The sequence below is a fragment of the Flavobacterium sp. TSSA_36 genome (assembly GCF_051547165.1).
Lineage (GTDB): Bacteria > Bacteroidota > Bacteroidia > Flavobacteriales > Flavobacteriaceae > Flavobacterium.
Window position 1 is genome coordinate 57,672 of the sequence record NZ_JBPTTP010000003.1, and the last position, 57,671, is coordinate 115,342.

Consider the following 57,671-nt stretch of genomic DNA (forward strand, 5'->3'; position numbering starts at 1 on the left):
ATTTGTAGAAGGACGATTGATTATCAATTTTTCTAACGGTAGTGTTTACGAATATATTAGTGTACCAAAAGCAACTTACGTAAAAATGGTTAATGCTGATTCGCCAGGTCGTTTTGCTAAAAGACATATTCTGAATGCCTTTACTTGGAGAAAAACCATAAATCAAGACTAATCTTGCAAAAAAATAGTTTACAAAAGCACTCATTTTGAGTGCTTTTGTATTTATATCATAAATCTTACTTAAAAAAAGTAAGCAATAACAAAATTTTAGGCTGCAATAGTGTGCATAATTTATAAATTTAAATACTTTTGCAAACAAAATCTAATAACATAACTCAAAAATGAAAAAAGTCATTTTATTATTATCTGCTTCAGTTGTATTATTTTCATGCAACAAAGATTCTTACACTATTTCAGGAACTGCCAAAGGAATTGAAAACGGAAAAACTATTATTTTAGAAAGTCAAGATGACAAACTAGGTGTAATTGCTATCGATACTGTGAAAGTAGAGAATGGTAAATTCGAAATCGAAGGAAAAGCCACAGAGCCAGCATTTCATTTAATAACAGTTGAAGGTATCCAAGGTAAACTACCTTTCATCTTAGAAAACGGATCTATAGAAATTGTAATTAATAAAGATACACTACAAAAATCTAAAATTTCTGGAACTTATAACAATGATGAATTTGCTTCTTTCAATGAAGAAATCACAAAAGTTCAAAAGAAATTGATTGACTTTCAAACAGCCAACACTCAAAAAATGAATGATGCTCAAGCAAAAAAAGATACAGTAGTAATCAATAGCTTGATGAAAGAATTCATGGCCATTCAACAAGAAGTAAGTACCGCTTCTAAAAACAAATATTTGACATACGCTGAATCTCATCCAAAATCATTTATTAGTGCGTTAATTGTACAAGGAATGTTGAATGATCCTTCTACTGACATTAAAAAAGCAGAAAAATTGTATGAGAGTTTAGAAGATGCTTTAAAAAACACTAAACCTGGTAAAGCAATCAAAGCGCGTTTAACTGAAATGAAAGCACCAACTGTTGGAGCTACTCCAGCGGCACCTGCAGCAAAATGAAGAGCAGACTTTTCTGCACCTAATCCGCAAGGAAAAGTGATCAGTTTACAACAAAGTTTAGGTAAAATTACCATAGTTGATTTTTGGGCTTCTTGGTGTCCACCATGCCGAAAGGAAAATCCAAACATGGTAGCACTTTACAAAGAATTTCATTCAAAAGGATTAAATATCATTGGGGTTTCCTTAGATAAATCTGCTAAAGCGTGGAAAGAAGCCATAGCAAAAGACGGATTAACTTGGGCACAAGTTTCCAACTTAAAATTTTGGGACGAGCCCATCGCAAAACAATATAAAGTAGAAGCTATACCAGCTACTTTTGTTTTAGATGCGTCTGGAAATGTAGTTGCTGAAGGATTAAGTGGCCCTGAGTTAAAAGCAAAAATTACCGAACTTTTATCAAAATAATAATACAATATACTTCTAATAAAAAAATCTCCTAATGGAGATTTTTTTATTTTACTCAATTCCAATACATTAAAAAATATCCAAAAAATTATTACATTTTTTGTTTGGAAAGCTAAAAAGTGTTCTTATATTTGCACCCGGTTAGCGCAGCGAGCAAGACTTGTTGAGAAACGGGGAGATACTCAAGCGGCCAACGAGGGCAGACTGTAAATCTGCTGTGAAAACTTCGCAGGTTCGAATCCTGCTCTCCCCACAAAAAAAGTCCCGATGCAAATCGGGACTTTTTCTTTATACAAACTTCTCGTTTATTCTAAAAAAAAACTCACACTCACATTTACTACAATTGCAATTTCTCCGATGACCAATGTTTCTCTTGGAGTAGCTTCAGCAGCATCACTCATAGTAGCCTTCATTGCATACACTGGTGCAGGTGACGGATAGTAGTTTTGAGAATTATCAGAGATCATTAACGCCTTCCCTACTTTTTGTCCCAATACAGACACAAAATCATCTGCTTTAGCTTTGGCATCCTTCATAGCTAATTTTCGCGCCTCCGCTTGATATAGTGTCAATTTTGAAGATTGAAACGTAACACCATCAATACGGTTAACTCCAGCATCTACCAATCCTTCCATTAGACTATCATATTTAGTCAAATCTTTCAACAAAATCTCTATAGTTTGACTAGCATTATACGAACGCTTTTTGGATTCATATTCGTATTGTGGGTTTAGAGCAACACGACGAGTTTTATAATCTTCTGTTGGTAAATTTATTTTTTTTATAAATTTTAAAACAGCTTCAACTTTTAGGTCATTTTCCTTCTTAACATCTTTGGCGTTGGCTCCTTTGGTTTCAACAGTAATTACTATTGCTGCTTGATCCGGAATCACTTTTACCTTTCCTTCACCGCTTACACTAATTTGTGGGACAGGTTTTGTTTCTTGAGCTTGAACAAATAATGTTGAAGTAATCAACAATAAGGCTAGTACTTTTTTCATATAGATTATTTTTAAATGATTTTATTACAAAACGAAAGCAAAAGTAATGCCATTACAACTTTCCTCTTTTTTCCAAAACAAATAAAAGCACAATAGGAATCGCCAAAAGCACCACCATCAAAGTGTGTTCAACCAATAACTGCGGTTCTTTTACCAAAGTAATCACATACCCTCCAACCGCACCACCGAAGTGTGCCGTATGTCCAATATTGTCATTTTGAGCCTTCATTCCATAAATAGAATACAACAAATAGAGAATCCCAAATAAGTAAGCCGGAATGGGAATTATAAAAAACAACCCTAACATCATGTCAGGTCGCAGCAAAATGGCAGAATACAAAATTCCCGTAACTGCGCCCGAGGCTCCAACTGCTCGATAGCTGTAATCGTTTTTATGAAAAGACATCGTAAGCAAACTTCCAAACACTAAACTCCCAAAATACACTAAGATAAACGAAAAATTCCCCATAAACCCAAGCACTACTGGAGCAAAAAAATACAGCGTCAACATATTAAAAAGTAAATGCGACATATCAACATGCAAAAAACCCGAAGTCAGCATTCGTATTTGCTCACCAGCACGAATACTTCCTACGTGAAATTCATATTTTCTAAAAAAATAAGTATCATTCCAACCTTTGTAACTTACTACAACATTGGCCAATATTAGCCCCAATAAAATCATGTTCATAAAAAATGCATTTAGTTATTGGTAAAGATAGTAATCTTACATTTTTTAACCCTTGTTGTCTTAACTTATATTATTTCCTTTTTTGGGCTATATTTGCATAAAAAATATAACATGCAGTTTCTGGTTTATATCATAGTTTTTCCAATTCTTTGGATTATTTCTATACTTCCTTTTCGTGTTTTTTATTGGTTTTCTGATCTTATATATGTAATAGTCTATCGAATTGTGGGGTATCGTAAAAAAACCGTCCGTGAAAACCTCGCTTTGGCGCTTCCACATTTGAATACCGAAGAACAATTAATTATTGAGAAAAAATTCTACCATCATTTATGCGATTTATTTTTAGAAATGGTCAAAACATTATCTATCTCTAAAGAAGAAATGGATAAGCGTTTCAAAATAACTAATATCGAATTGGTTAAAGAATTTGAAAAAAAAGGAAAAAGCGTTGCGCTATTAACTTCTCATTATGCAAGCTGGGAATGGTTAATGACGCTTAATAATCAAACCTCTTTTTTTGGTATTGGTGTTTATAAAAAAATTGGCAATAAATATTTTGATCAATTGGTGCGTGATATTAGATCCAAATTTAATGCTGAATTGGCAGAAACAAAACAAGCAATACCAATGATGCGCGAAAATCAAAAAAGCGGAAAAATGTGTATGTATGGTTTGGTTAGTGATCAATCACCTAAATTAGAGCGTGCTTTTCATTGGCACACTTTTATGGGCGTTGAAGTTCCTGTGCACACTGGTGCCGAAATGCTTGCCAAGCGTTATGACATGAATGTACTATTTGTTGATGTAAAAAAAGTAAAAAGAGGCTTTTACGAAGCCACTTTTGTTGATCTATCATCGGATGCTAGAAATGTGCCTGATTTTGAAATCACTGAACGATTTTTGAAATTGGTAGAGCAGCAAATTTTAGATGTACCAGAATATTATTTGTGGACACATAAAAGATGGAAACACAAACGTTAGTCTATAAAAAAAACTCATTACGAACTGTAATGAGTTTTTTTATAGCATAATTTAAAATCTACTTAGCAAACCATTGTTCAACTAATGTATTTTCGAAAGAAGTTGCTTGTTGATGAATAAATTCATTGGTTTCTGAATCATAACGGTACTCTAACGCCCATTCTTTGTGATTCTCGGCCAAAGATTTAATAGCATTACAAACGTATTCTATTTCATCTGAAGTTGTAGTTGGATGTATCGACATTCTAATCCAGCCCGGTTTACGGATTAAATCGCCTAAACCTATTTCATTGACCAACTTATGAGATGTTTCTTGATCTACGTGTAGCAAAAAATGCCCGTAAGTTCCAGCACAACTACACCCACCTCTAGTTTGGATTCCGAAACGGTCATTAAGCAGTTTTACTCCTAAATTAAAATGCAAATCATCTATAAAAAACGAAATTACACCCAATCGCTCTTGATGTTGTCCAGCTAAAATTTTGATATTTGAAACATTCTGTAGTGAATCAAAAACATACTCCACAATTTCGTGTTCACGTTTCAAAATATTGTCAATACCCATTTCGTCTTTTAACTGAATGGCTAAAGCGGTTTTGATTACTTGCAGGAAACCAGGTGTTCCTCCATCTTCTCTGTCCTCAATATTATCGATGTATTTGTGTTCTCCCCAAGGATTTGTCCACGAAACGGTTCCTCCACCTGGACAATCCGGCACCATATTGTTGTACAATTTTTTATTAAAAACCAATACACCTGAAGTACCTGGGCCTCCTAAAAACTTGTGCGGTGAAAAGAAGATAGCATCCAAATACGCATCTTCATCTTCAGGATGCATATCAATGGAAACGTAGGGACCTGAGCAAGCAAAATCCACAAAACAAACTCCATTATGTTGATGCATCATTTTAGCCGCCTCGTGATAAGGGGTACGAATGCCTGTAACATTGGAGCAAGAAGTAATTGAAGCAATTTTAAGAGTACGATCTTTATATTTTTCAAGTAATATTTTTAGATTTTCTAAAGAAAAAAGTCCTTCTTCGGTTGAAGGAATCACCTCAACATCAGCAATCGTTTCTAACCAAGACGTTTGATTGGAATGGTGCTCCATATGAGAAATAAAAACTACTGGTTTTTTCTCGGCTGGAATAGCTACAAAATCTTTTAAGTTTTCAGGAACTTTAATCCCTAAAATTCGTTGGAACTTATTCACAACGCCTGTCATTCCTGTACCATCTGTAATTAAAACATCATTTTGATTGGCATTAACGTGTTCTTTAATGATATTTCTAGCGTGGTGATAGGCTTTGGTCATAGCCGTTCCAGAAACGGTAGTTTCAGTATGCGTATTAGCAACAAAAGGTCCGAAAGCATTCATCAATTTTTCTTCGATGGGGCGATATAGTCTTCCGCTTGCGGTCCAATCAGTGTAAATGATTTTTTTTCGTCCAAATGGAGATTCAAATTCTTGCTCAATTCCGATAATACTTTTGCGAAATTGTTGAAAATACTGTTCTAATGCCGTCTCTTTTGTACTATTTGTCATTATATCTTTCATTTGATTGCAAATATATTGTATTTGATTGAAAACGTAGGATTCATTTTAGTTTTAATGAATGTAAACACTCGCAAAAATTAAAAAAAGTTAGACACGAATTACACTAATTTGCACTAATTTTTTACGCTTTTCAAATTACACAAACTCACAATTAAAAAAATAAAATTCTTTATTAAAAAAGACTAGACAAAATTGGAGAAAAAAGTTTTCAAAGGTGTTAGCCTTGTGGTTTTAGCACAATGGCTTAATTCTAATAATAACAGCTTTTGTCATTCCGACGAAGGAGGAATCACATTACTTGAGTAGCTTGTACGATTCCTCCTTCGTCGGAATGACAACAAAAACAATAAAATTGGTTTTCAAAAATGCTATAATTTATAGTATTAAACGAACAAAAAAACCTTCTCAATACTACTACTGAAAAGGTTTCTTCTTGATGTATGTTGCTAAAAAATGAAACCAAAAAAAGCCAATTGTGACTCATTTACCCCCGATAGGAGCGGCATCCTTTGTTTTTTATTTTCAAAAAACAAAGATATAGCGGATAGCGGGATTCTTGTTTCCTGATTAGCCTAATGCGTTGGTCCTAAAAACAAAACTTGTGTTTTTAGATTCCAGCGACTGCTTTGATTTCGTCTATGATTCGCAACGCTAAATCGTCGGCCAATTGTTGGGTAGCGGCTTCGGTATAAATACGGATAATTGGTTCTGTATTTGATTTTCTTAGGTGTACCCAATTTTCGGCAAAATCTATTTTCACTCCGTCAATGGTCGTGATGTTTTCTGATTGATACTTATCGGTCATTGCCACCAAAATCGCATCCACATCAATTTGAGGCGTCAATTCGATTTTGTTTTTACTCATATAATATTCAGGATACGAAGCACGCAACTCAGATACTTTCATCTTTTTATTGGCCAAATGCGTCAAAAACAAGGCCACACCCACTAAGCTATCGCGACCGTAATGCAATTCAGGATAGATGATTCCACCATTGCCCTCACCACCGATAATAGCGTTATTTTTTTTCATCAATTCCACTACATTCACCTCTCCTACTGCACTCGCTTCGTAGCTGCCCCCGTGCGCAACCGTTACATCGCGCAACGCTCTTGAAGAAGACATATTCGAAACCGTGTTACCCGGAGTTTTGCTCAAAACATAATCCGCACAAGCTACCAAAGTGTACTCTTCGCCAAACATTTCGCCGTCTTCGCTAATGAACGCCAAACGATCAACATCTGGGTCTACGACGATTCCTAAATGCGCTTTTTCTTCGACTACTAACGCTGAAATATCCGTTAAATGTTCTTTTAAAGGCTCAGGATTGTGAGGAAAATGACCATTGGGTTCGCAATATAATTTCACCACTTCAACCCCCATTTGTTCTAACAATTTTGGGATGATGATTCCGCCAGATGAATTCACACCATCGACTACCACTTTGAAGTTGGCCGCTTTTACTGCCTCAATATCGACTAATGGTAAATTCAATACTTCATCGATGTGAATATCCATATAAGCGTCATTGATGGTAACTTCGCCCAAACTATCCACGTCTGAAAAATCGAAAGCTTCCGCATCGGCAATTTCTAATATTTTTTCGCCATCGGCACCACTTAAAAACTCTCCTTTTTCATTGAGAAGTTTCAAGGCATTCCATTGTTTTGGGTTATGTGAGGCGGTCAAAATAATTCCACCATCAGCTTTTTCCATTGGAACAGCCACTTCAACTGTAGGTGTGGTAGACAATCCTAAGTCGATTACATCAATACCTAAACCTAATAAAGTATTCACTACTAAATTGTGAATCATAGGTCCAGAAATACGAGCATCTCTACCAATTACAACGGTATTTTTTTCTTTATTGCTATGTTTTTTTAACCAAGTTCCGTAGGCCGAAGCAAATTTTACTGCATCTACAGGAGTTAAATTGTCCCCAACTTTTCCCCCAATGGTTCCTCGAATACCTGATATTGATTTGATTAATGTCATTTTATTTCAATTTGGTTATAGCTACAAATATAAAAAAGTTGGATGGGCTTATAGTCTTTCCAACGAAAAGTTTTTAGTTAAGGAAAATGAGGCTTTTATTGTGAGACTTTCGCATTAAAAAAAAGTTAGCCACGACCCGAGCGATAGCGAATAGGCTAAGCAATTACACCAATTGACACTAATTGTCATCGAAACTGAAATTGAATGTCACGAATTCTAGCAACATTAGTAATTCGTGTCATTAAAACACATTTTAATTCGTGATTCATTAGTGAATTCGTGGTGGATATTTTTCCCTGAAGAAGTGGTTGCTTCTATTGTGAGGCTTTTTAAAGTTTGTATCTTTGAAAATAGTCAAACCAAAACAATGAACTTTCTCGCGCACATTTTTCTTTCGGGTGATGATGAATTACTCAAAATAGGCAATTTTATGGCCGATGGCATTCGTGGAAAACAGTACGAGCACTTCCCTTTGTCTATACAAAAAGGGATTCGTTTGCATCGCTTTATTGATACTTACACAGATGCGCATCCCGTTTTTAGACAAAGTACGCAAAGACTGCATAGCAAATACCATCATTACGCTGGAGTCATTGTTGATTTGTTTTACGACCATTTTTTGGCCAAAAATTGGAGTAGTTATTCCAATGAAAATCTAGAGGAATATACCGAAACTTTTTATGAATCGTTAAGAGACCATTACGAGGTGCTGTCCGAAAGAACCAAAGGTATGATGCCTTACTTAATAGAGCACAATTGGTTATTGAGTTATCAAACAGTAGAAGGGATTGGTCGGATTTTGACACAGATGGATAATAGAACCAAAAACGAATCCAAAATGAGGTTTTCCTCTAATGAATTGGTTGAATTTTATCCCGAATTTGAAGAAGAGTTTACTATCTTTTTCAAAGACTTACAAGAACAAGTTTCCCTAAAAATGCAACAATTATGAAAATTTCACAATTTCTTTTTCTTTCTATTCTCTGTAGTTTTTTTAGTGAAACTATTCAGGCTCAAACCGGTCTAATCGCTAACAAAGCTATGGTGGTGTCTGCACGAGAAGAAGCTTCCAAGATAGGCGTAGAAATTATGCAAAAAGGCGGCAATGCTTTTGATGCTATGGTGGCTACTGAATTGGCTTTGGCGGTATGTCATCCTCAAGCTGGGAATATTGGTGGTGGCGGTTTTATGGTTTATAGAAAAACTAATGGTGAAACGGGAGCTTTGGATTACAGAGAAAAAGCACCTCAATTAGCATCAAAAGACATGTATTTGGATGCTAAAAAAAATGTAATGAAAGGCAAAAGTACCGAAACAGCTTTGGCTTCCGGAGTTCCTGGCACCATTGCTGGTATTTTCGAGGTGCATCAAAAATTTGGTTCATTGCCAATAAGTGAAATTTTAAAACCAGTCATAGCCTTAGCTGAAAGAGGTGTCGTAGTTACTCCCTATCAAGCACAGAGCTTGTCGGATTACAGGGCTTCATTTATAAAAGCAAATGGCCCAAATAGTTTGTTTTCCAAAATTTATAAAGCTGGAGATACTATTAAATATAGCGCCTTAGCCGAAACATTAAAACGAATTTCAAAAAATGGAAAGCAAGAGTTTTACCAAGGAGAAACCGCTCAAAAACTTGTATCTTTTGTGACAAAAAAAGGGGGAATCCTATCGTTGACCGATTTAGAAAAATACCAAGCAAAATGGAGAGAACCTATTACATTTAATTATAAAGAGTTACGCATAACTTCCATGTCTCCTCCTAGTAGTGGTGGTATTTGTTTACATCAAATTATGAAAATGATTGAGCCTTATAATCTTGCCAAAATGGAACATAATAGCATAAAATCCATTCAAGTTATTACAGAAGCAGAAAGAAGAGCCTATGCAGATAGAAATTATTTTTTAGGAGACCCGGATTTTATAAAAATTCCAACCAATAAACTTCTAGATTCTATTTATTTAAAAAAGAGAATGGTTGATTTTTCTTTTGATAAAGCCACAAAATCTGCAGCTGTTGCTCATGGCACAATTCAAGGTTATGAGAGTAAACAAACGACCCATTATTCAATTGTTGACCCTGAAGGAAATGTAGTTGCTGTTACCACTACATTGAATGACAATTACGGTTCAAAAATTTATTGTGATACATTAGGTTTCTTTTTGAATAATCAAATGGATGATTTTAGTGCTAAAGCTGGTGTTGCTAATTTATACGGCCTTACCGGTTCAGAAGCCAATAGTATTGCACCCGAAAAAAGAATGTTAAGCTCCATGAGTCCGACTATTATCGAAAAAAACGGCAAGCTCTATATGGTTGTTGGTACACCAGGAGGGTCAACAATAATTACCTCTGTTTTACAAGCTATTTTGAATGTTTACGAATACAATATGACCATGCAAGAAGCCGTCAATGCGCCTAGATTTCATCATCAATGGTTACCGGATGAAATTGTCTTTGAACCCAATTCTTTTTCTAAATCATTAGTTAAAGATTTAAAGAAAAAAGGATATCACATCAATGAAAAAAACAATGAAATTATAGGAGAAGTTGACGCTATTTTAGTGCTTCCCAACGGAAAACTAGAAGGCGGCGCAGATAAAAGAGGAGATAATAACGCATCAGGATATTAAAAAATGAAAAAAACGCACACTTTATTATTGTTTATGTTTTTACAAAGTTTTGCACAAAACAACACAAAAAACCAAGGGCTTATTGTTGAAAAAGCTATGGTAGTTTCCGCAAGGGAAGAAGCCTCTAAAATAGGCGTTGAAATTTTAAAAAAAGGCGGTAATGCTTTTGATGCAATGGTGGCTACCGAATTGGCTTTGGCAGTTGCTTATCCGTATGCAGGAAATTTAGGTGGTGGAGGATTCATGGTGTATCGCAAAGCCAATGGAGAAACAGGCGCGATTGATTATCGCGAAAAAGCGCCCATGGCTGCGACCAAAGATATGTACTTGGATAAAAATGGGAATGTCATTAAAGGAAAAAGTACTGATACTCCCTTAGCAATTGGTGTTCCAGGAACTATTGCAGGAGTTTTTGCCGTTCATGAAAAATTAGGAAGTCTTCCCATTGCAACTTTACTAGCTCCTGTGATTGCTTTAGCAGAACAAGGTGTGGTAGTAACCTCCAAGCAAAAACAACAATTAGATAAATACAGAGCTGCTATCATCAGTGCTAATGGTGAACAAACTTTATTTGCAAAAAACTATCAAGAAAATGAAATGATTCAATATCCTGCTTTAGCGGCCACCTTAAAAAGGATTGCTAAGAATGGAAAAGCTGAATTTTACTCCGGAAAAACAGCACAAATCCTTGTGGAATATCTCCAAAAAAAGGGCGCAATTATCACGTTAAAAGACTTGAAACAATATCAAGCCAAATGGCGAAAACCCATCACTTTTAACTACAAAGACTTAAAAATAACTGCCATGTCCCCTCCAAGTAGTGGGGGTATTTGTTTAGGACAAATTCTCAAAATGATCGAGCCATTTGATATCGCAAAAACCGGACATAATTCGGCCGAGTCTATTCAGGTAATTGTGGAGGCTGAACGACGAGCTTACGCGGATAGAAGTTACTATTTAGGAGATCCTGATTATTATAAAGTTCCTGTAAAACAATTACTAAACAGCGCTTATCTCAAGCAAAGGATGGCAAGTTTTACACCAGATAAGGCTACTTTGTCTTCCGAAATAAAACAAGGTGAAGTAACCTATAATGAAAGTACTGAAACAACCCATTATTCAATAGTAGATGCACTAGGTAATGCAGTAGCTGCTACTACTACCTTAAATGATGGTTTTGGTTCCAAATATTACTGTGAAGAATTAGGATTCTTTTTGAACAATACCATGGATGATTTTAGTGCCAAACCGGGAACACCTAATATGTTTGGGTTAGTAGGAAATGAAGCTAATAGCATTGCGCCCGGAAAACGAATGCTCAGTTCAATGACGCCTACAATCGTTGAAAAAAATGGTCAGTTGTCGATGGTTTTAGGAACCCCTGGTGGATCTACCATTATCACGTCTGTACTGCAAACGATTCTAAATGTTTATGAATACAAAATGGGAATGCAACAAGCTGTCAATGCTCCTCGTTTTCATCATCAATGGTTACCTGATTTAATTACGTTTGAACCCAAAACCTTTGACACTACTACTTTTGAAAAACTCAAAGTAAAAGGTTATATTATTAATGAAAAAACAACTCCTGTCATTGGCAAAGTAGATGCCATTTTGGTTTTACCCAATAAAAAATTAGAAGGAGGAGCAGATTTTAGAGGAGACGATACCGCAGTTGGATTCTAATTATGGATTTCATTGAGGCACTTGAAAAAGAATTTATGGCTCAAGCAAATACTGAGCAAAGTATTGCTATGCAAGCGTATATGAAAAACAATTTTCTGTTTTTTGGGGTTCCCATGCCACAACGAAGAGCTATTTTAAAATCAGTGAGTGCTGCTCATTCGGATACTATAAAAGCCAATGTTCGAACTCTAGCACTGGGGCTTTATGAAAAACCACAACGCGAATTTCATTATTGCGCAATAGAACTTTTAATTCAAAATTGTAGTAAAACGCTTTTAGTAGCGGATTTACAGTGGATAGAAAAACTGTTACTTACACATTCATGGTGGGATACTGTTGATACCATTAGTAAATATTTACTAGGACGTTATTTGGCTCAATTTCCTGAACAAAGAACTGCGGTGATTGAAAAATTTGTTAACTCTTCCAATGTTTGGTTAAAAAGAAGTGCTATTTTATTTCAATTAGAATACAAAAACAACACACATTTTAGTATCTTAGAATCCGTGAGTGAAAGTCTTAAACATAGTAATGAATTTTTTATTCAAAAAGCTATAGGATGGGCATTGAGAGAATATGGAAAATATGAACCTATACTAGTGCAACAATTTGTCTGGAACACTCATTTAAAACCATTAAGTCAAAAAGAAGCTTTGAAAAATATCGTAAAACAAAAAAATGAATCTTAAATCACACTTTATCACTATCATCAATCGTTTTGAATCATTGATTGCTTGGAGTCAAAGTAAGGTAACCAACAAGCAATTTATTTTTCTTTCCAGTGTTTTAGTAGGAATATCAGCGGGATTAGCGGTTATTGTCCTAAAATCGTTTGCCCATTCCGTTTTTACTTTTGCAACGTACATTAATGGTATTTTAAAACTGAATTATATTAATAGTATCCTGCCAATTATAGGGATTTTGTTAACTGTATTTGTGGTAGACAAAGTTTTGGGAGGCAGTATAGAAAAAGGGACCTCCCAAATTTTATTCGCTGTTGCAAAAAAAGCAAGTATTATTCCTAAAAAACAAATGTACGCACAAATTGTTACTAGCTCATTAACAGTAGGTTTAGGCGGATCAGCTGGTTTAGAGAGTCCAATCGTTATCACGGGAGCTGCATTTGGCTCAAACTATGCTCAAAAATACCAGTTAAGTTATAAAGACCGAACGTTACTTATTGGTTGTGGGGTAGCCGCAGGAATTGCAGCAGCATTTAATGCACCTATTGCAGGAGTACTGTTTGCCGTTGAAGTTTTGCTAGTCGATGTTAGTATCGCTGCCTTTACTCCTATCATGATTGCGGCCGCCACAGGAGCCATGGTTTCTGTAATTGCCCTTGATGAAAGCATTCTACTTTCGTTTAAACAACAAGAGCATTTTCATCATTTCAACTTATTTTATTATGTTTTGCTTGGTCTTTTTACCGGTGTTATTTCCATCTATTACTCAAGATATTTTGAAAAAATCGAACGTTACTTTCACGTTTCTAAACTTTCTGTTTATAAAAAAGCGTTATTAGGTTCTAGTATATTAGCGTTATTGATTTTTGTGTTTCCAACACTTTTTGGTGAAGGGTATGAAAGTATTCGTATTTTATCACAAAATGATCCGGGTCAATTACTTGAGAATACTCTTTTTAAAGGATTTCGCAACAATAATTGGATGTTACTTCTATTTATTGGAGCTAGCATGATGCTTAAAGTATTTGCCACTGGATTTACTTTGAGCTGTGGCGGAAACGGGGGAAATTTTGCCCCATCACTATTTTTAGGATCTTATGCTGGTTTTTTCTTTTCTTATTTCCTTAATCTTATTGGTTTAACTAAACTTCCTGTAAGCAATTTTACAATTGTAGGAATGGCAGGTATTTTGAGTGGACTATTTCACGCCCCACTTACAGCAATTTTCTTGATTGCAGAAATTACGGGTGGTTACGGATTGATGATTCCACTAATGATAGTGGCATCAACTAGTTACGCTATTTCAAAACGATTTGAAAAACATTCGATGGATGTAAAAAATTTAGCAAAAAAAAGAAATGCTTTTACAAGTAACAAAGATTCCAATGTTTTATCCACTTTAGAAACTAATTCTATTATCGAAACTAATTACTTAACTCTTGTTGCGAATGAAAATTTAGAACGCCTTGTAGATTTAATTTCACACTCTGATCAAGTGATCTTTCCTGTAGTAAATGAAGAAAATGAATTAGTAGGTATCGTACATTTTAATGATATAAGAGAAATTATATTTAACACTTATAGGGTGAAATATACTTTAATAAAAGAAATTATGACTTTCCCTGCGGTATTAGTATCTCCAAATGAACACATGGAAAATGTCATGAATAAATTTGAGCAATCCAAAAAAGCATTTCTCCCTGTTGTTCTATATGGAAAATACTATGGATTCATATCAAAATCTGCAGCTTTAGAAGCCTATAGAAGCAAACTAAAAGCGATGACAATTGATTAATAAAAAAATATGAAATTGATTTTTTAACTTAATATCTCTAATACATTCCTAATTTAAAACGCTAACTTCGGTTGGCGTTTTTTTATTATCGGATGATAAAAAAAATTTTTATATCCGATATTAATTGTACTTTTGTGGGGTTATGTGGAAAATAGACTTAGGATATGGGGAAGAATTTCAATCAACTTTTGAACGATTGTATCAAAAAAAGCAAGATTTGCAAAATAGCAGACCCTTGCCCACCATCGCTTTGAATAAAATCAAAGAAAGTTTATCTATAGAATGGACCTATAATTCCAATAGTATAGAAGGAAACACCTTAACACTTAGAGAAACACAAATGGTTTTACAAGAAGGAATCACCATAAAAGGGATTTCTTTAAGAGAACATTTTGAAGCACACAATCATGACAAAGCCATTGATTACCTTTTTTCGATAATCAATTATAATTATGTCTTACGAAGTATTGACATATTATCGCTTCATGGTTTGGTATTACGCTCCATAGAAGATGATTACGCAGGCAGATTACGCAATGGAGGTGTTCGTATTTCGGGAGCCAATTTTGTTCCGCCCAATGCGAATAAAGTTTCGGATTTACTGGATGAATTGATTGATTTTATTAACACTAACCCTTTACATCTAAACGATATTGAGTTGGCAACAATCTTTCATCACAAATTAGTTTGGATTCATCCTTTTTTTGATGGCAATGGAAGAACGGTTCGATTGAGTATGAACTTGTTATTAATGCGATGTGGCTTTCCACCAGCTATCATACTCAAAAACGATAGAAAAAAATACTATGAAGCACTCAATCAAGCCAATAATGGTAATTATCAAAAACTAATCCTTTTGATGAGTCAAGCACTTGAGCGAAGTTTAAACATTTACCTAAACGCTATGCCAGATCGTGACAATGACTTCCAAAAGATAGCCGATATTGTTAGTGAACCAAGTAGTCCTTATGGGCAAGAATATGTTAGTTTATTAGCTAGAACAGGTAAAATCGATGCCTACAAAGAAGGCAGAAATTGGTACACCACCAAAGATGCCATCGAAGCCTATATCAGTACAAGAAAAAGAAAACGCTAACCCAAAAAAAGTTAGCGTTTTTTTTAGCTCTCTTTTCAAGATAATCTTCGATAGTACTCTACTAAATCAAAAATATAATAGAATATTTTTTTTAAGAAAAACATTTCAAAATATTGCATAAAAAGTTATATTGCGCAAAATATCTTATAATCATTATTATTTTTTATGTCAATAAAAGCAATCATTGTTGATGATGATCCCAAATCTAGAGAGTTAATTCATATTTTTTGCAAAAGCTATAGCGATAATAAAATACATGTTTTGGATTTATGTCATTCAGTTGACTCAGCTATTCTTTCGATTGAAAAACACCAACCAGATTTAGTTTTTTTAGATATTGATATGCCAAAAAAAAATGGTTTTGAATTATTGAATCATTTTACAAGAGTACCCTTTGAAATTGTTTTTGTAACGGGTCACGACAACCAATATACAAGAGCTTTAGAAATTAGCGCCCTAAATTATCTGATGAAACCCATCAACCCTCTGAACATCAAATCAATTATCGATCACTTTGAAAAAAAGAAAGCATTAGATACAAGTGTTAATCAGATAGCCATTTTAAAAAACAATTTAAGAAATGAAAAAACAACATTAGTTATTCCAGACAAGGACGGGTTTAAAGTGTTGACTGTTAATGATATCATCAGTTGCGAAACGGGAAACGGCAGTGGGAAATGCAAAATTGAAACTACCAAGGGAAATATTGTTATTTCAAAACCAATGAATAAAATGATTCAGTTACTACCTTCATCCATTTTTTTAAGTGTAAGTAGCAGTGCCATAATCAATAAAAAAATGGTTGAGTCCTTTAATGGTAAAGAATTTAATTTAAAAATGAACAATGGCCGTATCATAAAAGTTTCTGAAAGATTTTTTAATAAAAAAGAATTAATTGATGCACTATCAAACTAAAATTTTATCTCTCTTTTTATTTTTTATCATATATCCTTTTTTTGCTCAATTCAAGCCTTCAAAAAATTACACTACTGCTGATGGTTTACCCAATAACGCAGTTAGATCGCTGTTTTTAGACAAAAACGATGACTTATGGATTGGCACTGAGAATGGAGTTTCTAGATTTTTAAATGGAACTTTTCAGAATATCTTTGAATCTGATGGTTTGGGCCACAACAGTTGTTGGGATATAACGCAAGATATCAATGGAAATATGTGGTTTGCAAGTTATGGTGGCGGTGTGAGTAAATTTGACGGAGATAAATTCAATGTTTTTACAGTTAAAAACGGATTACCTGCTAATAAAACTAGAAAAGTATTTCCTTATAAAAATAAAGTATATGTAGGGACAGAACAAGGCATTTCGATTATTGACATAAACACCAATAATGTTGTTACTCCTAAAGTACCCTCACATAAAGAAGATTTTATTTCACTTTCTTTCTTCGTCTATGAAAATGAAGTTTATTTTACCACTGTACATAACGGTTTGTACAAAGTAGACCAATCGAACATTGTTCCTCAAATCATCCCTGTCGTATCAAATCAAAAAGCCTATAGTTTGGGGCTTTTTGGCACTACACTTTACAGTAGTAATGAAGGTTTTATTGAAAAATATGATATCGCAAAAATTAAAAAAGGTGATACTTCATCGATTAAATTTGGTCAATCGATGGTATGGCAATACACAAAAGACAAAAGAAATACCATTTATGCAGCAGCATGGGGAGTATATACTCCTGATGGAGGCCTTTACCGAATTGAAAAGGATAAAATGATTCCAATTGCAAATTATTTTGGCGTAGATTCTAAAGTTTTATTAAATGTTGTTTATGACAAAAGTAACGATATACTTTATGTTGGGTCTAATGACAAAGGAGTATATGCGATACGGCTGGACGAAATGATTACTTATCATGCCTTTGAAAACAAATCGATTATTGACTTTACCTTTTCTGGTAGTCAAAAAATGGTCTTGCATAATAAAGGAATTTCTATTTTAAACGCTACAAATAAAGTTTTGAGAACAGTCTCATTAACAGATTTCAAAAAGGTAGAAGCTGATTTTCTTCTCAAAAACAAAAACAAAAATAAAATAGCTACTCAATATAGAGAATCAAGAGATTTTGAACTTAATTTCAACATACCCACCAACGAAATAGAATTTTATGAAATAGTAAAACACCAAAATTCTTTTTGGGTGAGTTCTAATATTGGGATTTTCGAAATGAGCGGTCATGGAGAAATCATAGCATATATTCCTAAGCATAGTTTGAAAATTGGATTTACAGCAAATCACAAATTCATCGAAACCATTACTTATGCTGGTGTTTATTTATACGATAATGTATATCAATTAAAAGGCAGACATTATTCTAAATTTGAAAAGCGAACGCCTCAATATATAGTCAAAATATTAAATAACAACAATAAAACGTATCTGCTTTCGGTCTTTAATGGACTGTATGTCTACAAAAACAACGAATTTCATTCCTATTTGGCAGAAGGCATTTGGAAAGAGAATAAATTCAAACACATCACGGTTAACTCAAAAGGCCAATTGATTTTGTCGGCCGAATTTGGTGATGTGTTTATTATTGAAGATTCAAAAAATTTTGAAATTTTGAAAACCATTTCAAAAAAAGAAATTATAGGCAATACCATTCAATTTCTTGAAGCTTACAAAGATTACATTCTAATTGGTACTGAAAAAGGAATTAATATTTATAAAAACGGAAAACTACAACTAGTGGACAAACAACTGGGATTGAATGATTGCGCCATAACAACATCACAAATTTTTGAAAATCAATTATGGCTTGGTACCAAAAAAGGTTTTTACACTATCGATTTAAACAAACTTACTGCAGATAAAAAAACCGTTTCTAATATCGAAATCAAAGGAATTTCGATCAATGCAGAACCCATAAAATCATCCAATTACAATTGGTTTGCTTATACTTCCAAAAAAATAGTATGCGACTATCAGCACAATACAATCGCGATAGATTTTATGCAAAAGGCCATTCTTTTGCTGATAAACTAAAATTTAGATATCGATTAAAAAAAACAAATCGTTGGAGCCCCTATTCCGACAAACCATTTATTTATTTGTCATATTTGCCTAATGATACCTATAATCTTGAAATTGAAGTATTCGATTTGCATGCTGGAAAAACCACTCGTTTTTACCTTTTAAAAATCATTATTCAGCCCCCATTTTGGAAAACATGGTGGTTTATGATTGTAATCTTTAGTATTGGGATAGCAAGTACAATAATTGCCATTTTATGGACAAAAAAGAAAGCAAAACAAAAAGCCGAATCCGAAGCCATTACCGAAAAAATTATTTCCAAAGCAAAACTCGAAGCCCTATTGAGCCAGATGAATCCACATTTTACCTTTAATGCAATGAATACAATTCAAACTTTTGTTTTTAACAACGACGCCCTAAATTCGACCATTTACATTAGCGAAATGGCCAATTTGATGCGGCAAACATTAGACAATTCTGCCCAGCAAACCATTACTATCGAGAATGAAATCGAATATTTAAAAACTTATATAGCGATAGAAAACCAGCGTTTTGACAACCGAATTGTGTTTAACATTCAACTTGACAAGCATTTGGATATTATGCCTACCGAAATTCCAACGATGTTGCTACAGCCTTTTGTAGAAAACATTTTCAAACACGCTTTTGACGAGGATTCTAAACATCCAGAATTTACTATAGCATTTAAAATTCTTGACAAAAACGAATTACAAATACAAATCTATGACAATGGAAAAGGAAATTCCAGAACAAGCAAGACACATCATTCAAAAGGTATTGCCATAACCAAAGAGCGCCTGAAAATTTTGCAACCTTCTAATCTTGACCCCATAAAAATTGATTTTTCAGATTGCGGAACAACTGTAACTATCCGATTAATTATTTAGTTAAAAAAATGAATTACAGCACAGAATACCCAAATTACACCCCAGAAACCCCGAATCATAAGTTCGGGGTTTTTTACTTAGTTTAATCTTTTTAGTTTTGGATTGTAACCTAAAAAATAACAAATGATTTCAGAAGAAAACAAAACCGCAGAAGAAACAAGATTAGCTAGAGAAGAAGCAAAAAGAGATATGAAAATGTATTTAGCAAATGATTGGCAATTGAAAGAAGAAACACCAGAATACTTCTTGTTAACCCGAAACGAGGCTTCGAAAACAGGACATATATTAGTTTTCTTTTTTACATTTTGGTGGACTTTTTGTCTTGGAAATGTAATTTATTATTTCGTGAATAGAAAGACAAAGAAAATTGTTAAGTAATTTTTATTACTGATAAATTAAATATAAAATTTAAAATATGAATAGCGTAGAAAACAATCTAAAAAAAGTCGAAAATAGTTTCAAAAATTCAAAAGAAGAAGCTGAAAAACTTATTAAGGATAAAGATAAAACTAATAACAAACTTGACGAAGCTTATAAAAAAGCATTTGCGAACAAAGGAAAACTGGAAGAGGTCTGGAATTATTTACAACTTTTCTTTTCAATATCTAGAGATTATATAAATGGAAACTATAGTGTAGCTCCAAAAGGTTCAATTATTGCTATAATTGGAGCTTTAATCTATTTTTTATCTCCAATAGATTTAATACCTGATTTTATTCCTGTAATTGGTTATATAGATGACATTTTTGTATTAGGATTAGTATTCAATCAAGTAAGATCAGACTTAGAAGAATATGAAAAATGGAAAAACGCTTAATATGAAAAAAGTAATTTTGCTATTAGTGATAAGCCTGATCGTCTCATCTGTTTCTTATAGTCAAAAAAAACAACTTACACCCTATCAACTCAAAGTTCAATTGCTTACAACAAATTTAATCAATGATCTTGGACTTAAAAATATAGTAAATAAATATAGTAATACTGGAAATTTAGGTGAATTAATGGGTGCTGCCGAGTTTATTTATGCTTGTAAGACTCAAAAAGGGATTTTAGCTCTTTTAAAATTTAATTCATCATTGGAACAAGCTAAAAAATTAAAAAATGAAATAGATTTTAGAAATGATAAAATCATAAAGGATAAAGAAGAAGCTAAAAGAGAAGCGTCAATAGCACTAAAAAGAGAAATAGTAAAAAAGAAAGAACTTGAAGAGCAAAATAAATTAAAGCAAATTAAATATGAAAACTCTGATTATGTAAAAATAAAAAATAGAGTTAAAGATGATTTTTCAAAATGGTTAATTAAAGGAGAGTATGAAAAATTAGAAAGTTATAATAATAGAATTAGTAGCGATGGTCAAACTGTTTTTGATAGCATTTGCTTCAAGGCAATAAAAAATCAGTTGATTGATGAAAATGAATATTACTCTAGTGTAGAAGAGGAATATATGGCCATTGATGGAATTAAACTTGGTTTTATAGAATTAGATAGATATGATTCTGAAAAGGAATTTTTTAATGTAATTATCAACCTCCACGAGAAACAAATTAACGATACTTTAAATATTAAGATTGAACAAGCACAAAATTTTAAAGAAAACCATGAAATAAACAATTCTTCTCTCATTAATACTGAGTGGTGCTTTGTTGAAAACAATTTAACTCCAACAAAATTTACTCTAGAAAATGATCAGATTAAAAGGACAATCAATCTTCCGAAAGAAATCTTGACAAAAATAGAACTATCCTCAAATGATTTACAAATAGATAATTTAAAGAGCAATATTATTTTTGACTTTAATAAGTATCAGAATTATTTAATAGAAAAGCAAAAACAATTTAGGGAGAAATTATTCCAAAAAAGAAAACTTGACAGCATTGCTGAATCTAATATAATACTTAAATATGAAGAATTTAGCGATGGCAGATCAATCCATATCGAAGAATCGTTTAAGGACGAGATTATTAGTTCAATGAGAGTTCTTGCCGTAAAAAACAATTTAGATTTAAGTCATGCTTATGATGATTATAAAATAAAATTTATTGTTGAAAAAGACGGATCATTAAGTGAAATTACAATAATTTCAAGTGTTGGATATAAAATAATTTACGATGAACTAATTAGATTAGTAACTAAAAAAGCAAGGTTTATTCCTGGAAAGTATAAAAGCACTCCCTGTAGAACTCTTTGTTTCCTACATTATGAGCCTTATCTTAAAAAAATTTATTTTAATAATTACTAAAATAGATCCCCGATAGGGTTGGCTTCCCGCTCGTTTACGTCACCTAAATAGCATCTTTTTTTTTTAGGTGAAAATAATAAGATATAGATTTCCACGCATTCGTATTGATCCAAATCATAATATAATTTCAGACTAAAAGAAATATATAGAAGAAGAATTAATGATAAACTAAACCACTAAAAGAAGTTTATTTCTACTGCACTTTTATGTAAATTACTGTTCTTTTTCACAAATATTAAAAGCGCTAACCCAAAAAGTTAGCGTTTTTTTTGTATTCCTTTTTTAACACAATCTTCGATAGTGTTCTACTAAAAGAATAAATCAAAATAGTAACTTTGCTTCCGACCTATTCGGAATTTGCAAAATTATGCTAGATACAAATAATACCATTGAAGTTCAAGGCGCTCGCGTTCACAACCTAAAAAACATCGACATTGCTATTCCCAGAGAAAAACTCGTTGTCATAACAGGACTTTCGGGTTCGGGAAAATCATCCTTGGCTTTCGATACTATTTATGCCGAAGGACAACGTCGCTATGTAGAAACATTTTCGGCTTATGCCCGACAATTTTTGGGAGGATTAGAACGTCCAGATGTTGATAAAATCGATGGTCTTTCGCCTGTGATTGCTATTGAACAAAAAACGACTAGCAAAAGCCCGCGTTCTACCGTGGGAACAATTACTGAAATATACGATTTCTTGCGTTTGTTATATGCGCGTGGTGCTGATGCCTATAGTTATAATACGGGAGAAAAAATGGTTTCCTACTCTGATGAGCAAATCAAAGAATTAATCATTCAGGATTTTAATGGAAAAAGAATCAATATTTTGGCTCCAATCATTCGAGCGAGAAAAGGACATTATGCCGAACTCTTCCAACAAATTACCAAACAAGGTTTTCTAAAAGTAAGAGTTAATGGAGAAATTGTAGACATTACTCCCGGAATGAAACTCGACCGTTACAAAACACACGATATAGAAATTGTAGTGGATAGAATTGTTGTTGATACTTCTGATGACATACAAAAACGTTTATCCGAAAGTATCAACACTGCTATGCATCACGGTGAAAATGTATTGATGATTTTGAATCAGGATACGAATGAGGTACGCTTTTTTAGCCGTAATTTGATGTGTCCCACTACTGGAATTTCGTATCAAAATCCTGAACCCAATTTGTTTTCATTCAACTCTCCAAAAGGAGCTTGTGAACACTGCAACGGGTTAGGAACTATTAATGAAATCAATACCAAAAAAATCATTCCCAATCCAAAATTATCCATCAAAGCGGGTGGTTTTGCTCCGCTTGGAGAATACAAGTCGTCTTGGATTTTTAAGCAGCTTGAAACTATTGGAGAAAAATTTAATTTTAAAATAACGGACCCCATCGAAAAAATTCCAGCTGAAGCTATGGAAATGATTTTGAATGGTGGTAAAGAAAAATTTGCAGTTCAATCGAAAGATTTGGGCGTTACGAGAGAGTACAAAATTGATTTTGAAGGCATTTCGCATTTCATCAAAAACCAACACGACGAAAGTGGTTCTACTGCTATCAAGCGTTGGGCTAAAGAATTTATGGATGAAATTGCTTGTCCGGTTTGCGAGGGCTCTCGCCTTAAAAAGGAAGCTAATTATTTTAGAGTAAACGAAAAGAATATTTCTGAATTGTGTACTATGGACATTTCAGAATTGACCGCTTGGTTTTTGGATTTAGAAAATCATTTGACCGATAAACAAAAACGAATTGCAACAGAAGTCATAAAAGAAATTAAAGATAGATTAGCGTTTTTGATGAATGTTGGTTTAAATTATTTGGCGTTGAGCCGAAGTTCAAAATCACTTTCGGGTGGTGAAGCACAGCGTATTCGTTTGGCTACCCAAATTGGCTCGCAATTGGTTGGTGTGCTTTATATTTTAGACGAACCGAGTATTGGTTTACATCAAAGAGATAATGAGAAATTAATTCATTCTTTAGAGCAATTGCGAGATATTGGTAATTCGGTTTTGGTAGTTGAGCACGATAAAGATATGATTGAACGTGCCGATTATGTAATAGATATTGGTCCAAAAGCAGGAAAATATGGAGGCGAAATCATCAGCATTGGTACTCCACAAGAAACCTTAGCCTCGAACACGATTACTGCTCAGTATTTGAATGGAACAATGAAATTTGACATTCCCAAAAAGCGCAGAACAGGCAATGGAAAATTTCTAAAACTGACTGGAGCCACTGGAAACAATCTAAAAAATGTTTCTATTGAAATTCCTTTAGGGCAAATGATTTGTGTGACAGGTGTTTCGGGAAGTGGAAAATCGACTTTGATCAACGAGACCCTCTACCCTATCTTAAACGCTTATTATTTTAATGGAGTCAAAAAACCGCAGCCGTATAAAAAAATTGAAGGTTTAGAACATATCGATAAAGTAATTGATATTGACCAAAGTCCGATTGGAAGAACACCGCGTTCTAATCCTGCCACATACACCGAAGTTTTTACCGAAATTCGTAACTTATTTACGATGACTTCTGAAAGTATGATTCGTGGATACAAAGCGGGACGTTTTAGTTTTAATGTAAAAGGTGGTCGTTGTGAAACCTGCGAAGGTTCAGGCGTTCGCACTATCGAAATGAACTTTTTACCTGATGTGTATGTAGAATGCGAAAGCTGTCAAGGGAAGCGTTTTAATAGAGAAACCCTTGAAATTCGCTACAAAGGCAAATCCATTTCGGATGTATTGGATATGACGATTGATGAAGCTGTACCTTTTTTTGAAAATATTCCAAAAATATATAGAAAAGTCAAAACCTTGCAAGATGTTGGTTTGGGTTATATCACTTTGGGACAACAAAGCACTACACTTTCTGGTGGTGAAGCGCAACGTATTAAATTAGCGGGTGAATTGTCTAAAAAAGACACAGGAAATACCTTTTACATTTTAGATGAACCTACTACTGGTTTGCATTTTGAAGATATTCGGGTGTTGATGGATGTGATTAACAGATTGGTGGACAAAGGAAATACCGTTTTGATTATCGAACACAATATGGACGTGATTAAACTCGCCGATTATATCATTGACATTGGCCCCGAAGGCGGAAAAGGTGGCGGACAACTGGTAGCCAAAGGAACACCTGAGGAAATCATTAAAGTAAAAAAGAGCTATACTGGACAGTTTTTAAAGAAAGAATTAGCATAATTTTAAAAAAAAGTTCCGGAGGAACGACTATATTGTAGCAACGGATTTTAATCCGTTGAAAATAAAAATAAAATTAAAAACATATGAAATTAGAAGATTTTGATAACGACGAAGACAAAGTGATTCAAGACAAATTGAAACGCAAAACTTGGAATGAAATTCGAACCAATGATAGCTGGGCGATTTTCAAAATTATGTCAGAATTCGTTAATGGATACGAGACTATGAGTCGTATTGGTCCTTGTGTGACTATTTTTGGTTCGGCTCGTCTAAAACCTGACACCCCTTACTATTTATTGGCTGAGAAAATTGCTTATAAAATTAGTAAAGCAGGTTATGGAATCATCACGGGTGGTGGGCCTGGAATTATGGAGGCGGGAAACAAAGGTGCTCATTTAGGTGGAGGAACTTCTGTGGGTTTAAACATTGAATTGCCATTTGAACAACATTTCAATCCATATATCGACCATGATAAAAACTTAAATTTTGATTACTTTTTTGTTCGAAAAGTCATGTTTGTAAAATATTCACAAGGATTTGTAGTAATGCCGGGTGGTTTTGGCACAATGGATGAATTATTCGAAGCTATTACTTTGATTCAGACTAAAAAAATTGGAAAGTTCCCGATAATATTAGTTGGAACTAGCTTCTGGTCGGGATTAATAGATTGGATCAAAAGCGTATTAGTGGAAAGGGAACATACTGTAAGTGAAGAAGATTTGAACTTATTTAAATTAGTAGATACTGAAGATGAAGTGCTCGATGTTTTGGATAAGTTTTATAAAAAATATGACTTAAGTCCCAATTTTTAAGCAAACGAACAGCCCAATAGGGATCTTTAATTTTAAAAAAAAATCTATTCACCATTAAGTTATTTAAGGTTGATTAAGCAGTAATAAACTTAATTTTCATAATCTCTTATTGGTGAAGAATTTTTCTTCAAATCCATACAATTCATGGTAAACTTGTCATAGTAACACATATATTTCAACTATTGTCCGTACTTTTATGAAGTATAAATTGTAATTCAATTCCCTCAGCCCAATTGTATCGATGCCAAAATTCCTATTTTTTATTAGCTTACTGGTGTTTTCTTTATCACAAAAGATAAGTGGGCAGCATCATATTCAACTGAAAGCAACCGTAAATTGGACCAATAAATCAATTTATGTTGAACAAAAAATAGATTTTATTAATACTTCTACAGATACGCTAAAAACCATTCTTCTCAATGACTGGAATCATTCTTATTCAGGGAACAACACTCCCTTAGCTAATCGGTTTTCAGATGAATTTTATAGAGGTTTTCATCTAGCATCAAAGGAAGAATATGGTGCTACTAAAAATTTGATTATTGAGTCAACTAATCAAAATATTAGTTGGAAAAGAGTCGATCAACATCCCGATTTAATAGAAATTAAACTCGATAAACCTATATTACCACAAGAAAAAATTAGTTTTGAATTGAGTTATGTAGCCAAAATTCCGAGCGACCGTTTTACAGGAATAGGATATTCCGCAAAAAAAATGGTTTTAAAAGATTGGTTCTTAGTTCCTGCCCGTTATGAAAACCATCAATTTGTTCGGTATAGCAATGCCAATCTAGAAGATATTGCCAATTCAATTTCGGATTATACCCTCGACCTCAAAGTGCCTTCGCTTTTTGCAGTAACTTCTGATTTAAATAGTATTCAAAATTCGAATGACAACGCCTCAGATCATTATGTTTTAACTGGAAAAAAAAGAAACACAATGAGCTTGTATCTTGAACACAAAAACAGTTTTATGAATTATAAAAATGATTTTGTTGAGATTCAAACTAATATGAAAGATTATCAGATCAACCCCATTCATAAAGCGGTAATTATTGATAAAATTGCGCATTTTACTCGCGAAAAACTAGGTCAGTTACCGCAAGAAAAAATTACAATTTCACAAGCTGATTATGACCATAATCCTTTTTATGGACTGAATCAGTTACCTTCCTTTTTGAGTCCGTTTAGCAATGAATTTATCTTTGAGTTACAATTTTTAAAAACCTATCTCAATAATTATTTAAAAACCAGCTTGCGACTGGACCCAAGAAAAGACAATTGGATTTATGATGGTATTCAGATTTTTGCCATGATACAGTACATTGAGCTTTATCATCCTGACAGTAAAATGCTGGGATCTATTGGAAAAATAAAACTATTAAAAAGCTATCATTTGGTTCATTTAGATTTTAATGAGCAATATAGTTATTTCTATACGTTAATGGCTCGAAAAAATTTGGATCAATCTTTGAATGACCCGAAGAATTCTTTAATAAAATTCAACGAGCAAATCGCGAATAAATACAAAGCCGGCTTGAGTTTTCGCTATTTAGACGCTGTCTTAGAACAACAAAAAGTGCCACAAAGTATTCTCGAATTTCTTGCAATTAATCAGCAGCAGCAAACCTGTAGCGATGATTTTAAAACCATCTTAGTCCAAAAAGCCCAACGCCCTTTAAACTGGTTTTTTGATACGATTATTGACTCCAGAAAACTAGTAGATTACAAATTTGAAAAAGTACAAAAAACAAACGATAGTATTTCATTCTCAGTCAAAAGCAAAACTAAAATTACTGTGCCAGTACCAGTTTATGGCATCAAAAACAATGCTGTTGTTTTTAGCAAATGGTTAGAAGTAGCCAAAAATCCTGATTCTACTTATACCATCCCAAGAAAAGGAGCTGAAAAGATTATTCTAAATTACAAAAATGAAGTCCCGGAGTTTAATTTGAGAAACAACTGGAAAAAACTTGAAGGTTTTTTTCCTAATAATCGTCCTTTGAAGTTGGCTTTTTTAAAAGATTTAGAAGACCCATATTATAACCAAATCTTGTACACTCCTGTCATTGGATTCAATGTGTATGATGGTTTTTCACCTGGAATTCGTCTACACAACAAAACCATTTTAAACAAACCTTTCACTTTTGATTTGAGTCCAATGTATTCTATCAAAGCTAAAACGTTCTCTGGTTCTGGTTTTTTTACAGTAAATCAGCTGTATAGAGAGAGTCGTCTGTACAATGTCCGCTATTCTTTAGGGGCCTCCTATTTTCATTATGCACCTGATGCCACATATTTACGATTGAATCCGATGGTTCAAATGCAAATCAGAAGTACTGATTTTCGCGATAACAGAAAACAAATTATAGTACTAAGACAAGTGATGGTGGAACGACAAAAAAGCGAAATTGTCAATGACAATTCTCTTTTAAACTATGCGGTTTTTAACGCAAGATACCTTAACTCCAAAACAGAAATCACTAATCACTTAAGCTTTTCAACTGATTTACAACTTTCCAAAACATTCGGTAAAACTGCCATTGAGGCGCAATACCGTCAATTATTCAGAAATAGTCGTCAATTAAACTTGAGGCTATATGCCGGAAAGTTTTTGTACAATACTTCCACCAGTTCTGACTTCTTTAGCTTTGCTTTAGATCGCCCAACGGACTATTTATTCGATTATAATTATTATGGTCGCTCAGAAAATAATGGTTTTTTTAGTCGACAATTTATTATGGCTGAAGGAGGATTCAAATCAAAACTCAGTACTCCTTATGCTAATCAATGGCTTACAAGTTGTAATGCTAGTTTCAATATTTGGAATTGGGTTGAAATTTATGGAGATCTAGGTTGGCTTAAAAATAGAGGAATGACTCCTTTATTTGTATACGACAGCGGTATCAGATTAAATTTATTACCTGATTATTTCGAACTTTTTTTTCCAATATATTCCAGCAATGGATGGGAAATTTCACAAGAAAATTATCATCAGAAAATTCGCTTTGTCGTTACACTTGACCCAGGTAAGCTCGTAACTCTATTTACAAGAAAATGGTTTTAAAAACGTGTTAAAAGGATTTAAAATATGCGTATATAATAATTTTTTAATAATTTTTAAGGTAATTTAATAATTTATACCTACATATAATTGCATTTGATTGAAAATAATTTAATTTTATTTTATGTAACGAATTATGAAAATCACTTGTTTTTAAGTAAGTTTGCATAAAATTACTAGCTACAGTATCATGGTAAAAGAACAACACAACACTACATTAACTTTTGAAGACTTTAAAACAGAAGTTATATCTGACTATACACTAGCCGTAACGAGTCGTGAATGCAGTCTTTTAGGTCGTAAAGAAGTGCTCACTGGAAAAGCAAAATTTGGTATTTTTGGTGATGGAAAGGAAGTACCACAATTAGCGATGGCCAAAGCTTTTCAAAATGGTGATTTTCGCTCTGGATACTACCGAGACCAAACGTTTATGATGGCCATTGGGGAACTAACTGTTGCACAATTTTTTGCAGGTTTATACGGCCATACCGATCTTAGTTTTGATCCCATGTCTGCGGGAAGACAAATGGGAGGGCATTTTGTTACCCATAGCTTGAACGAGGATGGTTCATGGAAAAATTTAACACAACAAAAAAATTCAAGTGCAGATATTTCACCTACTGCAGGTCAAATGCCACGATTACTTGGACTAGCCCAAGCCTCTAAAATTTACAGAAATGTATCTGGTATCACAAATGCCGCTAATTTTTCCACTAACGGAAACGAAATCGCTTGGGGAACTATCGGTAATGCTAGCACTTCTGAAGGGTTATTTTTCGAAACTATCAATGCTGCCGGTGTATTACAAGTTCCTATGGTGATGAGCGTTTGGGATGATGAATATGGAATCTCTGTACATGCCAAACACCAAACCACCAAAGAAAATATTTCAGAAATCCTAAAAGGATACCAACGTGATGAAACCGGAAATGGTTATGAAATACTAAGAGTAAAAGGTTGGGATTATGCCGAATTAATCACCATTTACGAAAAAGCAGCGGCTATTGCTCGTGAACAACACGTTCCCGTTTTAATTCATGTACAACAACTCACTCAACCCCAAGGCCACTCTACCTCAGGTTCTCACGAACGTTATAAAAACAGTGAGCGATTAGCTTGGGAGAGAGAATACGACTGTTTACGACAAATGCGACTTTGGATGATTGCTATAAACATTGCTTCTCCTGAAGAATTAGATAGCATTGAAGAAAATGCTAAAAAAATTGTTTTAGAAGCTAAAAAACAAGCCTGGAACAACTTCATACAACCCATAATCAACGAACAAAAAGAGTTAATAGCATTACTAGAATCCATTGTCAATACAAGCACCAATAAAGAGTTCATTACAAAACACATTGCTGAACTAAAAACTATAAAAAATCCACTAAAAAAAGAAATTTTGGTGGCAGCCCGTAAATCCTTGCGTTTACTTATCAATCAAAAAGGTCATTCCGAACTATCAGAATGGATTACAAATTACTTGGCCATAACACAACCTAAATTTAGTAGCAATTTACATTCAGAGTCTGCACACAACAGTAGTAGCATCCAAAAAGTAGCGGCAACTTATAACGAAAATGCAAAAGCAGATACGGATGGCAGAATGATTTTAAGAGATAATTTTGATGCTTTATTTCATAAACACCCCGAATTATTAATTTTTGGAGAGGATGCAGGTGCTATTGGTGATGTCAACCAAGGCTTAGAAGGCATGCAAGAAAAATATGGAGAATTACGAGTTGCAGACACTGGAATTCGTGAAGCTACTATACTCGGACAAGGCATCGGAATGGCTCTACGAGGATTACGTCCCATAGCCGAAATTCAATATTTAGATTATCTATTGTACGCCATCCAAATTATGAGTGATGATTTGGCTACTTTACAATACCGAACAGTAGGCAAACAAAAAGCACCATTAATCGTTCGTACTCGTGGTCATCGCTTGGAAGGAATTTGGCACTCAGGATCTCCCATGGGAATGATTATCAATGCCCTTAGAGGAATGCATGTTTTAGTTCCTAGAAATATGACTCAAGCTGCAGGATTTTACAACTCACTCTTAGAATGTGACGAACCGGCTTTAGTGATTGAATGCTTAAATGGTTACCGTTTGAAAGAAGTAGCACCAAATAATTATGGTGAATTCAAAACACCAATTGGAGTTGTTGAAACATTGAAAGAAGGAACAGACATTACTTTAGTGTCTTACGGATCAACTTTGCGTTTAGTACAACAAGCCGCTAACGAACTTTTAGAGGTGGAAATCAATTGTGAAGTTATCGATGTGCAGTCATTACTTCCTTTTGACTTGAATCATGATATTGTAAAAAGTTTAGCTAAAACGAATCGCCTTTTAGTCATCGACGAAGATGTTCCAGGTGGTGCTTCGGCCTATCTTTTACAACAAATTACAGAAATTCAAGACGGTTACAAATACTTAGATAGTAAGCCTGAAACACTTACCGCCAAAGCACATCGCCCCGCTTATGGAACCGATGGAGATTATTTTTCAAAACCATCTGCTGAAGATATTTTCGAAAAAGTATACAGCATGATGCACGAAAGCAATCCTGCTAAATTTCCTAGGTTATACTAAAAAATAAACACTTATAAAAAATGCCGTTTCTACTAGGAACGGCATTTTTATTTATACAATAAATATTTTGCTATATACTTTTTTTATTACTTTTAAAACTCAATAAAAAAAGGAATGACCTCACTTGAACAAGTATTACAAAAACTCGAAGGAATAAAAGTAATTGCTCCCGCAGTCCCTTTTTCTTCCTATGTTGCCTTAGACTTATCCATTCACAATCAAGAATTAACAAACTATAATCTAACTACTTCTGCTGATTTTGAAAATTATATCGAAAACTATTTAAAGGCAAATCAAGCTAACATCGCTTATGGCGGATATCAAGAAACAAGAAACTTATATAAAAGAAGCCACGTGTTCAATACTTCAGAGGAAGAAGAACGCAATATACACATTGGATTAGATTTATGGACAACTGCTAATACTTCCGTTTTAGCTGCGTTAGATGGAAAAATTCACAGCTTTCAATTCAATAATCAACTGGGAGATTACGGCCCCACCATTATACTAGAACATGAAATTGACAATCATCATTTCTACACTTTATACGGACACTTGTCCCTAGAGAGCATTCAAAACCTTACTAAAGGACAAATTGTAAAAAAAGGAGAACAAATAGCAACATTAGGAAAGTCAAGCGTAAACGGAGATTATGCGCCACATTTACACTTTCAAATCATTAAAGATATAGAAAACAAAGAAGGTGATTACCCAGGAGTATGTAGCCAAACCACTCTTTCATTTTATCTTGAAAATTGTCCAGACCCGAATTTACTATTAAAAATCAACTACTAATCATGCATCCAAACGAACAACTGATCCATCAATTCTATAGCGCTTTTCAAAAAGGGGACTCTCTTACCATGCAACAATGTTATCATCCCGACATTCAGTTTTGTGATCCTGCATTTGGTTTATTAAAAGACGAACAAGTGAATCTGATGTGGAAAATGCTTTTAGAAAGAGCTAAGGGAAATATCGAAATAACGTATACAGATGTCAAAGCAGATGAAAATTATGGCATCGCAAAATGGGTGGCACACTATACTTTCTCTCAAACGAATAGAAAAGTCGTTAATCATATCACAGCGGAATTCCAATTCAAAGACGGACTTATCTATAAACACACTGATGATTTTAATATATGGAAGTGGTCACAACAAGCCTTGGGATGGAAAGGACAGTTACTAGGCTGGACAGGCTTTTTTCAAAAGAAAATTCAAGAAAAAGCATTGTATTCATTAAAAAAATATAGTGAACGTTAAACATCAAAAAAAGGGCTATCAAGAAAAAATTCTTCATAGCCCTTTTTTATATATTGTTTGTTACCTACAAAAAGATACTTAGTATGTAGTAAGTAATCGCTGCTAACAATCCAGAAATTGGAATGGTTAACACCCAAGCCCACATCAAACTAACCGTTACTCCCCAACGAACGGCAGAAACTCTATTCGTTAATCCTACTCCAATAATGGAACCTGTAATAGTATGAGTTGTACTTACCGGAATTTTCAAATGTTCTGTAAAATACAAGGTCAATGCTCCAGCTGTTTCAGCAGCAACTCCTTCAAATGAAGTTACTTTAGTGATTTTTGACCCCATGGTTTTCACAATTTTCCAACCACCGCTTAAAGTCCCTAAAGCGATAGCAGTGTAACAAGCTAACGGAATCCATGAAGGCATTACTCCTTTAATTCCTTTATCTTCATTAGGAAGAATTACATTTAAATCTATCCACCAAGAAGACATATCAAAATTTGGATTCTTAGCTAAGAAAACTGCAACTGCTGCAGCAATAATCCCCATTACTTTTTGAGAATCATTCCCACCGTGTCCTAAACTAAAGGCAGCAGAAGACAGTAATTGAAACTTTTTCAACCAAGAATTTGCTTGATGAATATTTAAACTACTAAACATCAAACAGAAAGAACTGATCGACAATATAATAAAAGCCACTAATAACCATTTGATATTGTGTGCTTCAAAAGCAACACTCCAAAAATGAGAATCAAATCTCGGCTTTTCAATATCCGCATAATATTTCATTTGTTTTTCAACAAACCAAATCGTTAATGCCATAAGTGACACTGTAAAAATCTTAGGATAAATACTTTTCTTAGAGGAATTCAATAGCCAAATTGAAATCAAATAGGACATCAAAGCACCTAATAACGGGGCCAACACAATGAAAGCGATTACTATCAAGACTCCCGTAGGCAATCCTCCATCTTTCCCTTCTTTGAACCAAGTTACTACTCCAAAACCCGCATGAGCAATGGCCGCACCCGCAAAACCACCAATTAAGGTATGAGAAGAACTCGACGGAATACCCAACCACCAAGTTAATAAATTCCAACAAATAGCAGCAATCACTCCCGCTAAAATCACCACTAGATTAATATCCATGGTACTAGCCGTTTTTGCAACTGTATCGGCCACACCAAAACCAAAAACCCAATAGGCCAAGAAGTTAAAAAAAGCAGCCCAAAGCACCGCTTGAAAAGGAGATAAAACTTTGGTCGCAACTACAGTGGCAATAGCATTAGCCGCATCGTGAAACCCATTGATATAATCAAAGATGAGCGCTAAAACTATAATAATTATTAATAATGTAAATTCCATAATTATATTTTAAAAAGCAAAAGAGTTTAGGAGTGTTTTACAGTGATAGATTCTAAAACACTTGCCACACTCTTGCATTTGTCTGTAGCGGTTTCTAATACCGACAGCACTTCTTTATACTTAATGATATTTTTCACATCTGTTTCGTTTTCGAAAATTTCAAAAACAGCTTTATTGTATACATTATCCGACTTGTTTTCTAATTTATTGATTTTAGAACAAGCATTAGTAATGGTTTTCATGCGCTCTAAATTCTTCAATTCTTTTACTGCTTCGTCGATATGTTGACAAGCTTCCAAATTGATTTCAGTAAGTTTACGAATTGATTTTGTGATTTTATCCACTTGGTACAAACGCATTCTACTGGCTGCACCATGCAAATTATCCGCGACATTGTCTATAGAAGTAATCAAAGAGTGAATATCCTCTCTGTCAAATGGAGTAATGAAATTTCTACTCAACTCTAAATTAGTTTGACGTGTTATATCTTCTCCGCGTTGCTCTAATTGATCAATTTTCAAAAATAAATCTTCTCTTTCTTTTAAAGGCAAATTAACTGCTTCGTGCAAATTAGAAGCTAATTCAATCAAATTACTTGAGGCTTCTTCGAATAAAGGAAAGAACTTTTTGTCTTTTGGAACTAAAAATTGGAATAAACTATTAATTGTCATTTTTTTTCTATTTAGAATTGCAAAATTAAATCATTATTTACAGTTAATGTTAGCTTAATGTTATCAATTCATCCTCAACTTGAAAACTATTGAGGAACCGAATTGTGTTTTCTATATCATAATGCAAAATGCGATCTTCCTTAACAAATGGCACTTCCTCACGATAGACTTGCAAAAACATTTCAATAAAATCACTTGATTTTAAAGGTCTTCTGAATGCGATGGCTTGAGAAGCATTCATCAACTCAATGGCTAAAATGCGCTCTAAATTATCTAATACTTTTAGACATTTGGTAGCACCATTAGCCCCCATACTTACATGATCTTCCTGACCATTACTAGACACAATACTATCAATACTAGCTGGTGTTGCTAATTGTTTGTTTTGACTTGCAATACTAGCGGCTGTATATTGTGGAATCATAAAACCAGAATTCAATCCAGGATTATCTACTAAAAACGCTGGAAGATTTCGTAATCCAGAAATCAATTGATAGGTTCTTCTCTCGGAAATACTTCCTAATTCCGCCAAAGCAATCGCCATGAAATCTAAAGCCAAAGCTAAAGGCTGCCCATGAAAGTTCCCTCCAGAAATGATTTGGTCACTTTCTATAAAAATATTTGGGTTATCAGTAACAGAATTTATCTCGGTTTTAAAGACTTTTTTCACATATTCCATAGCATCTTTTGACGCTCCATGCACTTGTGGAATGCAGCGAAACGAGTAAGGATCTTGTACATGCAATTTGTTTTGTTCAATAATCTGACTGCCTTCTAAGAATTCATTTATACGTTGTGCGGTTACAATTTGTCCTTTATGAGGTCTAATATAATGTATTAATTCATTAAACGGTTCAATTCGTCCATCAAAAGCCTCTAGGGAAATTGCTCCTATCAAATCAGCGAAATAAGACAACTTATACCCTTTTATAAGAATGTGCGCGCCATAAGCAGCCATAAATTGTGTTCCGTTCAACAAAGCCAAACCTTCTTTAGACTGCAAAACAATTGGCTCCCATTGAAACCTTGTCAGTATCTCAGACGAGTTCCATTTTTTTCCTTCAAAATACACTTCGCCCTCACCTAATAAAGGCAATGACAAATGTGCTAAAGGTGCTAAATCTCCTGATGCTCCAAGAGAACCCAATGTATAAACAACAGGATAAATTCCATTATTGTAAAAATCAACCAAGCGTTCTACTGTTTGCATTTGCACCCCAGAATAACCATAGCTTAATGATTGAATCTTCAATAACAACATCAATTGAACAATAGCAGTCGGTACTTCTTCACCTGTGCCACAAGCATGCGATTTAACTAAATTCTCTTGTAACTTCGACAAATTTTCATTGGAAATTTTCACATTACACAAAGAACCAAAACCCGTATTTATGCCATAAATAGGTTCGTTATGAGTGGCCATTTTTTTATCCAAGAAATCCCTACATTTCTGAATATTCACTTTTGCTTCTTCAGAGAGCGCAATAGGCTTTTGAGAGCTAATAATCTCTTGTAATGCTTCAAAAGTAAGGAGTTCGGTAGAAATATAATGCGTATTATCCATTTTAAGAATCGTTTAAGCTCCAAAATTGAATAAATTCACATTAAAAACCAACTGAAAATAGAAATAATTTAAAAAAATAAGTGCTCCAACTATTTAAACATGTATAATAATCTAAATCTTTCATTCATTATCATAACTAGCAACATTTCACTAAGTCTTTCCATAATTATGGCCCTTCTTTTACAAAAAAAGAACTATAAATTAAACAACAATAAAGAAAACCCTATCGGACAACTATAGTAAACAAAGCAAAAATCATAATCATTTTCAAGTAAAAATAAATTATCTGTAATTTTATGAATTATGATTCAATATTTTTAAAATATTCGCAAAAAGACTAAACAGTTCCACATCTTTACAAAAAAACTGTACTTTTGGATCATCAAAATGAAAAAAGGGAACAGCACATACACACTACTACAAACAACACCAGCAGGGGTTGATTTTGCCGTTACCACCATTACTACCACCACTACTACCCTTTAGGGGTATACATTATTACATATCATCCGTTTATATCCCATCTATTGTATAGAAAATAGACTTTTGGGAGGCAGCAAACATTACCATTCAATTAAATAAAATAAAAAATGAGAGTATTAAAATTTGGCGGAACTTCCGTAGCCAATGCCGATAATATCAAATTAGCCCTAGCCATCATTGCAAAAAAAGCAGAAAAAGAACCTTTAGCAGTTGTTGTATCCGCCTTGAGCAAAGTCACAGATTTACTACAACTAGCTGCCCATAAAGCAGCTAATAATGATGAAAACTTTAGAGAAATTGTTCTAGAAATAGAAAAAAAACACTTAGACACACTAAAACAATTAATTCCAGTTGGCGAACAAAGTGCATTATTGAGTCACATCAAACGCATCATTAATCACCTAGAAACGCTATTGGATGGCTGTTTTTTGTTGGGCGAATTATCCCCTAGAACTTCCGATACCATTTTGAGTTTTGGCGAATTGTTGTCGTCCTTTATCATCGCAGAGGCTTTAAAACAAAATTTAAAAAATACTACGTATAAGGACAGTCGCGAATTGATCAAAACGAACGCTTCTTTCGGTAAAGCAAGCGTGAATTTTGAACTAAGCAATAGTTTGATTCAAAGTTTTTTTAAAAATAATAGTGTCCAAGTAGTGTTACTTCCAGGATTTATCGCCGCTACTGAGGACGGGATTACAACAACTTTAGGTCGTGGTGGTTCCGATTATACTGCCGCAATTTTTGCCAGTGCTTTGGCTGCTGACGAATTGGAAATTTGGACTGATGTAAACGGAATGTATACTGCTAACCCGAAATTGGTAAAACAAGCGCAACCTATCGCTACTATTTCCTATCAAGAAGCTATGGAATTATCGCATTTTGGAGCCAAAGTATTGTACCCTCCCACTATTCAGCCGGTTTTACAGCAAAATATTCCTATTTGGATTAAAAACACTTTTGAGCCAGAAGCTGAAGGCACTTTTATTTCGAACACAATTGTCGCTAATGGTTCACCTGTAAAAGGAATCAGTCACATTGACAACATCACATTGGTAACGCTCGAAGGCTCGGGAATGATTGGCGTAGCGGGTTCTTCCAAACGTCTTTTTGAAGTGTTGTCTAACGAAAAAATCAATGTAATATTCATTACTCAGGCCTCTTCAGAACATTCAATTTGTATTGGAATTTTAAATTCTGATGCTGAAAATGCCGAAATCGCCATCAACAAAGCCTTTGAAATTGAAATTGGACAAAACAAAGTAGAACCTTGCATCGTTGAAAAAAACTTATGCATCATTGCTTTGGTAGGTGAAAACATGAAAAATCACCAAGGACTCAGCGGACGAATGTTTAGTACTTTAGGGAAAAACAATGTCAATATCCGCGCTATTGCACAAGGCGCTTCAGAGAGAAACATTTCGGTAGTAATTAACGAAAGAGATGTTAAAAAAGCACTGAACACACTACATGAAAACTTCTTTGAAGAAAACACCAAACAACTCAACTTATTTGTGATGGGTGTGGGTAATGTAGGTGAAAAATTCATGGGGCAAATTCACCAACAAAAGAAATTCCTAAAAGAAAATCTAAAAATAAATTTGCGTGTTATAGCGGTTTCTAACTCTAGAAAAATGTATTTTGATGAAGAAGGGATGTCGCTCAAAGAGTGGTCGTCACTTTTAGCAAATGGCGAACCTGCCAATGCTGAAGCTTTTATCGCTAAAGTAAAGGAACTCAATTTGCGCAACAGTATTTTTGTAGACATTACCGCCAACGAAAATGTATCTAAGCTTTATGAACAATTTTTGAGACAAAACGTAGCAGTAGTGACTTGCAACAAAATTGCTTGTTCTTCGGCGTATGCCAATTATCAAAACCTTAAAAATTTATCCCGAAAATACAATGCCCCTTTCTTATTCGAAACCAATGTAGGTGCTGGGTTACCAATTATTGATACAGTCAAAAACTTAATTGCATCAGGCGACAAAGTGCACAAAATTCAAGCGGTTTTATCGGGAAGTTTGAATTTCATCTTTAATAATTTCGGTCCAAATTATTCTTTTCACGATGTAGTAAAAGAAGCAGGTGTTCAAGGATTCACAGAGCCCGATCCAAAAATCGATTTGAGCGGTGTTGATGTCGCAAGAAAAATTTTAATTCTTATACGAGAAAGCGGTTATCAAATGGAAATTGAAGACATTGAAAATCTTTCTTTCTTGCCAGACGAATGCATGAAGACAACTAACAATGAAGATTTCTTCCAATCACTTCTTGCAAATGCCTCCCATTTTGAGCACTTGTTAAAAGAAGCCAACGAAAAAGAATCCCGTCTAAAATTTGTCGCACAATTCGAAAACGGCAAAGCCAATGTCGGATTACAATGCATCACCAAAGATCATCCATTTTATAACTTAGAAGGAAAAGACAACATTGTGTTATTCTACACCGATCGTTATGTAGACCAACCCTTATTGATTAAAGGCGCTGGTGCAGGAGCTGCTGTTACTGCTTCAGGAATTTTTGCCGATGTCATTCGTATTGGAAATGTGTAAAAAGAGTTACTGAGACACTAAGTTCCTTAGCCCCTAAGACAATTCAAACTTAGAACAATAAAAACTTAGCTACTCAGAAACTAAGAAACTAAAAAAAATGAAAGAAATAAAACTATTTTGTCCAGCTACTATCGCTAATCTTTCTTGTGGATTTGATGTATTGGGCTTGTGTTTGGCCACTGCAGGCGACGAAATGATTGTGCGGACTTCTACCGAAAAAGGCGTTCGCATCACGAAAATTATGGGTGCCGATTTGCCTTTAGAAACCGAGAAAAATGTAGCTGGAGTAGCTGCTTTGGCACTGCTAGAAGCTTTTGAAACAGAAATGGGTTTTGAAATCGAAATCTACAAAAAAATTAAAGCAGGAAGTGGTATTGGAAGTAGCGCCGCAAGTTCAGCCGGAGCCGTTTTTGGAATTAATGAATTGCTTGGCCGACCATTTTCGCGCAAAGAATTGGTGCAATTTGCCATGCAAGGCGAAAAACTAGCCAGTGGCAATGCCCATGCTGATAATGTAGCTCCTTGCCTTTTGGGTGGTTTCACTTTGGTGCGAAGTTCTAATCCTTTAGACATTATCAAAATCGACAGTCCTTCAGAGCTTTATGCTACCGTAGTTCATCCACAAATTGAACTTAAAACTTCGGATGCGCGTTCGGTTTTAAAACAAACTGTTTCCCTAAAAAGTGCTATTACTCAATGGGGCAATGTGGGTGGTTTAATCGCTGGTTTATACACCCAAGATTATGATCTTATTGGGCGATCATTGCATGACGAAATCATAGAACCCGTTCGCAGTATGTTGATTCCGGGTTTTGATACCATCAAACAAACCGCTTACGAAAACGGCGCTTTGGGATCTGGAATTTCAGGTTCTGGTCCTTCAATTTTCGCACTGAGCAGAGGTGAAAACACAGCCAAAAAAATAGCTAATGCAATGAGTAAAGTCTATGAAGAAATGAATTTACCCTACGAAATCCACGTGTCGAAAATTAATCCAGATGGAGTTACAATAATTTAAGAATTATGATTAACGATTTTTGATTTCAGATATGAAGCACGTTCAAAAAAATCCTAAATCACAAATCCTTAATCTTTAATCAAAAATCGCAATGAAATACTACAGTTTAAATCATAATGCACCCAACGTTTCTTTTGAGGAAGCGGTGGTACAAGGATTGGCCTCCGATAAAGGCTTATATTTTCCCGAATCAATTAGCCCGTTGGCAACCGACTTTTTTGAAAACATCGAAAATTTATCACACGAAGAGATTGCATTTCAAGCCATTCAACAATTTGTGGGTAACGAAATTCCAGCCGACACTTTACGTCAAATCATAGCCGAAACGCTTTGCTTTGATTTCCCAGTAGTCGAGGTAGAAGAAGGTATTTATTCGTTAGAATTATTTCACGGCCCAACGATGGCATTCAAAGATGTTGGGGCACGTTTCATGTCACGTTGCATCGCCTATTTTAACCGAAACGATTCTTCAAAAAAGAACACAGTATTGGTAGCCACTTCTGGTGATACAGGAGGCGCAGTGGCGAGTGGTTTTCTAGGTGTGACTGGCGTAGAAGTGGTGATTTTATATCCATCAGGCAAAGTGAGCGACATTCAAGAACGCCAATTGACCACTTTGGGACAGAACATCAAAGCGCTCGAAGTTGATGGTGTTTTTGACGATTGTCAAGATATGGTTAAAAAAGCCTTTTTGGATCCCGATTTGGCCGATGTTCCTTTAACCTCTGCGAATTCCATCAACATTGCCCGTTGGTTACCCCAAATGTTCTACTTTTTCTTTGCTTACAAAGCCTTGAAACAACATCAAAAACCCTTGGTCTTTTCCTGTCCAAGCGGAAATTTCGGAAACATTTGCGCAGGCATCATTGCGAAGAAATTAGGGGTACCCATCGAACATTTTGTAGCGGCTACTAATGCCAATGATACCGTACCACGTTTCCTAGAAAATGGCGTTTATGACCCAAAACCTTCCATCGCAACAATTTCGAATGCTATGGATGTGGGCAATCCAAGTAATTTTGTGCGCATTCAAGAACTATATCAACACGATATGAAGCAATTCGAAAAAGACTTTTCGTCCTATACCTTTAGCGATGCTGCTACACTTGAGGCTATGAAAACAATTCAACAACAAAAAGGCTACATCGCAGAACCACACGGAGCGATAGGTTATTTAGGATTGAAAAAAGAGTTGCAAAACCATCACGAAGCCTTGGGGATTTTCCTCGAAACCGCACACCCTATTAAGTTTTTAGACATCGTAGAACCCGCATTAGGTGTGACTTTACCTATTCCGCCACAAATAGAAAGTGTCTTAAACCAAGATAAAATAAGCACCAAAATCAAAACCTACGAGGAACTGAAAGCGTTTTTACAAAATCAATAATTCCTCCTCTTTCCTATTCATAAGCGATTTCTGTAAAGGAATCGCTTTTTTTTTAGACTCCTACAAATTACCAAAAAAGTATTTAACTTCAATTTTCAAAAATTAGGAAATACTGCTACCCAGAGGTCAAGATAAAAACACTTTGACAATTCACAAATATCTTTTTTCATTTAACCTCATAATACACTACTTTGCGATCTTTGAGTATGTATTTGAACCATGTAAATATTAAGGCATTGAAGTTTTTGTTTGTGACCCTTGCGGTTAAATTACCAGTAAATCATCAAAGCAACCCTTTTTCAAATTCTAGTTCTAAAATAGATCCCAATAACTTTTTATGACAATCCTTACAGATTTTTTTGCAGTTCAGTGCACTATTTCTAATTTCTGTACACCTTTTGATTAATTTCCCTATAGAAATAATCCAACTTCCCTATATCTTTTACAAAAAAGCTATAGGGAAAATATAAAATCTAACCTTTGACCTTAAAAAGTGAAAAGGATCAAAGAAAATCCACAACCTTATGTATTAGTAAAGTTAAACTACCCAACAAGCCCAAGTATCAAAAATATCTCCACTTTTTTTGTTGAAGGTCAATAATTGACCTTATAAGTCAAAGTCCTCCTTTAACAGACCAAGAAAGAAATTAATGATTTTATTACAAGTAGAAAATCTAAAAAATAACTAAATTTAAATAAACCATTAAGATCATTAAGAAAATTAAGATGTATTATTCTTAATCTTAAAAAAAAACAAGCTGAATTAAATATTATTTCTATTTTTTTTCTTACTTGTATAAATATCTTGTATTCACTCTAAATCTCTTATAACCCTATTTTCAAACATATTATGCCATTGTAAGCTTAATTTTCTTGATCTTAAGGGTAAAAATTTCTAATCCCAACTTATTGAATTTAGACGGGATAAAATCTTTAGTTTACTTTAAATCACTTAAATCAGTACCTGTTTCAAGTTCTTTTGCCTCTTGATTTTGTAAAAACAAGCGAGCTGTTAAAGCGCCTCTCAAAACTATCTTTTCACCATTTACCTCTAACCAACTCCCCTCTCTTAACCCAAGTACTGGGATCGCATTAAAAGCATGAAACTCCTTAATTCTCGTTTCACGAGTTTCACCCATATGTGTAGAATCTGGTGTTGGATCTAAATAGTGAGGATTCAAATTAAAAGGAATCAATCCTAAAGTTTGAAAACTTGGAGGATATACTATAGGCATATCATTAGTGGTTTGCATACTCAATCCACATATATTACTTCCGGCACTAGTTCCCAAATACGGTGTACCTAGTTTTACTGTTTCTGACAGCAATTGCATCAAATTAAATTTATACAATTGACTTACTAACAAAAACGTATTTCCGCCACCTGTAAAAATCCCTTGAGCTTCCTGAATTCCTTTTTTTAAGTCTTTGAAGGTATGCACCCCAACAATCTCTATATTAATTTTAGCAAAAGCTGATGCAACTTTAGCTGTATATTCATCATGTGATATGCCTCCCGGCCTAGCGTAAGGAATAAATACTATTGTCTTACAATTCACAAAATGGTTTTGTAAGGTTGGCACTAAATAATCCAAATAATCTCCTCCATGTAAAGTAGAAGTGCTGGCGATAATAACTTTTTTCATTATAGGTATTTTTAAAAGGCTAAAGGTATAAAAAAGAGCAGAGCTATCTTAATCTACATTGCGCCAAAGTACATTTTATAGTCATTAAATTAACATTTATTTACCAATTCATTAATGATTTATTAGCAAGGTATTACAATACTTTTACCCCGATAAACAACTAGAAAAGGATGAAAATTTGGCTTACTCTTTTTATTCAATCATCTATGGCGATGCAAATTCATGCACAAACCAAAAAGGAAGTTATACTTAACGGTAAAATCATAGCACCCACAATAGAAGCCGAAGAAATCTTTATAAAAAATGAAAGTACTAACCAAACAATCACAAGCAATAAAGACGGGGCATTTACATTAGCTTGTAACGTTGGTGATATTTTGGAGTTTTCAGCAATGAATTTAGAAACAGTAAGAAAAAAAATAACTTCAAACGAATTTCAAAATGAAAGAATTTCTGTTGAAATGACTGCAAAAACCATTACTTTACAAGAGGTAATCATTAATAACAACGCAATCTCTGCAGAGAAACTTGGAATTATTAAACAAAATCAAAAGAAATATACTCCTGCTGAGCGGCGTTTAAAAACTGCAGGAGATTTCAAACCTATTCATTTGTTAGGTCTTCTTGGCGGAAGTTTAGCAGTAGATCCTATTCTTAATAAAATCTCGGGGAGAACTAAAAATTTGAAAAAAGAACTAGAAATCGAAAAAAAAGAAAGGCTTTTAGAACAATTAAAAGCACTTTATTCTAATAAATACTATGAAGAGAATTTAAACCTCCCAAGGTTATACGTTGATGCTTTTAGATATTTTTGCATTGAGGATAAAAACTTTGTTTCTTATTACATATCTGGAAACAAAAAACTACTCGAACTATTACTTTCAGAATTAGCTGTAAACTTTAACAAAAAACAGAATTAGTGAACAATAAGCTTTCTATCTTTCTATTATTTATTAGTTGTCCTTTCTATTTATTAGGGCAAAACATTGGAGTAAACACTATTCAAGGAAGAATTTCTGTAGAATCTAATTTTATAGACGGGATCAATATAAAAAACGAAACCACACGTCAATCGTCAACTAGCAGAATTGAAGGTTTTTTCAGAATTGCTGCCAATGAAGGAGATATCATCACTTTTTCGGCAGTTAACTTAGAGACTTTAACCAAAATTATTACTAAATCCGATTTGAGTACAAAGGATTTGAGAGTAGAAATGGCCCTAAAAAGTATTGTTTTAAAAAATATCATCATTAATGGTAATTCTGAAATTTCAGCTCAAAAACTAGGAATACCTTCCGCAACAAAACATTTTACTCCTGCAGAAAGAAAACTTCAAACCGCTACTAAAGGAAGTTTAGACGGAATTCTTAATGCCTTTTCAGGAAGAACAGAAATGCTAAAAAAAGATATTATTGTTGAAAAAAAACAAACCTACTTACAAAAATTAGAATACTTATTTGAAGAAAAATTTTATACCAATAAACTCAAAATTCCAAAGGACTATATCAAAGGTTTTCAATACTACTGCATAGAAGACCAAAATTTCATCAGTTCTTTAAAAATAAAAAACAAAACTATGAGCGAGTTTTTGATCATTAAACTTGCAGAAAATTATCTACAAATTATTTCCAATGAAGATAAACAAAAGTAAGTGCTTTTTTTTGTTACTGACTGTTCAATTCGTTTTTGGACAAATTCAAAAAGAAGAAACTATACTACACGGTAAAATCATTACCACTTCAGGTATTTTTACTGAAATAGAAGTCGTAAACTTAGTTTCAGAAAAAAGCATAAAAGTAAATGCAAATGGTGAATTCCAAATTGGTGTAAATGTCGCCGATGTTTTAATTTTTGTCTCAAAAAACTTCGAACCCTATAGAAAAGTAATACATAAAGAAGATTTATGTGAGGATTACATTACCATTAAAATGATTCCAAAAAGTATCGAACTAGATGAAGTAATCATCAATCAATACTCAAATATTAACGCTAAAGCATTAGGAATTATTCCAAAAAACCAAAAATCGTACACTGTTGCCGAAAGAAGATTAAAAGCAGGATCCGGTGGTATTGGCGGGTTAATCAACACCTTTTCAGGAAGAAAAGAAATGCTTAAAAAAGAACTAGAAATCGAAACAAAAGAAAGTAATATCGCTAAATTGAAGCGCTTATTTTCTCATGATTATTATGAAAAATCCTTCCATATCGCCCCGGAAAAAGTCAATGCCTTTCAATATTATTGCGTAGAAAACACAGGTTTTGCCAAATTAATAACCACAAATAACAAAGCAGAAATACTACTTGCCTTGTTACAATTAGCAGAAACCTTTAATGCGTTGAATACTGAGGTAGAGAAACAATAAGTACTTTTATTTTTTGGATAGCTTCTACTATTACTGCTTGACAAAAAAAATTTCTCACTTACTTCGATAAAATAGTATTACTATTCCATTTTCAAGACTTAAACACACATTGATAAAAATTAATATTTGATTTTTCGGACCACAAGAATGCAAAATTTAAAAGTTTCAGTACATTTGAAAAATGAAAAAAACTATTGTAACTATAGGCCTCTGCTTCTTAATTATGAGCCTTTCGTCTTTTGAAATACATAAATTCTATATGGCCATATTTCAAGTACAATTTGTACCTGAAAAGAAAAGAGTGCAAATTACTTCACGAATTTTTATAGATGATTTGAATAAAGCCCTTGAAAAAAATTACCATGTTAAAGCAACTATTGGCAATGGACCTAAAACCCCTGAAGAAATTGCAATCCTTAAAAAATATTTTGGAGAAAATTTAGTAATTCGAATCAATAATCAGTCCTATCCGCTTCACTATAAATCCAGCGAAATGGAAGAAGATGTTTTGGTTTCCTACTTTTTAATTAAAGAGGTATCTAAAATACAGCAACTGAACATAAAAAACACTTTGTTGATTGATTGGAACTCAGATCAACAAAACATTATGCATTTTACAGTAAATGAGACTAAAAAGAGTCTAATTTTTACTGAATCTTCAAAAAATCAAATGTTAAAGTATCACTAAAAAGCAAGTAATTCCGTTAAAATAATTATTTTCACAAGCTGAAAAACGCTAAACCAATTTATGAAAAAAACCACCCTCCTTTTATTATTTCCGGCATTTCTATTTGCCCAAGAAAAGTCAACTAACGCCAATACAAAACCACTAGGCCAATACGACACGAACAAGTTTAGTCAAATGTATGACGTATTAGCAACTCCAAACATGTTTCGTACTGCTTCAGGAGCTCCTGGACCTGCTTATTATCAACAACAAGCCGATTATAAAATTGATATCGAGCTTGATGATAAAAACTCCAAAATATACGGTGCCGAAACCATTACTTACCACAACAATTCACCTGACAAGCTAGACTATTTGTGGATACAATTAGATCAAAACCAAGCCGCTAAAAATTCACAATCGCCCTTAGCAGAAAATGAAAAATTAGAGCAGGTTTTGTCTCCTAACAAATTTACAAACGAGTATTTAAAACAAGGTGTTGACCGTGGTTTTAAACTGGAGTATGTAAAAGATGTCAAAGGAAATCCGATGAATTATACAGTAAATCAAACCATGATGCGTATTGATTTACCGACTCCAATGCAACCTGGTGAAAAAATAACTTTTTCAATAAAATGGTGGTATAATTTGAATAATTATCAACAAGATGGTTTCCGTTCGGGCTTTGAATTTTTTGAAAAAGACGGTAATAAACTATACATTATTGCGCAATTTTATCCCAGAATGGCGGTCTATAATGATGTCGAAGGCTGGCAAAATCAACAATTCTGGGGAACTGGCGAGTTTGCATTGCCTTTTGGGAATTTTGACGTAAACATTACCGTTCCTGCAGATCATGTAATGGAAGCCACCGGAGAATTATTAAATCCTGCCGACGTTTTTTCAGCAGCCCAAATGAAACGCTACGAACAAGCCAAAAAGAGTTTTGACAATCCTGTAATAATTGTGACACAAGCTGAAGCTGAAGCGGCTGAAAAAGGATTTTCAACCCAAAAGAAAACCTGGAAATTTAGTGCCAAAAACGTACGCGATTTTGGAATTGCAACGTCTAGAAAATTCATTTTTGATGCAATGGCTGTTAAACTTGGTGGAAAAGTAGTAATGGCTACTTCTGTCTATCCAAAAGAAGCTAATCCACTATGGGGCGAAACTTCAACCAGAACCGTTGCCCATACATTAAAAAGCTATTCATCGCATACATTTGATTACCCTTATCCTAAAGCTGTTTCAGTTTCAGCAGAAGATCAAGGTATGGAATATCCAATGATTTGTTGGAATTTTGGTCGCCCTGATGCGAATGGAATTACCAGTCCACAAGTAAAAAACGGAATGATTGGAGTAATTGTACATGAAGTGGGGCACAACTTTTTTCCAATGATTGTTAACTCAGATGAGCGTCAGTGGTCATGGATGGATGAAGGATTAAATTCTTTTATGGAATATATGGCAGAGCAAGAGCTAGGTACCAATTTCCCATCTAGAAGAGGCCCTGCAAAAAATATCGTTCCGTACATGAGTGGGGATCAAAAAATGCTGGAACCCATTATGAGTAATTCGGAAAGTATCATTCAATTTGGGAATAATGCCTACGGAAAACCAGCAACTGCCTTAAATATTTTGAGAGAAACCGTTATGGGGCGTGAACTATTTGATCATGCGTTCAAGACCTATGCGAATCGTTGGAAATTTAAACATCCCACGCCAGAAGACTTTTTTAGAACCATGGAAGATGCCTCTGCATTTGACCTAGATTGGTTTTGGAGAGGTTGGTTCTACTCTACTGATTTTGTAGACATTAGCATTACCGAAGTAAAACAATATTATGTAACAGACCAAGCTACTACTGAATTAAAAAATTCAAAAGTAAGAAAAGGACGTTTTGGAGAAGAAAAAGGACCATTTGTATATCTAGTAAATGCCTCTCATCCTGAATTGAAAGAAACCGATAAAAAAGCTTTGAAAATAGAGGAATTCAAGTTACTTTCAGATTATGTAAATGAGAAGCTTACAGCCGAAGAAAAATCAAATTTAAATTCACCTAAGTATTTCTATGAAGTAGAATTCAACAAACCAGGTGGTTTAATCATGCCAATTTTGGTTGAATTGACTTATGAAGATGGCACCACTGAGAACTTCAAATATCCTGCGCAAATTTGGAGAAAAAACAACGATACTGCCCGAAAAGTATACGCTACCGCAAAAGCTATCAAGAAAATTCAAATTGATCCAAAACTTGAAACCGCTGACATTGACATAACCAACAATAGTTGGCCAAAAATCGAAGAAAAATCAAAATTTGATTAATTTTAATGTATACCTCCTACAAGTAAGCCTGATTCTCTCAGGCTTACTTTTTTTAATCCCATACTTATAGTTTATGAAGTAATAGATCATTTTCATACAAATTTCAATCCCTACTAAAAGAACACTTCCAACCATGACTGAAATCAGGTATTAATTTAATAAGTTTGCTTAGGCATTCACAATTCTAATAAAAATTGACAAAAATCACCCCAATGTCCATAGCTCAGAATTTAATAAACATAAAGAAAAACCTCCCCGAAGGTGTTACGCTTGTAGCAGTTTCAAAAACAAAACCTGTATCAGACTTAAGACAAGCCTATGACGCAGGTCAACGCATTTTTGGTGAAAACAAAATCCAGGAAATGGCAGAAAAATGGGAACAAATGCCCAAGGATATTGAATGGCACATGATTGGTCATGTGCAAACCAATAAGGTAAAATACATGGCTCCGTTTGTGCAATTAATTCATGGTGTAGACAGCTTGAAATTATTAGAAGAAATCAATAAACAAGCCCAAAAAAATAGCCGAGTTATTGATTGCCTATTGCAAATTTATATCGCGGAAGAAGAATCAAAATTTGGTTTGGATGAAATAGAAGTGGAAAACTTACTACAATCAACGTCTTTTAAACAAATGGATAATATTAGAATTGTTGGACTTATGGGCATGGCCACCTTTACCGATAATCACAATCAAATTAAAAAAGAGTTTACTCATTTAAAATCGATTTTTGATAACCTACAAAAACTGGAAACTAACAACTGCCAACTGAACACTATTTCTATGGGAATGTCTGGTGATTATCCATTAGCTATCGAATGCGGCAGTACTCTGGTTAGAATCGGAAGCAGTATCTTTGGCGGTAGATAAATTAGATAGAATTCCATAATAAGGATTTAAAATTTAAAAACGGATTAGTAAAAACTGAACACTGAATTTGTACGCAATACTAGACATAGAAACCACCGGAGGACAATTTAATGAAGAAGGAATCACCGAGATTGCTATCTACAAATTTGATGGCCATGACATTGTAGACCAATTTAGTAGTCTGGTCAATCCTGAAATTCCTATTCAACCTTTTGTAGTGAAACTAACAGGAATTAATAATGCTATGTTGCGATCAGCGCCAAAGTTTTATGAAGTAGCCAAACGCATTATAGAAATCACTACCGACTGTGTTTTGGTAGCCCATAACGCTAGTTTTGACTATCGAATTTTAAGAACAGAATTTCGCAGATTAGGCTATGATTTTACAATCAAAACACTTTGCACGGTAGAATTGTCACAAAAATTATTACCTGAACAACCTTCACACAGTTTAGGAAAATTAGTGCGAGCCTTAGGTATCCCTATGGCAGACAGGCATCGTGCCAGCGGTGATGCCATGGCGACGGTAAAACTTTTCCAACTATTGCTAGAAAAAGATGTTGAAAAAACCATCGTGAAAGCGTTAATCAAAACTGAAATTGAAAAAGGAATTGCTCCAAAACTCCTAGATATAGTGCAAAGTATGCCTTCTACAACAGGGGTTTATTATATTCATAATGACAAAGGCAACCTAATTTACATTGGCAAAAGCCGAAATATAAAGAAGAGAATCAATCAACATTTTACAGGAAAATCAAATAAGTGCAAAAAAATTCAAACCGAAGTTTTTACAGTAACTTATGAAGAAACTGGAAGCGAATTAATTGCATTGCTCAAAGAGAGTCAGGAAATAAAAGTCAACAAACCCATTTTGAATCGCGCGCAACGCAAAAGTATTTTTCAATTAGCGCTTTATACCGAGATGGATAAAAATGGCTATTTGAACCTGAAAATTCAAAAATATGACGGAAGAAAAAAAGAAATCACCTCTTTTTCCTCCCTTCAAGAAGCCAAAAATACATTGTTCAAGATTACAGCTGCCTATCATTTGTGTCAAAAATTAACTGGCTTGTACGATACCAAAAAAGAATGTTTTCAATATGGCATTAAAGAATGTGATGGCGCATGCATTGGAAAAATTACTGCTGAAGACTATAATCAAAGAATCTATCGCTTTTTAAAAGACAACGAGTTTGAAACTCAAAACATGATTCTCATTGATAAAGGACGAAAAAGCAGTGAACGCTCTGCTGTGTTAATCGAAAATGGAATTTATAAAGGCTATGCTTTTTATGATTTGAATTATCAAATCACGAATCCTGAGATCTTAAAAAATATATTGGTGCCGATGCAAAACAATCGAGATGCGAAAAATATTATTCAAAATCATGTTCGAAAAAGTAAAACGATAAAAGTAATTCACTTTTAGACCCCTAAGCTAATGAAATATTTAATTACCATTGTTGGACCAACGGCTATAGGAAAAACAGCTTTGAGTATCGTGTTAGCGCAACATTTTAAATGCGAAATCATTTCTTGTGACAGCAGGCAATTTTTTAAGGAAATGAGCATTGGTACAGCGGTTCCTTCACCAGAAGAACTCCTGTCAGCTCCGCATCATTTTATCCAAAATAAATCGATTTGTGAGAATTTTACGGTAGGCGATTATGAAAAAGAAGCCCTTTCAAAAATAGACGAATTGTTTAACACTAACGATTTTGTGGTTTTGGTAGGAGGTTCGGGTTTATATGTGGATGCTGTTCTAAAAGGCTTTGATGCCTTTCCTGAGATAGACACAACGGTTAGAACTGCGATTCAGCAGCAGTATGAAGTAGAAGGAATTACGTATTTACAAAACCAACTTAAATCCCTTGACCCGGCCTATTTTGAAAGAATAACGAAAGAAAATCCACAAACACTCCTGAACCCGCAACGGATGATGCGTTTTGTAGAAGTTTGTGTAGGTACAGGAAAACCTTATTCTTCTTTTTTGAATCAAGAGAAAAACAATCGCAATTTTACGCCAATACTGATCGGTTTAGAAGCGGATAGAAATGTGCTCTACGAGCGAATTAATCATCGGGTGGACCTTATGATGCAAGAAGGTTTGCTGGCTGAAGTGGAGGGTTTACATACTCATCAAGCGCTGAATGCCTTACAAACTGTGGGTTACAGAGAGTTATTCCGCTATTTGGATGGGGAATGGGATTTGCCTTTTGCTATTGAAGAAATTAAAAAAAATACGCGACGGTTTTCGAAAAGGCAACTCACTTGGTTTAAAAGAAAGGAAAACACAGAATGGTTTGATTATACTACCGAAATAAATACTTTTGTCAAGTATATTGATTCAAAAATACGATAACCCAAAAATTCCCTAGTGCACACTACCTAGCCCCGACAGAAGGGATAAACCTTGTGGGCCGGGGTTCGGCACACAAGTTTAGGAATGATGGCGGGAACGATGTTTACTGAAAATGCCTGATGATTCGCTCCTAATTTTAACGAAGCCTCTTTTTGTATAAATCTTAATCTTTTTTTTAAAATGCCCATATCTCCAAATTTCACCTCGATGCTATCGAAAACATGGGAAATTAATTTTACCCAATGTACTCCTAATGGTTATCTTAAATACACTGAATTATGCAATTTGCTTCAATTGACTGCTGCGGCTCATTCTGAACTTGGAGGAATAAGTTTTGCGGACATGCAGGAATTTCATCAAGCGTGGGTTTTGAGCAGAATGCGCGTGGAAATAGAGGCTTTACCCAAATGGGGGGATACCGTTACGGTGACCACTTGGATTAACTCATTAGAAAATTCGCGTTCTGTGAGGGCTTTGGAAGTGCAGGTTAATGGTGTGAAAATTGTAGGTTCTGAAACTTTTTGGGCTGTTTTTAATACTCAAAAGCGTCGTCCGGAAGCACTAGCGTTACCTTATGCGCATTTTGAACTGTTTCCTGATAAAAAGGCGACTGCGACCAGTTTCTCGAAAATAAACATTGATTCGGGTAGAGAAATTTTGTTTGAAAAAACAGTTTGTCTTTCGGATTTAGACATTGTAAATCATGCTAATAATGTCAAATATCTTGAATGGTGTTTGGATTTGGTTGACCCAAAATTATTACTAAAACAAAAAGTGGCAAGTTTTGACATGAATTTTTTAAAGGAATTATCCCTTAACGATACCGTGCAAATTCATGAGAATTTACAAGAAGAAACTTGCATTTTTTCAATCACTAAAGAAGATAAAACCTGCTTTGCCTTGCAATTGCATTTTAAATCAAATTCTGAATTGTAAATCCCATTAACGGAATGATGATTCAAAAATAATCCGTAAGCATCTGTATTCATTTGATTATTCTGGTTTATTTGTATAAAAAAGGCTGAAACAGGCCATTTTCTCAATAGTACTATTGATGATGATATGGTTCATTTTTTAGGATGGTATACCCCCGATAAAGTTGCTCTATAAAAAACAAACGAACCATTTGATGGGAGAAAGTCATTTCCGAAAGTGAAATTTTTCCTTGAGCCATAGCATATACTGCATCTGAAAAGCCATAAGGACCTCCTATGACAAAAGCTAGTGTTTTGATTCCGGAATTCATTTTTTTTTGTAATTCTGCTGAAAATGCTACACTTGAAAACTGTTTCCCATTTTCATCTAATAAAATTAACTGATCAGAAGCGGAGATTTTTGATAAAATCAACTGTCCTTCTTTCTCTTTTTGTTGACTTTCGGATAGATTTTTTACGTTTTTGATGTCAGGAATGATTTCTAAGTCAAATTTGATGTAAAAAGACAAGCGCTTTGTATAATCGTCGATTAAGTTTTGGAGCGATTTGTTATCCGTTTTGCCTATTGTGATTAATCTTATGTTCATTTTGCTATTTTTCTGTGGGCAAAAATAAATAATTGTGTTCACATCTGGGGATTAACGATATCAAAACTGACAAATAATGGAGTTCTAATGGTAGTTTTTCGGATAGAAATAAAAAAATAATGCTAAAAAAAATGACTGCCTCAATAGAGAAACAGCCATTTTTTGATTTAGAGGCAAGTATATTTTATAAGAATTCTCCGTGTTGCGTAATATCTAATCCTAATTCTTCTTTATCCTCGCTTACACGCAAAGGTGTGATTTTATTTACAATAAAGAATAAAGCATAAGAGGCCGCAAAAGCAAAAGCAGACACTAAAACCAAAGCTTTTAATTGAATCAAGAACAAAGTAGCGTCACCATAGATCAATCCTTGGTTGTCACCCACAATTGAATTAACCGATTTTGAAGCAAAAACACCAGTTAAAAGCATTCCCACCATACCTCCTACACCATGACAAGCAAACACATCTAAGGCATCGTCAATTTTTCCTTTAGGAAATTTACTGCATACAATATTGCTCACCACACTGGCAATAATACCAATAGCAATAGCGTGAGGAATCGTCACAAAACCAGCAGCAGGAGTAATAGCTACTAGTCCAACAACTGCTCCAATACAAGCTCCCATAGCCGATAACTTATGACCTTGAATTTTGTCAAAAAACACCCAAGCCATTGCGGCGGCGGCGGCGGCAACCGTTGTCGTACCTAAAGCTTGAGCCGCTAAACCACTAGCACCAACGGCAGATCCAGCGTTGAATCCAAACCATCCAAACCATAATAAACCAGTTCCTAATAATACATAAGTAATACGAGCAGGATTTACTTTTTGTACTTTTCTTTTACCTAAGAATATGGCTCCTGCCAAAGCAGCCCAACCTGCACTCATGTGTACTACAGTTCCTCCAGCAAAATCTAGTACTCCCCAACCAAAGAATAATCCATCAGGATGCCAAGTCATGTGACACAAAGGAGCATATATGAATAATATGAATAAAACCATGAATAATAAATAGGCCCAAAAACGGACACGCTCTGCGAAAGCACCAGTAATTAAAGCAGGAGTAATAATAGCAAATTTCGCTTGAAAGAAAGCAAATAAAATAAACGGAATAGTTGGTGCTAATTCCCAAGCAGTCGTCGCATTAACTCCCGAAAACATAAAATTTGAAGTTGGATCTCCTATTATCCCCCCGATGGAAGGTCCAAAACACAATCCAAATCCTACTAATACCCATAAAACCGTAACAATAACCATGGCCATAAAACTTTGTAGCATGGTACTAATTACATTCTTTTTTCCAACCATACCTCCGTAAAAAAATCCAAGTCCAGGAGTCATTAATAATACTAAAGCGGAGGCCACAATCATCCAAGCTGTATCACCAGTATCGAGTTTTAAGGCTACGATATGAGGTCCTAGTGTAGAAGATTCGCCGATGAAGTAGATAGAAAAAATGGATAATACCAATATTGTGACCAAAATCACACTCAAAATAATCTTGCGCATAGTTTTTAAATTTTAATTAATTACAGGATAAAAATATAAAATCATTTATAACCCCCAATAAAAAACATAATTAAAAATTAATTTTTGTTGATTTTCAAATTTAACCCCCTAAATTTTAAGGGTATTTAGATTTAATACTCTTCAATTTTTCAAATCCTCAATTCGCTTTAGGATTAAAAGAAGAAAAATATTTGTTTTATTTTAAATGAAAAGCTTAAAATAAACAAAAGGAATCCAGCCTATAAAATATTACTACAAAAAAATAAACCATTAAGATCTTCAAGAAAATTAAGAATTTTATGCTTCATGTAACTTACTATTTTAATGATTACCGTTAAGCTGCATTGTATACTTTTTCCAAAAACAAATTTTCCAAACCGTCAAACTATTATATCTTCCACACTAAACCTAGTAGCACCAAAATTAAAAAGGAGCCATCTTAGAAAGACGCCTCCTTTTCTTTAATTCTAAAATAAAATGTGTGTTTTTCTTTAGGTTCAACTGAATTTTATGTAAAAAGTTATAACAAATAAAAGGAATCCAGCCTATAAAATATAGCCACACACAAAAAAACCATTAAGATCATTAAGAAAATTAAGAATTTCATACTTCATATGCCTTACTATCTTAATGGTTAAAAATTAAGCCGCAATTTATACTATTTCCTAAAAAACAAATTTTCTAACCAGTCAAACTATTTTATCTTCCACACTAAACAAACTAACACCTTACTTTAAAGTATGCTCACTCAGTATGCGATACACTTCATTGATATTATTACTTCCTTTTCCAAATTGTTTGCTAATAGGATTGGGTTCATTATTGAGCCAAATTTTCAAATCGGCATCCATGTCTAAGATTCCAGCACTTTCTTTAGAGAATTTTTTGATGCTTTTATAGGGAATCGATAAATAATCTACTTTGGAACCTACTAATTGTTTTTCGACTAATATTAATCTTTTGTTAGTAAAAACAAACATGTCTTTTATCAAACGAAAGGCTTTTTCGATGGCTTCGCCTTCAATTAATAATGGCTCAAATTCTTTAGAAGCACTTTCGATAGTTACTTCTGAGGCGTTTCCTAAAATGGCATTGAATAGTCCCATACTTTTTATTTTTGATTGTATTTTGCTTTGTATTTATCACTAAGTTTTGTTTGATGCGTCGCTAAACTAATCATTCTTCCTTGGATAAAGGCATGGGTTAGTTTGTTGGTTCTCATGTCTAAAGCATCGCCTTCGGAGATAAAAAGAGTAGCGTCTTTTCCTTCTTCTAAAGAGCCACATTGTTGGTCAATGCCTAATAATTTAGCAGTATTCAAGGTAATTAGTTGTAAGGCTTTTTCTTTGTCTAAGCCGTAAGCGACACAAGTTCCAGCCAAAAAAGGAAGGTTTCTAGTGTTCATTCTTTCGTGACTTCCACTATTTTCTAGACCTACCACAATTCCATTATCAGTTAATATTTTGGCCATTTTGTATGGTAGATTTACATCTTGATCATCGTTTGTAGGCATATCGTGTACTCTTCTCAAAAACACGCCAATATTGTTTTTTTGTAAAAGTGGCGCTACTTTATAGGCTTCGAATCCACCAACAATGACCATTTTTTTAATTCCGTTTTCTAAGGCCAATTGGATACCATCTGTAATTTGTTTTTCTTCATCGGCATGAATGAACAAAGTTTGTGTGCCTTCGAATAAACCTTTAGTCGATTCGGTAACTAAATTTCTATTGTCTGAGGTACCGCCTAGATAAGCTTTGGCACTTTTGAAAAAAGCATTTAATTCTTGAAGTTGTTTGGTGTACTCTTTATTGGGTTCAATCGAACCTGGTTCTGCCCACCAGCCACCTCTTCTAAAAGTAGCAGGAAGATTGATATGGATACCATCATTTTCTTTGATCAAAGCCTCTTTCCACTGCCAAGCATCTAATTGCACAATAGAAGAACTGCCAGAGATTCGTCCTCCTCTTGGCGTAATTTGAGCCATCAAAATTCCGTTAGGGCGAACCGTTTCAATCACTTTTGAATCGGCGGTGTAAGCCACGATACTTCTTACGTTTGGGTTATAAGTTCCAATTTCTTCCTCATCATCCGAAGATTTTACCGCGTCAATTTCTACTAATCCCAAAGTAGAATTGGGTACAATAAATCCAGGATAGACGTGTTTTCCCGTGGCATCTATTGTAGTATTGTAGGCATCTTTGGCTAACTTTATTTGTTGGGCATTGGCTACCAAAGTAATTTTTCCGTCTTTAAAACCAATGGCTGCGTTTTCTATCACTTCGCCTGTTCCTAAATGTGCTGTGGCATTAAGGATAAGTATCGATTGAGATTGTGGTGGCGCAGGTATTTGTTGGGCTTGACTAAGTGTTGAAAAACCTAGAGCGGCCAATAAAAGTGCTATTTTTATATTCATCTTTTTTAAAATTTGGTGTTTGTAGTGCATGCTAAATGGGATTACAATTCTTCCATAGTATCGCATTCGTACTCAGGTTTGATTGTTTTTTTAGGAGCTTGCGTGGCCATTCCTTTGTTTTTTTCTAACAATAATTGACCAATCAATTGAGCTCTTTCTTTAGCATTTGCTGCTCTTTTGGCTTCGTCTACTTGGCTGTCAAAATAAACAACACCTTCGATTAATGTTTTTTCTGCTTTGGCATAAATAGACAAAGGATTGTT

General features: G+C 34.2%; 45 protein-coding genes, 1 tRNA gene and 2 pseudogenes (2 of these 48 cut by a window edge). 35 read left to right on the forward strand and 13 right to left on the reverse strand.

What is annotated here, in order from left to right; all coding sequences use genetic code 11:
• From ACSVH7_RS06875 to ACSVH7_RS06890, 4 genes and pseudogenes are all read left to right on the forward strand, one after another.
• On the forward strand, positions 1 to 172 hold the final stretch of the coding sequence (locus tag ACSVH7_RS06875) for a KTSC domain-containing protein (protein ID WP_315152125.1). 269 nt of this gene lie to the left of the window's left edge; the window shows 172 of its 441 coding nt (coding positions 270-441); its start codon lies beyond the left edge, outside the window; the stop codon is at positions 170 to 172.
• Positions 173 to 341: 169 nt separating this feature from the next.
• The gene (locus ACSVH7_RS06880; protein ID WP_438065982.1) at positions 342 to 1,088 is read left to right on the forward strand and encodes a DUF4369 domain-containing protein; all 747 of its coding nucleotides are present in this window, start codon (positions 342 to 344) and stop codon (positions 1,086 to 1,088) included.
• Positions 1,089 to 1,106: 18 nt separating this feature from the next.
• Positions 1,107 to 1,493, forward strand: a pseudogene (locus tag ACSVH7_RS06885) (peroxiredoxin family protein); the annotation flags it as partial.
• 172 nt (positions 1,494 to 1,665) lie between these two features.
• Positions 1,666 to 1,746, forward strand: a tRNA-Tyr gene (locus tag ACSVH7_RS06890).
• 52 nt (positions 1,747 to 1,798) lie between these two features.
• On the opposite strand, the gene ACSVH7_RS06895 is transcribed toward ACSVH7_RS06890, so the two are convergent.
• Positions 1,799 to 2,494, reverse strand: a complete 696-nt coding sequence (locus ACSVH7_RS06895; RefSeq protein WP_438065983.1) for an SIMPL domain-containing protein — start codon at positions 2,492 to 2,494, stop codon at positions 1,799 to 1,801.
• A gap of 52 nt (positions 2,495 to 2,546) precedes the next feature.
• Positions 2,547 to 3,185, reverse strand: coding sequence for a rhomboid family intramembrane serine protease (locus tag ACSVH7_RS06900; RefSeq protein WP_438065984.1), 639 nt, complete (start codon positions 3,183 to 3,185; stop codon positions 2,547 to 2,549).
• Between the two features lie 111 nt (positions 3,186 to 3,296).
• Between ACSVH7_RS06900 and ACSVH7_RS06905 the strand changes: the two genes are divergently transcribed.
• A complete protein-coding gene (locus tag ACSVH7_RS06905; RefSeq protein ID WP_438065985.1) occupies positions 3,297 to 4,166 on the forward strand; it encodes a lysophospholipid acyltransferase family protein in 870 nt (289 codons plus the stop codon).
• Positions 4,167 to 4,224: 58 nt separating this feature from the next.
• Here ACSVH7_RS06905 and ACSVH7_RS06910 read toward each other — a convergent pair whose 3' ends face one another.
• Positions 4,225 to 5,712, reverse strand: coding sequence for an aminotransferase class V-fold PLP-dependent enzyme (locus ACSVH7_RS06910; RefSeq protein ID WP_438065986.1), 1,488 nt, complete (start codon positions 5,710 to 5,712; stop codon positions 4,225 to 4,227).
• Between the two features lie 619 nt (positions 5,713 to 6,331).
• On the reverse strand, positions 6,332 to 7,720 hold the full coding sequence (gene glmM / locus ACSVH7_RS06915; RefSeq protein ID WP_438065987.1) for a phosphoglucosamine mutase: 1,389 nt from the start codon (positions 7,718 to 7,720) through the stop codon (positions 6,332 to 6,334).
• Between the two features lie 367 nt (positions 7,721 to 8,087).
• Here glmM and ACSVH7_RS06920 point away from each other — a divergent pair, with 367 nt between their 5' ends.
• From ACSVH7_RS06920 to ACSVH7_RS07005, 18 genes and pseudogenes are all read left to right on the forward strand, one after another.
• Positions 8,088 to 8,672, forward strand: coding sequence for an ACP phosphodiesterase (locus ACSVH7_RS06920; protein WP_438065988.1), 585 nt, complete (start codon positions 8,088 to 8,090; stop codon positions 8,670 to 8,672).
• A complete protein-coding gene (ggt, locus tag ACSVH7_RS06925; RefSeq protein ID WP_438065989.1) occupies positions 8,669 to 10,351 on the forward strand; it encodes a gamma-glutamyltransferase in 1,683 nt (560 codons plus the stop codon). Before ACSVH7_RS06920 ends, ggt (ACSVH7_RS06925) begins: the two co-directional genes overlap by 4 nt.
• A gap of 3 nt (positions 10,352 to 10,354) precedes the next feature.
• On the forward strand, positions 10,355 to 12,037 hold the full coding sequence (ggt, locus tag ACSVH7_RS06930) for a gamma-glutamyltransferase (RefSeq protein ID WP_438065990.1): 1,683 nt from the start codon (positions 10,355 to 10,357) through the stop codon (positions 12,035 to 12,037).
• Positions 12,038 to 12,039: 2 nt separating this feature from the next.
• Complete coding sequence (locus ACSVH7_RS06935) at positions 12,040 to 12,726, forward strand: DNA alkylation repair protein (protein WP_438065991.1); 687 nt, start codon at positions 12,040 to 12,042, stop codon at positions 12,724 to 12,726.
• Positions 12,716 to 14,515 carry a chloride channel protein gene (locus ACSVH7_RS06940; RefSeq protein ID WP_438065992.1) on the forward strand — a complete coding sequence of 600 codons (1,800 nt, stop codon included), beginning with the start codon at positions 12,716 to 12,718 and terminating at the stop codon, positions 14,513 to 14,515. Before ACSVH7_RS06935 ends, ACSVH7_RS06940 begins: the two co-directional genes overlap by 11 nt.
• A 142-nt stretch (positions 14,516 to 14,657) precedes the next feature.
• Positions 14,658 to 15,611, forward strand: coding sequence for a Fic family protein (locus ACSVH7_RS06945; RefSeq protein WP_438065993.1), 954 nt, complete (start codon positions 14,658 to 14,660; stop codon positions 15,609 to 15,611).
• A 165-nt stretch (positions 15,612 to 15,776) separates the two neighbouring features.
• The gene (locus ACSVH7_RS06950; protein WP_438065994.1) at positions 15,777 to 16,526 is read left to right on the forward strand and encodes a LytR/AlgR family response regulator transcription factor; all 750 of its coding nucleotides are present in this window, start codon (positions 15,777 to 15,779) and stop codon (positions 16,524 to 16,526) included.
• Positions 16,510 to 18,615 (forward strand): ligand-binding sensor domain-containing protein, encoded by a 2,106-nt coding sequence (locus ACSVH7_RS06955; protein ID WP_438066405.1) that lies wholly within the window; start codon positions 16,510 to 16,512, stop codon positions 18,613 to 18,615. The genes ACSVH7_RS06950 and ACSVH7_RS06955 overlap by 17 nt, the downstream gene beginning before the upstream one ends.
• Positions 18,546 to 19,511 carry a sensor histidine kinase gene (locus ACSVH7_RS06960; protein WP_438065995.1) on the forward strand — a complete coding sequence of 322 codons (966 nt, stop codon included), beginning with the start codon at positions 18,546 to 18,548 and terminating at the stop codon, positions 19,509 to 19,511. Before ACSVH7_RS06955 ends, ACSVH7_RS06960 begins: the two co-directional genes overlap by 70 nt.
• A 123-nt stretch (positions 19,512 to 19,634) precedes the next feature.
• Positions 19,635 to 19,889, forward strand: coding sequence for a hypothetical protein (locus ACSVH7_RS06965; protein WP_438065996.1), 255 nt, complete (start codon positions 19,635 to 19,637; stop codon positions 19,887 to 19,889).
• A 37-nt stretch (positions 19,890 to 19,926) separates the two neighbouring features.
• A pseudogene (locus ACSVH7_RS06970) lies at positions 19,927 to 20,271 on the forward strand (YkvA family protein); the annotation flags it as partial.
• A 58-nt stretch (positions 20,272 to 20,329) separates the two neighbouring features.
• Entirely contained in the window at positions 20,330 to 21,751 is a 1,422-nt protein-coding gene (locus ACSVH7_RS06975) for an energy transducer TonB (RefSeq protein WP_438065997.1), read from the forward strand.
• Between the two features lie 367 nt (positions 21,752 to 22,118).
• A complete protein-coding gene (gene uvrA / locus ACSVH7_RS06980) occupies positions 22,119 to 24,950 on the forward strand; it encodes an excinuclease ABC subunit UvrA (RefSeq protein WP_438065998.1) in 2,832 nt (943 codons plus the stop codon).
• Between the two features lie 83 nt (positions 24,951 to 25,033).
• Entirely contained in the window at positions 25,034 to 25,762 is a 729-nt protein-coding gene (locus ACSVH7_RS06985) for a TIGR00730 family Rossman fold protein (protein WP_438065999.1), read from the forward strand.
• Between the two features lie 241 nt (positions 25,763 to 26,003).
• Positions 26,004 to 28,829 carry an aminopeptidase gene (locus ACSVH7_RS06990; protein ID WP_438066000.1) on the forward strand — a complete coding sequence of 942 codons (2,826 nt, stop codon included), beginning with the start codon at positions 26,004 to 26,006 and terminating at the stop codon, positions 28,827 to 28,829.
• Positions 28,830 to 29,016: 187 nt separating this feature from the next.
• Positions 29,017 to 31,425 carry an alpha-ketoacid dehydrogenase subunit alpha/beta gene (locus ACSVH7_RS06995; RefSeq protein ID WP_438066001.1) on the forward strand — a complete coding sequence of 803 codons (2,409 nt, stop codon included), beginning with the start codon at positions 29,017 to 29,019 and terminating at the stop codon, positions 31,423 to 31,425.
• A 114-nt stretch (positions 31,426 to 31,539) separates the two neighbouring features.
• A complete protein-coding gene (locus ACSVH7_RS07000; protein ID WP_438066002.1) occupies positions 31,540 to 32,220 on the forward strand; it encodes a peptidoglycan DD-metalloendopeptidase family protein in 681 nt (226 codons plus the stop codon).
• A 2-nt stretch (positions 32,221 to 32,222) separates the two neighbouring features.
• Entirely contained in the window at positions 32,223 to 32,690 is a 468-nt protein-coding gene (locus tag ACSVH7_RS07005; RefSeq protein ID WP_438066003.1) for a nuclear transport factor 2 family protein, read from the forward strand.
• Between the two features lie 64 nt (positions 32,691 to 32,754).
• Here the strand turns inward: ACSVH7_RS07005 and ACSVH7_RS07010 are convergent, their stop codons facing one another.
• The 3 genes from ACSVH7_RS07010 to hutH are packed head-to-tail and all read right to left on the reverse strand — an operon-like array spanning position 32,755 to position 36,282.
• Complete coding sequence (locus ACSVH7_RS07010) at positions 32,755 to 34,047, reverse strand: anion permease (protein WP_438066004.1); 1,293 nt, start codon at positions 34,045 to 34,047, stop codon at positions 32,755 to 32,757.
• A gap of 26 nt (positions 34,048 to 34,073) precedes the next feature.
• A complete protein-coding gene (locus tag ACSVH7_RS07015) occupies positions 34,074 to 34,718 on the reverse strand; it encodes a DUF47 domain-containing protein (protein ID WP_438066005.1) in 645 nt (214 codons plus the stop codon).
• 49 nt (positions 34,719 to 34,767) lie between these two features.
• Positions 34,768 to 36,282: a histidine ammonia-lyase gene (gene hutH, locus ACSVH7_RS07020; RefSeq protein WP_438066006.1), complete on the reverse strand. Its 1,515-nt coding sequence runs from the start codon at positions 36,280 to 36,282 to the stop codon at positions 34,768 to 34,770.
• Between the two features lie 590 nt (positions 36,283 to 36,872).
• Here hutH and thrA point away from each other — a divergent pair.
• The 3 genes from thrA to thrC all read left to right on the forward strand — a co-directional run bounded on the left by thrA (position 36,873) and on the right by thrC (position 41,725).
• Positions 36,873 to 39,320 (forward strand): bifunctional aspartate kinase/homoserine dehydrogenase I, encoded by a 2,448-nt coding sequence (thrA, locus tag ACSVH7_RS07025; protein WP_438066007.1) that lies wholly within the window; start codon positions 36,873 to 36,875, stop codon positions 39,318 to 39,320.
• A gap of 97 nt (positions 39,321 to 39,417) precedes the next feature.
• Positions 39,418 to 40,338 carry a homoserine kinase gene (locus tag ACSVH7_RS07030; RefSeq protein ID WP_438066008.1) on the forward strand — a complete coding sequence of 307 codons (921 nt, stop codon included), beginning with the start codon at positions 39,418 to 39,420 and terminating at the stop codon, positions 40,336 to 40,338.
• A 91-nt stretch (positions 40,339 to 40,429) separates the two neighbouring features.
• Positions 40,430 to 41,725, forward strand: a complete 1,296-nt coding sequence (gene thrC / locus ACSVH7_RS07035; protein WP_438066009.1) for a threonine synthase — start codon at positions 40,430 to 40,432, stop codon at positions 41,723 to 41,725.
• A 938-nt stretch (positions 41,726 to 42,663) separates the two neighbouring features.
• On the opposite strand, the gene pepE is transcribed toward thrC, so the two are convergent.
• On the reverse strand, positions 42,664 to 43,371 hold the full coding sequence (pepE, locus tag ACSVH7_RS07040; protein WP_438066010.1) for a dipeptidase PepE: 708 nt from the start codon (positions 43,369 to 43,371) through the stop codon (positions 42,664 to 42,666).
• Positions 43,372 to 43,541: 170 nt separating this feature from the next.
• Between pepE and ACSVH7_RS07045 the strand changes: the two genes are divergently transcribed.
• The 9 genes from ACSVH7_RS07045 to ACSVH7_RS07085 all read left to right on the forward strand — a co-directional run bounded on the left by ACSVH7_RS07045 (position 43,542) and on the right by ACSVH7_RS07085 (position 52,896).
• Positions 43,542 to 44,291, forward strand: coding sequence for a hypothetical protein (locus ACSVH7_RS07045; protein ID WP_438066011.1), 750 nt, complete (start codon positions 43,542 to 43,544; stop codon positions 44,289 to 44,291).
• A complete protein-coding gene (locus ACSVH7_RS07050; protein WP_438066012.1) occupies positions 44,291 to 45,022 on the forward strand; it encodes a hypothetical protein in 732 nt (243 codons plus the stop codon). Before ACSVH7_RS07045 ends, ACSVH7_RS07050 begins: the two co-directional genes overlap by 1 nt.
• On the forward strand, positions 45,003 to 45,734 hold the full coding sequence (locus ACSVH7_RS07055; RefSeq protein ID WP_438066013.1) for a hypothetical protein: 732 nt from the start codon (positions 45,003 to 45,005) through the stop codon (positions 45,732 to 45,734). The genes ACSVH7_RS07050 and ACSVH7_RS07055 overlap by 20 nt, the downstream gene beginning before the upstream one ends.
• A gap of 181 nt (positions 45,735 to 45,915) precedes the next feature.
• Positions 45,916 to 46,422: a DUF6702 family protein gene (locus ACSVH7_RS07060; RefSeq protein ID WP_438066014.1), complete on the forward strand. Its 507-nt coding sequence runs from the start codon at positions 45,916 to 45,918 to the stop codon at positions 46,420 to 46,422.
• 60 nt (positions 46,423 to 46,482) lie between these two features.
• Positions 46,483 to 48,726: a M1 family metallopeptidase gene (locus ACSVH7_RS07065; RefSeq protein ID WP_438066015.1), complete on the forward strand. Its 2,244-nt coding sequence runs from the start codon at positions 46,483 to 46,485 to the stop codon at positions 48,724 to 48,726.
• A gap of 212 nt (positions 48,727 to 48,938) precedes the next feature.
• Entirely contained in the window at positions 48,939 to 49,598 is a 660-nt protein-coding gene (locus tag ACSVH7_RS07070; RefSeq protein ID WP_438066406.1) for a YggS family pyridoxal phosphate-dependent enzyme, read from the forward strand.
• Positions 49,599 to 49,665: 67 nt separating this feature from the next.
• The gene (locus tag ACSVH7_RS07075; protein ID WP_438066016.1) at positions 49,666 to 51,027 is read left to right on the forward strand and encodes an exonuclease domain-containing protein; all 1,362 of its coding nucleotides are present in this window, start codon (positions 49,666 to 49,668) and stop codon (positions 51,025 to 51,027) included.
• Positions 51,028 to 51,039: 12 nt separating this feature from the next.
• Positions 51,040 to 51,960 carry a tRNA (adenosine(37)-N6)-dimethylallyltransferase MiaA gene (gene miaA / locus ACSVH7_RS07080; RefSeq protein ID WP_438066017.1) on the forward strand — a complete coding sequence of 307 codons (921 nt, stop codon included), beginning with the start codon at positions 51,040 to 51,042 and terminating at the stop codon, positions 51,958 to 51,960.
• Positions 51,961 to 52,140: 180 nt separating this feature from the next.
• Positions 52,141 to 52,896, forward strand: a complete 756-nt coding sequence (locus ACSVH7_RS07085) for an acyl-[acyl-carrier-protein] thioesterase (RefSeq protein ID WP_438066018.1) — start codon at positions 52,141 to 52,143, stop codon at positions 52,894 to 52,896.
• A 112-nt stretch (positions 52,897 to 53,008) separates the two neighbouring features.
• On the opposite strand, the gene rlmH is transcribed toward ACSVH7_RS07085, so the two are convergent.
• The 5 genes from rlmH to ACSVH7_RS07110 all read right to left on the reverse strand — a co-directional run.
• Positions 53,009 to 53,482, reverse strand: a complete 474-nt coding sequence (rlmH, locus tag ACSVH7_RS07090; RefSeq protein ID WP_438066019.1) for a 23S rRNA (pseudouridine(1915)-N(3))-methyltransferase RlmH — start codon at positions 53,480 to 53,482, stop codon at positions 53,009 to 53,011.
• A gap of 184 nt (positions 53,483 to 53,666) precedes the next feature.
• Positions 53,667 to 54,992 carry an ammonium transporter gene (locus tag ACSVH7_RS07095; RefSeq protein ID WP_438066020.1) on the reverse strand — a complete coding sequence of 442 codons (1,326 nt, stop codon included), beginning with the start codon at positions 54,990 to 54,992 and terminating at the stop codon, positions 53,667 to 53,669.
• Positions 54,993 to 55,720: 728 nt separating this feature from the next.
• Positions 55,721 to 56,098 (reverse strand): PH domain-containing protein, encoded by a 378-nt coding sequence (locus ACSVH7_RS07100; RefSeq protein WP_438066021.1) that lies wholly within the window; start codon positions 56,096 to 56,098, stop codon positions 55,721 to 55,723.
• 5 nt (positions 56,099 to 56,103) lie between these two features.
• On the reverse strand, positions 56,104 to 57,408 hold the full coding sequence (locus ACSVH7_RS07105) for an amidohydrolase family protein (protein WP_438066022.1): 1,305 nt from the start codon (positions 57,406 to 57,408) through the stop codon (positions 56,104 to 56,106).
• 41 nt (positions 57,409 to 57,449) lie between these two features.
• On the reverse strand, positions 57,450 to 57,671 hold the end of the coding sequence (locus ACSVH7_RS07110; protein ID WP_438066023.1) for an amidohydrolase family protein. 2,778 nt of this gene lie beyond the right edge of the window; 222 of the gene's 3,000 nt are visible here — the last part of the coding sequence; the start codon falls outside the window, past its right edge; the stop codon is at positions 57,450 to 57,452.

Coding starts and splice junctions, on each gene's coding strand:
- ACSVH7_RS06880 (WP_438065982.1), top strand. CDS start 342: ATGAAAAAAGTCATTTTATTATTATCTGCTTCAGTTGTATTATTTTCA.
- ACSVH7_RS06895 (WP_438065983.1), bottom strand. CDS start 2,494: ATGAAAAAAGTACTAGCCTTATTGTTGATTACTTCAACATTATTTGTT.
- ACSVH7_RS06900 (WP_438065984.1), bottom strand. CDS start 3,185: ATGAACATGATTTTATTGGGGCTAATATTGGCCAATGTTGTAGTAAGT.
- ACSVH7_RS06905 (WP_438065985.1), top strand. CDS start 3,297: ATGCAGTTTCTGGTTTATATCATAGTTTTTCCAATTCTTTGGATTATT.
- ACSVH7_RS06910 (WP_438065986.1), bottom strand. CDS start 5,712: ATGACAAATAGTACAAAAGAGACGGCATTAGAACAGTATTTTCAACAA.
- glmM (WP_438065987.1), bottom strand. CDS start 7,720: ATGACATTAATCAAATCAATATCAGGTATTCGAGGAACCATTGGGGGA.
- ACSVH7_RS06920 (WP_438065988.1), top strand. CDS start 8,088: ATGAACTTTCTCGCGCACATTTTTCTTTCGGGTGATGATGAATTACTC.
- ggt (WP_438065989.1), top strand. CDS start 8,669: ATGAAAATTTCACAATTTCTTTTTCTTTCTATTCTCTGTAGTTTTTTT.
- ggt (WP_438065990.1), top strand. CDS start 10,355: ATGAAAAAAACGCACACTTTATTATTGTTTATGTTTTTACAAAGTTTT.
- ACSVH7_RS06935 (WP_438065991.1), top strand. CDS start 12,040: ATGGATTTCATTGAGGCACTTGAAAAAGAATTTATGGCTCAAGCAAAT.
- ACSVH7_RS06940 (WP_438065992.1), top strand. CDS start 12,716: ATGAATCTTAAATCACACTTTATCACTATCATCAATCGTTTTGAATCA.
- ACSVH7_RS06945 (WP_438065993.1), top strand. CDS start 14,658: ATGTGGAAAATAGACTTAGGATATGGGGAAGAATTTCAATCAACTTTT.
- ACSVH7_RS06950 (WP_438065994.1), top strand. CDS start 15,777: ATGTCAATAAAAGCAATCATTGTTGATGATGATCCCAAATCTAGAGAG.
- ACSVH7_RS06955 (WP_438066405.1), top strand. CDS start 16,510: ATGCACTATCAAACTAAAATTTTATCTCTCTTTTTATTTTTTATCATA.
- ACSVH7_RS06960 (WP_438065995.1), top strand. CDS start 18,546: ATGCGACTATCAGCACAATACAATCGCGATAGATTTTATGCAAAAGGC.
- ACSVH7_RS06965 (WP_438065996.1), top strand. CDS start 19,635: ATGATTTCAGAAGAAAACAAAACCGCAGAAGAAACAAGATTAGCTAGA.
- ACSVH7_RS06975 (WP_438065997.1), top strand. CDS start 20,330: ATGAAAAAAGTAATTTTGCTATTAGTGATAAGCCTGATCGTCTCATCT.
- uvrA (WP_438065998.1), top strand. CDS start 22,119: ATGCTAGATACAAATAATACCATTGAAGTTCAAGGCGCTCGCGTTCAC.
- ACSVH7_RS06985 (WP_438065999.1), top strand. CDS start 25,034: ATGAAATTAGAAGATTTTGATAACGACGAAGACAAAGTGATTCAAGAC.
- ACSVH7_RS06990 (WP_438066000.1), top strand. CDS start 26,004: ATGCCAAAATTCCTATTTTTTATTAGCTTACTGGTGTTTTCTTTATCA.
- ACSVH7_RS06995 (WP_438066001.1), top strand. CDS start 29,017: ATGGTAAAAGAACAACACAACACTACATTAACTTTTGAAGACTTTAAA.
- ACSVH7_RS07000 (WP_438066002.1), top strand. CDS start 31,540: ATGACCTCACTTGAACAAGTATTACAAAAACTCGAAGGAATAAAAGTA.
- ACSVH7_RS07005 (WP_438066003.1), top strand. CDS start 32,223: ATGCATCCAAACGAACAACTGATCCATCAATTCTATAGCGCTTTTCAA.
- ACSVH7_RS07010 (WP_438066004.1), bottom strand. CDS start 34,047: ATGGAATTTACATTATTAATAATTATTATAGTTTTAGCGCTCATCTTT.
- ACSVH7_RS07015 (WP_438066005.1), bottom strand. CDS start 34,718: ATGACAATTAATAGTTTATTCCAATTTTTAGTTCCAAAAGACAAAAAG.
- hutH (WP_438066006.1), bottom strand. CDS start 36,282: ATGGATAATACGCATTATATTTCTACCGAACTCCTTACTTTTGAAGCA.
- thrA (WP_438066007.1), top strand. CDS start 36,873: ATGAGAGTATTAAAATTTGGCGGAACTTCCGTAGCCAATGCCGATAAT.
- ACSVH7_RS07030 (WP_438066008.1), top strand. CDS start 39,418: ATGAAAGAAATAAAACTATTTTGTCCAGCTACTATCGCTAATCTTTCT.
- thrC (WP_438066009.1), top strand. CDS start 40,430: ATGAAATACTACAGTTTAAATCATAATGCACCCAACGTTTCTTTTGAG.
- pepE (WP_438066010.1), bottom strand. CDS start 43,371: ATGAAAAAAGTTATTATCGCCAGCACTTCTACTTTACATGGAGGAGAT.
- ACSVH7_RS07045 (WP_438066011.1), top strand. CDS start 43,542: ATGAAAATTTGGCTTACTCTTTTTATTCAATCATCTATGGCGATGCAA.
- ACSVH7_RS07055 (WP_438066013.1), top strand. CDS start 45,003: ATGAAGATAAACAAAAGTAAGTGCTTTTTTTTGTTACTGACTGTTCAA.
- ACSVH7_RS07060 (WP_438066014.1), top strand. CDS start 45,916: ATGAAAAAAACTATTGTAACTATAGGCCTCTGCTTCTTAATTATGAGC.
- ACSVH7_RS07065 (WP_438066015.1), top strand. CDS start 46,483: ATGAAAAAAACCACCCTCCTTTTATTATTTCCGGCATTTCTATTTGCC.
- ACSVH7_RS07070 (WP_438066406.1), top strand. CDS start 48,939: ATGTCCATAGCTCAGAATTTAATAAACATAAAGAAAAACCTCCCCGAA.
- miaA (WP_438066017.1), top strand. CDS start 51,040: ATGAAATATTTAATTACCATTGTTGGACCAACGGCTATAGGAAAAACA.
- ACSVH7_RS07085 (WP_438066018.1), top strand. CDS start 52,141: ATGCCCATATCTCCAAATTTCACCTCGATGCTATCGAAAACATGGGAA.
- rlmH (WP_438066019.1), bottom strand. CDS start 53,482: ATGAACATAAGATTAATCACAATAGGCAAAACGGATAACAAATCGCTC.
- ACSVH7_RS07095 (WP_438066020.1), bottom strand. CDS start 54,992: ATGCGCAAGATTATTTTGAGTGTGATTTTGGTCACAATATTGGTATTA.
- ACSVH7_RS07100 (WP_438066021.1), bottom strand. CDS start 56,098: ATGGGACTATTCAATGCCATTTTAGGAAACGCCTCAGAAGTAACTATC.
- ACSVH7_RS07105 (WP_438066022.1), bottom strand. CDS start 57,408: ATGAATATAAAAATAGCACTTTTATTGGCCGCTCTAGGTTTTTCAACA.